This window comes from Halobellus litoreus (assembly GCF_024464595.1).
GTDB lineage: Archaea > Halobacteriota > Halobacteria > Halobacteriales > Haloferacaceae > Haloquadratum > Haloquadratum litoreum.
This window is the reverse complement of record NZ_JANHAW010000001.1, coordinates 675092-729275: the sequence shown is the minus strand read 5'-3', so window position 1 is coordinate 729275 and position 54184 is coordinate 675092. Positions and strand designations below refer to the sequence as shown.

The window sequence follows — 54184 nt, the reverse complement described above, 5'->3', positions numbered from 1 at the left end:
TTCGTACTCCTCGTACGAGAGGTCGTAGCGATTGTCGAGGCGGGCTTCGACGTCGACGGCCTCGACGCCTTCGCGCCAGCCGTCCTGTACGGTCTCGGCGTGAATCTCCGCCTGCGCGCCGGACCCGTAAGAGCCGACGAGCAGTTTCTCGCCGACGAGGTCGGCGTCTTCCTCGGCGGCGGCACGGAGCGCCGACAGCCGCGCGAGGTGGACCGATCCGGTGTACCAGTTGCCGACCTGTCCGGCGATCCGGACCGTCGGATCGATCGCTCGCTCGTACCACTCGCGGTACCGACGCGTCTCCTTCAGTTCGTCCATGTACGCCCGGATCGCCTCCTCGTAGTCGTCCCACTCCGCGAAGTCGGCTTCGCGCGGCTGCATCCCGATGTCGTCGGCGAGTGCGTCCTCGATGTCGGTGCCGCGAGTGATGTGGCGATACCCGAGCAACGCGGCCTTCCGGACCATTCCCGGGTACGGCGTGTGGAACGGGAAGTAGACGAAATCGTCGGGGTGGGTGTCGCCGGCGACTGACTCGTAGTCCTCGAGGGCCTCGCGCATCCGCGCGAGATACACCTGGATCGAGCGCTTGCCGTCGACGCTCGGGAACTGCTGGTTGGGTTTCAGAAAGTCGGTCTCGTCGGCGCTCCCGTAGCCCTGTTCGGTCGAGAGCGCGACGACGTCGGGGTCCTCGTCGACGAGCATCGCCACCGCGCCGGCCCCTTGGGTGGCCTCGCCGGGGTCGCCGCGCTCGTACAGCGCCGTGTCGGTCGCGATCACGAGCGCCGCGCGCCCGCGGTTCCGACCCGCGCGGATCCAGTTGTACGCGTCGTCGATGACCTGCGTGCCCGACAGGCACGCGAACTTCCGCTCGCCCTTGTTCGCGTGGTGGAAGTCGCCGTCGTAGACCTGCTCTAAACAGCCGGCGACGTACGTCGAGACCGGCTTGGAGTTGTCGAAGGCGGACTCGGTCGCGACGTCGATCCGACCGATGTCGTCGGGGGTGAGTCCCTCGCGGTCCATCAGGCGCTTCGCCGCGTTCGCGCCCATCGTCACGATGTCCTCGTAGACGTCCGGGAGCGAGGAGTACTCGATGCCGATTCCTTTCGTGTACTTGCCGGGGTCTTCGCCCTTCACCGGCGCGAAGGTATTCGGCAGATCGAGTCGCAGTTTACCCGTCCAGAGTTCGATGGCGTCGATGCCGACGGCAGTCATACCTCGTCTATCTCGCGTACCGCTTATTGGTTTGTCGATAGCACTGTCGACGATCGTCTAAGTGCGGCGGCGTCGTCTCAGTTGCTGCCGGCGACTCCCGATGCCGGGTCGCCGACCACCGCGCTCTCCGGAGAGACCTCCAAGTACCCGTCCGCGTCGCCGATAATGGCGTCCGTGACGTCGACGATGTAAGCGTTTTCGTCGTCTGAGGTGCCCTCCCCGCGGCCCTGGCCTTTCCCACGTCCGCTACCTTCTCCCTGGGGGTTGCTCGACTCCACGGGAACTTCAGCCGAAGCGTGCCCTCGTGACCGGATCGTCGTCTCGACGAGCAGTATATCGCCTGCATCGCTCACTGCAAGGGAGATGCTGTTGTAGCTCTCCGCGTTGTCGAGGGTGGACCCGGTGGCGTCGATGCCACGTCCCGAGCTGATCGATATCTGCCCTTTGCCGACGGCGGTCGCGTTATCGATTTCGAGGCGGTTCCCGGAACTCACGTCGAGGCTACCCCACCCCTCCGAGGCGTCCAGTTCGGCGTCTGTCAGCGTCACGTTCTCGTCCCCGGTGAGACGGAGATCGCCCTTCGTTTTGACCGATAGTTCACGGGCCGAGAGACGACGGTCCGTGGACGTGACGTACACGCCGCTCCATCCCGCAGTGTTGTCGACCGTCGTTCCCGTCAGGCGCACTGACGACCCCGCGGTGATAGACACCTTCCCGCCGGAGGCCACGCGGGTTCGGACAGCGTCGACCGCCTCAGTATCCGAAATCACGGTTACACTGCCGTCACCTTCCTCGTTGGTAATCAGCGACTGGCCGACGTCGACGGCCGTCGACCCTCTGATAGCTACCGAACTTCGGGTGATTATCTCCGTGTTTTGAGCAATAACTCCGTCACTGGCTTTGACGGTCACGCTTCCCTGCGACTTGATCGTCATCCGGTCGCCAGAAACCGAGCCGTCGTCCGTCGAGACGGTGACGCTGTTCCACCCCGCTTCGTTATCGATCGACGTGGAGGTGGTGTCGACGCCAGTCGATCCCGTGATCGAGATGCTCCCCTTCGATCCGATATCAGCGTTGTGAACGTCGACTGCCCCGCCACCGGACGCGACGGTGAGACTGTTGCTCCCGGCGGCGTTGGTGATCGTAGCCGACCCCATTTGGACGCCCTGCGAGCCAGAGATCGAAATAGAGCCTTTTGAGGTGACACTCACCCCAGGGGCGACGACGGCACTTTGCTCGGATTTGACGGTCACGCTGTTCGAGCCCCGTAGATTATTGATCTGTCCGTTGCGGAGTCGCACCGCGTCCGACGCCGCGACCGAGATACTGCCCCGCGAGGCCACGGTCGTCCCTTCGAGATCGGTCGCCCCGTCGCCGGACTTGATGCTGATACTGTTCCAGTTGGCGGTGTTGTCGACGACGGACTCCGTCATCTGTACGCCGTGGGCTCCGGATATCGAGATGCTTCCTCTCGACTGAATGGATGCACTGCTGGCGGTGATACGGTCATCGCCTGATTTCACCGTGACACTGTTCCATCCGCCCGCATTGTCGATCGTGCCTCCGGGAAGAGCCACGTACCCGGGCACGTTGAGCGCGACCGAACCCTTCGTTCGTAGCGTGCCGGCGAGACGTACGTTTTCGGCGCTCAGATCGATCGCGTTCCGCCCTGTCTCGACCGTTACGTCGTCCGGAACGCGAAGCGTGGCCGACGACGCCGTCTCGGAGTAACTGCCGGGGACCGTCCCGGACGAGAGGTCGACGGTTACGTCGCCGTCGGCGGTCTCGTACTCGCCGTCGTCGTCGACGTCTAACCACGGCCCTGAAGGCTTCTCCGCCTCGTCGGTATCCTCGCCATCGCCCGGAGTCTGGTCGCTGCCGTCTTCATCACCCGGAGGCAGACTCCCGCCGTCAGATGCTGTCTCTCCCTGTGCGAGGTCGGCCGGGCGAACAGTCGACTTCTCGGTGATCGAGACCGTCTCCTGAAGCAGGAGCGTCTCCGCGTCGTCGTCGACGAGCGAGACAGTGACGTCCGCACCGGCGGACTGTGCCCACGCCAGTTGCCACGTCTCTCCGGGGTCGAACTGCCCGTTCGCGTCGCCGCGGATCTGTCCGTCAGCGAAGGCGTACGAGAACTCCCCGGAGTCGTTCCTGACGGTCACGCGAAGGTCGTCGACCGAGAACGACGGCCCGCCGTTGTGTTCGAGTTGGAGCGTTTCCTCACTCGCAGACAGCGTAAAGTCCGCCGTCGACCCTGCCGCACCGCCGGCACCGCCCGCCGACCCGCCCGCACCACCGCCACTCGTCGAGGCGACGTAGTACGCGCCGAAGGTCGCTCCGCTGACGACGACCACCGCGACGAGGAGCAGGCTCCCGAGGGACTCTGTTTGGGCGCGGTTGACAGTAGTAGGTAGCGGACCGCTCACTCGCGGCTATATCCGTGGTACTCTGATAAAATGTCCCTTCTAAATTTCAGCCCTGATAGTGTATCTACGCCGAAGCGGTTACGTCGTAACTTTCCGTGTACTCATTGCCGTTTACAGTGTATGTGAATCTAACTGTAATACTCTCACCAGTCATATCTGCCGTCGTGCTGCTCCCCGCGCCACTTCGTGACTGGTAAAATCGGTAGATGTACACCCGCGCAGACTCGGATCCGGATAACTGTGCCGAGTCGTCGAGTGTGCCGGTCGTCCCGGTTTGCCAGTTGTTATTGTTTCCGTTCCCGTCGCCAGAATCGTAGTATCCGTCCTCCGGATCGTTTGTGTTGGCGCCGTTATCGCCGACGTCGACGAACACTTCGTTTTGTCCGTCACCGTCACCGCCGTTGCTTTCGTACACCAGCGACGCAGTGTTTGAGGGATCGGACAGTTCGATGCTCTCGATCGTCACTGCCTCGCTTCCCTCGTTATTCATCACGAACTGAATTCCAGTCGATTCACCTCCGTTCGCGTTCGCTTCGCCACTGCCTGCCTGCAAGGCGAGCGGACCTGTGCCGTCGCCACCCCCACCGTCACCACCCCCACCCGCCGCTTGGATGTCCACGTCGTACTCCACGTTTTCCACGCGCTCTCCCTCGAAAGATGGGTTCCCGACGTCGTAGACGGGATCGCTGGACTCAGTCAGGAACGTCACGCCAATCGAGTCCGAACTCGCCGCCGAACTGTCGGGCGCGGTGTACCGATAGCGGTAGCGTCCCGGTTCGAGAACCACGCCGTCCGGAATCGTCGTCTCCTCGCTCCCGGCCTCGACGCTGCGTCCGATGGGATTGTTGTACTTGTCGCGCAACTCGACCGTGAACGGATAAGTGCGACTCTCGAAGGGGTTCGACTCGAGGTCGTCGACGCTCGTCAGGTACGCCGGCTCGGTGTCGCCGACGCCGCTCCCGACGCCGACCTTCGAGAGCTTCAGCTGGTAGGTCGCGTCGGGCTCGAAGAACAGTTCGACGCCGTCCTGTCCGCCGTTCTCGACGTTCTCGACCCGGTAGACGTACGCGTCGTTATCGGGGTCGGCAGCCGGGTCGTACTCGCCGGTCTCGTTCAGCAGGTCCGTCCACGACTGCGCGTTCAGCCGCGAGGGGACGAAGACCGAGACGTTCTCGCCTTCCGCGACGTTCGAGACGCTGATCGTCCGTGTCGAGGTGCTCACCGCCCGCGGATTCATCGAGAGCGTGCTGGCCCCGCCGCGCGAGAGGTTCCCCGAGAGCGCGACGAGTGAGATCCGTTTCCCGGCGACGATCGGTTGCCCGGTCCGCGTGAGGGTCCCCGAGTCGAAGCGGTTGTACACGACCCCGTTCTCGTAGACCGTCGTCGGGGCGGCGTCGTAGTTCGCGTAGTCCGGTCGGTAGACCAGCGACTTCGTGGTGTAGGTGCGCGTGGTGTCGCCGTCCCAGAAGTCCGCCGTCTCGGGGTAGTCGGGACCCGCCGTCGACTCATCGTCGGCCGTCGCGTTCTCGATCCGGATGGTTCCGAGGTCCGCAGTCGAGAGCGTCCCGCTCGGCGGGCCGGGGTTCACGGCGACGACGCGCGTCGGATAGCGCGTCCCGAGTTCGACGCCGGTCGGTGCTGACGATCCCGTCGCGGCCGTCCCGAGGATGGCGTTCCTGACCTGTTGCATATCCGCCTGCACGCGCTGGTTGTGCTGGAACTCGACCTGGCGGTTCTCGTTCGGGACGACGGTCGCCTGGTACAGCGACAGCGAGACGACGAGAAACCCGAGCAACAGGACCGCGCCGATCTGCACGGTCACGGCCCTGTCGTCGTCTCGGAGAGACATGGTTCCGATTCGGCGACTACCGGATAAAAACGTTGCCGCCGAGACGGGGGACGAACCGAGGCCGGAACGAGTGACGTCGGCTCCGCTCAGGTTTCAGTCGTCGTCTTCCTCTTCTTCGACGACTTCGGGGTCGCTCATCGCGCTCTGGAGGCTGTCGAGGCCGTTGACCCACTCGGAGACGAGGCCGTACTCCAGGTCGTCGACGACGGCCATATCGAGTTCGTCGCCGACGATGATCCGCGTGCCGGCCTGCACGAGGTAGCCCAGTGCGGCGTCCATATCGTCGTCCTGCTCGGCGGCCGCCGCGGCTTCGACGTACTCCGAGAGCGGGGCCTCCTCGGCCGCGCCGGCGACGATGTACTCCTCCGCGGCGTAGAAGACGCAGACGAGGCTCGTCTGGACGCCGTCGACGAGCATCTCTTTGTCCTCGCGCGCGGCGTCATCCTCGATGTCCAGTTCGGGCTCCGAGAGGACGATCGTCCGGACGCGTTCGAGTTCTTCGATCGCTTCCTCGTCGTCGAGCCGATCCTCCTCGTACGCGGAGACGATCTTCGCCACCGCGATGGCGGCGTCGTCCTGGAGATTCAGGAGCAATCGCGCGGAGTCTTCGTTCTCGGGATCGAGCTCTTCCTCTTCGACGCGGGAGAGCCAGTTCTGCCAGCGTTCTTCGGTGTAGTAGGTCTCCTCGGCCTCGGTCATACTCCACCATTCCCGCCGGGATTCAAATGCCTTTCTTGTCGAGGCCCGGTTTTGCGGGGCTCACGATAACTCATCTCTCGGTGTCGTGATTGCCGTGACCCCGCCCCCGACGCCCGAACGCCGACACACCGTCGTCGATCGACCACTTCGGTCGTTACTCCAGGGACTTGCGCCGGTTCTGAAACTGCCCACCGCACTCGCAGGTCCCGGGGTTGGAACTCGCTTCGACGATGCTGCCGCATCGCAGGCACTCGTAGGTCGAGTCGGTGCCTGACGCGTTCCGGCTGTCCCGGTCGTGACCGTGGGGCATAGCTAGAAGTAGTCGGCTCGAAAACATAAGTATTGATACGGTACTTCCCGCGCCCCCGGAGGTGGACAGGGGCCGAGGCCCGCCCCAGACCGAACGGCGAGTCCTCACCGCGACAGCGTCGCGCGCGTGTCGATCCCGTAGACCCGCTGCGGCGTCTCCACGTGGGCGCGCTCGACGGCCTCACCGTGGCCCTCGTCGAGCAGCCACCGGACGCGCCGCGGGACGGTCTTCGGACCCAGGACCGCGCCCGGGCGGTCGGGGTCGTCGACGAAGTCCGTCTCCATCAGGAACGGCGCGCCCGACTCGGCGGCGACTTCCAGTCGCTCTTTCTCGCTCATCACGCTCGGCGTCGGCCCGGCCAGCGTGCCGCCGGCGTAGTGCTTGACGACCCGGTGGGACGGCAGGCCGCGCTCCTCGGCCCACTCGGCCACCTCGGTCAGGTCCTCGGACGCCTCGGTGTGCAACTGCACGGCGCAGTCGAGGTCCGCGCCCAGCGCGAACGCGTGCCGCATCACCTCGTTTGAGGCCGCCCACACGTCATCGGAGACGTCGTAGTGCGGTCGGCCGGACTTCAGCGCGAGCGCGTCGCCGTCGCGGACGAACTCGGCTGCCTGATCCAACCCCGCGCGCATCAGTTCGCCCGCCTCCGCGGAGGAGAACCCGCGGTCGTCGACGAGTTTCGAGACGAGACCGGGGTGGACGCCGAGGACGGGCCACGCCGTCCCCGGCAGGATCTCGCTCGCGCGGTCGACGACGTCGATCGTGGTCTCGAAGACGGGACGGAAGTCGCCGCCCGCGTCGGGCTCGACGCCGAGGAGCCACGACGGCTTGTTCACGACGAGCAGGTGCGTCCCGCCGAGACGCGCGAAGTCGCGGACGGCGTCGAGGCCGCGGCCGTGCTTCGGGTCGAGGTGGAGGTGGTTGTCGAGCACCGGCGTTCCGAGCTCTTCCATACACTCTCTCCTCGCTCGGGTGCAAAAGTTCGTCCGCTTTTCGGCGATAGCGTGACCGTGTCACGACAGCGTGACCGTGCCACGACAGTGTGACCGTGCCACTTTACCCGTCGTACCCGACCAGGGTGGGGCCGTCGTCCTCGTCGCTCGCCTCCTCGATCGTGACGCGTTCGGTCGCCGCGTTCCGCAGGGCGTCCGAGCGGCCGAACTCCCCCGGTGCGATGGCGAACGTCCGACAGCCGTAGGCGTTCGCGGTCTCGATAGCGGGCTTGAAATCGGTGTCGCGGGAGGCGATGGCGATCACGTCCGCGCGGTCCTCGACGGCGAAGCGGGTCACGTCGACCGCCAGCCGGACGTCGACGTCGCCGCTCGTGACGACGACCTCGAAGCCCCGCGCTTCCGCCGCCTGAATCAGCCCCGGCGTCGCGTGTTCGTCGAGATAGAGCCGCATCGCGGTCAACTGCCCGGCCGCCGCGGCCGCCTCGCGGACGTCGTCGAGGTCGACGTCGAACTCGTCGCGGAGGACGTTCGGCCCGTCGACGAAGAGCGCGACCCGCGGTTCCGCGGGGTCGTCGCCGTCGGAGTCCTCCGCGTACAGCCGTCCCAGGAGGTCCATACCGCAGCATTCGCGGGGGCAACCATAACGACGACGATGTCGTAACTCACGACGCTGCGGCCCTCCGAGACCGCTGCATCTACGCCGGATCGTGCCTGTCGCGCCTGTTAGCGACGCCCTCCTCTGCGGAGTGGACCGCCGTCCTCCCGGCGTTCGCCTCGGTCGCGAGGTCGGGGACCGCTCCGGTGACTGTCACGTCGCGCTTCGGGTATGGAATCTCGATCCCGGCCGCGTTCAGCGCCTTGTACAGCGCGCGGTTGAGTTCGTGCTGCGCGCGCCGCCGTCGCGTGGGACCGTTGACCCAGCAGAGGAGTTCGTACTGCAGCGCCGAGTCGCCGAACGAGCGGAACCGCGCCCGCGGCTTCGGCGAGTCGCGAACCAGCGACTCCGCCATCGCGACCTCGACGAGGAGTTCCTCGAACGCGTCGATGTCGGTCCCGTAGGCGACGCCGATCGGCACCCGGATGCGACGGCGGCGCTGCGGCGCGGACTCGTTCGTCACCTTCGCGGCGTTGAGCGCGGCGTTGGGAACGGTGACCATCACCTCGTCGCGGGTGAGAAGCGTCGTCGAGCGGACGCCGACCTTGATGACCGTCCCGGCGGTGTCGTCGTCGAGGACGATGTAATCGCCGAGCTTGTAGGTGTCGTCGAAGTACAGGGCGATCCCCCCGAAGAAGTTCGCGACGGTGTCCTTCGCGGCGAAGCCGACGGCGATCCCCGCCACGCCCGCGGCCCCCAGAAGCGGCGTGATCTCGATGCCCCAGAGCCACAGCAGCGTCCCCGCGCTGCCGACGACGACCGACAGCGTCCAGATGTTCGAGAAGACGGGTGCAAAGTCGAACCGCCCGCCCTCCTCGTTGACGGCGGCGACGAGTCGGTTCACCACCTTGTTGGCGGCGTACGCCCACACGAGGACGAGAATCGAGAGCGCGGGTCGTCCGAACAGGTCGTCGAGGGTCCCCGGATCGATTACCACCGACGATCGCACCGAGGGGACCTGCGTGAGCACGAACACCCCCACCAGCGCCGCGGTGACGACCATCGGCACGCGGAGCGTGGAGAAGACGATGTTGTCGTACTCCGTGTCGGTGGCGGAGACGTACCGTTTGGCGAGTCGGAGGACGACGAACTCCATCGCGACGGCGGCCGCGAGAGAGACGATAAGCACCACGAGCGTCGCTTCGCTCGCGGACAGGCCCTCGAAGAGTCGGATCAGTGGCTCGATCATACCGATTGATGGCGACTCGGTGAGATAACCGTTTCTCGGGGACAACTGTCGATCGAGTCGCTCGAAGCCGACAACCAGCTACCGATGGGAACGTCTCGCATCCGACCTGTCCGAGGTTGTCTCCTCCATTTCGAATAACACGTTCATACCCCTTATATTCTTTATAGCGTAGATTTATCAACTAATTCCTCTTCTAACTGGATAGAATGAGTTCAAATACCGGTTCTAGTCCTGATTCGTTCACAGTAGTCTCCGAGATGAACAGCCACGACGCGGTGACGGTTCGTTCGACCACGACACACGCGACCTACCACCTGGTCGATTTCGCCGACGACGCCACCCGGGAGGCGCTTTCGTCGCTGTCGGTCGGCGAGTCCGTCCGCCTCGACCTCTCGCGCGTCGGCCGCCGTGGGAACGTCTGGCGTGCCGACGACGCCGTCTCTCGGCCTCGCGCCGAGGTCGCGACCGGATCCGCCGGAAGCTGATCGGCAGTATCGTAGTCGCCCATAGGTTCCCGCGGCCGGGGAACGAGCGTCACCGGTATCCCGTCCCGACCGAACCTGCCGGATGGCTACGGGACTCCCTATTCTCCCTGCGGCTCTCGTTCTCGCGGTTCGACACCGCTCCGGGCCGCCTCTTTACCACGAGCGTGGGTCTCCCGCTCCCAAACACATATGATTACGGTCTATCATTAAAGAGCTATGAGCGAACTGGACGACGTGTTCGTCGCGGACGCCGTCGTGCACGCGTACAACCAGGCCGAATCGAACTTCCGAGTGCCGCGGTACGCGCAGCAGGTCGCCGAGATCGGCGTCGGACTGGAGAGCAAGATGCCCGAGGGGTACCGGCGGACCCGCGAGTCGTTCCTCAGCGACTGGCCGATCGAGGAGACCGAGAACTCGCTCTTCCGGGAGAGCCGGACAGACTTCGCCGTCGTTCACCCCCAGTCCATCACGGTGTTCCACGACGGGCTCACCGCCGAGGCGAAGGCCAGGGAGTTCGTCGAGCGCAACCCGACGCGGGCGGCGGCGCTGGCCAGCGTCGACGCCGTCGGGATGGAGGACCCGCAGGCGGAACTGACCCGGCAGGTCGAGGCGTTCGACCCCCACGGCGTGAAGGTGTACCCCTCCTACTGGGAACAGGACGGGACCCACCACGGCTTCAAGATGGACGACCCCGAGGTCGCGTTCCCGCTGTGGGAACACGCCGCCGACCTCGGCCTCGACGTCGTCGCCGTGCACAAGGCACTCCCCTTCGGCGCGGTCCCGATGGACTCGTACAAGGTCGGCGACGTCGAGGAGGCGGCCGCGTCGTTCCCGGATCTCACCTTCGAGATCGTCCACGGCGGGCTCTCGTTCGCCAAGGAGACCGGCTGGCAGATCGCCCGGCACCCCAACGTCTACGTCAATCTCGAACTCACGCTTGCGGAACTCGTCACGTCGCCCGAGTCCTTCGCTGAGACGCTCGAAGACCTCCTCTACGGCGGGGGCGAGCAGGCGCTCGACAAGATCCTCTGGGGCACCGGCGCGCCGCACTTCCACCCCGGTCTCCTGCTCGAACGCTTCTGGGAGTACGACTTCCCGGAGATGAAGAGCTTCTCCGGGACGTTCGAGATCACGAAGGAGGACAAGAAGAAGATCCTCGGTGAGAACTGGGCGGAGGCGCACGGCTTCGATATCGACGAGATCCGATCGGAAACCGAGGACGACCAGTACAGCGACGTCGAACTGACCGACGAGTGGCAGTCCACGGGGTTCGAGGTGGCCGAATGAGCGCCGAATCCGAAGAGTCCAACGACGTCGAATCCGAGAGGCCTGGCGACGTCGAATCCGAGGGATCCATCGACGCCGGGGCCGCAGTCGCCCCCGATACCATCGACCGTGTCGACGCCGACGGGAGCGTCCCCGTCTCCCGCGTCTGCGAGCGCCTCCGCGAGGTCGTCGACCCCTGCAGCGCCGCCACGGGGTCGAACCTCGACATCGTCGAGATGGGACTGGTGAAATCCGTCGACGTCGACGACGGTCACGTCGACGTCGAGATGCGGCTCACCTCGCCGATGTGCCATATGGTTCCGTACTTCTACGAGGAAGTCGAATCCGGCGTCGGCGACCTCGACGGCGTCGGCTCGGTCGAACTCGACACCGACGCCGGGTTCGAGTGGAGCGAGGAGTTGATGTCTGAGGGCGCGAGGAGAAAACGACAGGCAGTTCTCGACGAGCAGGCTGCGCGGTACGAGGCCGAGCGATCGGCAGAGCGTCACTCGGACGCGTAGGGTCACCGGGATATATCTCACTCCGGTTCCGACGTCCGGTCGTCAGATGACGTCGGGACGAACTGCGACCGAGGCGGACGAGTCGGGACCGTTTCACGCCTTCCGCCAGTTCTTCGCGCTCGAACGCGACGTCCTGGTGCTGTCGCTCGCGATGTTCGCGTTCAGCCTCGGCTTCCAGATGACGAACCGCTTCCTCCCGGAGTACCTGGTCGCCCTCGGCGCGAGCGGGTTCGTCGTCGGGTTGTTCGGGACCGTCGGCAACGTCGTCTCCGCGGTGTACCCCTATCCCGGCGGCGCGATCTCCGATCGGATCGGCTCGCGGCACGCGCTCACGCTGTTCGGCCTGGTGTCGACGCTCGGGTTCGGCCTCTGGCTCGTCGCGCCTGGCATCGGACCGCTCTCAGTCGCCGGCCTGACCGTCGAGCCGTGGGTCTGGATCTTCGCCGGCCTCCTCCTCGCGCAGGCGTGGAAGTCGTTCGGACTCGGGGCCACCTTCGCGGTCGTCAAGCAGGCGACCGATCCGTCCCGGCTCGCGGCGGGTTTCGCCAGCACCGAGACGTTCCGGCGGACCGCGTTCCTGCTCGGCCCCGTGCTCGCGGCCGTCCTCATCGGTCTGCATCCGGCGTTCACGGTGAGCTTCCGGTACGTCTTGGGCGTCGCGGTCGTCTTCGGCGTCGTCGGGACCGTCGCGCAGCATCTGCTGTACGACGCGAGCGAGGACACGATCGGCGGTTCTTTTGCGGGCCTCGCGCGGATCCGTCGGGATCTCGGGGAGATGCCGAGCGAACTTCGCCCGCTCCTCGTCGGCGACACGCTCGTCCGCTTCGCCAACGGGATGGTCTACGTCTTCTTCGTGCTCGTGGTCACGCGGACCTACGGGGTCGGCCTGGAGACGACAGTCTCGCTCGCGGGACTCTCCTACGCCGTCGACCTCTCGCCGGCCGCGTTCTTCGGCTACCTGCTCGGCGTCGAGATGCTGGTCGCGCTGCTGGTGATGGCTCCCGCCGCGAAGGCGGCCGAACGCGTGGGACTGAAGCCCGTCGTCGCGCTCGGTTTCGCCGTCTACGCCGTCTTCCCGGTCGTCCTGATCAACGCGCCGGCGACCTCGGTGGCGATGGTCGTCGTCTTCGCGTTCTCGGGCCTCCGGTTCGCCGGGCTTCCCTCCCACAAGGCGCTGATCGTCGGCCCCGCACAGCAGGGTGCCGGTGGACGCGTCACCGGAACGTACTACCTGTTGCGAAACACTGTCGTGATCCCGAGCGCGGCGCTCGGTGGCGCCCTCTGGGAGTTCGTGAGCCCCGAGGTGGCGTTCTCCGTCGCGGCCGCCGTCGGTATCGTCGGCACGGGCTACTTCCTCCTGTTCGGCGAGGAGTTCGAGGCGTACGCGTGAGCCGAAACGAGCGCGTCGAAGCGTCCGCCGTCCGTCAGTCGTCGTCCGTCGTCGGTTCGGTCGGCTCCGTCGCAGCGTCGCCCGCTGGTCCATCGAGGCTGCCGGTCGTGTACCCGCCCCAGTCGTACCGGTCTTGGAAGTACAGCGCGACGTTCACCAGCGCCAACAGGACAGGTACCTCGATGAGCGGGCCGACGACCGTCGCGAAGGCGACACCGGAGCCGACGCCGAAGACCGCGACGGCGACCGCGATGGCGAGTTCGAAGTTGTTCGAGGCCGCGGTGAAGCCGATCGCCGTCGTCGTCGAGTAGTCCGCGCCGATGCCGCGTCCCATCCCGAAACTCACCAGGAACATCACGACAAAGTAGATGGTCAGCGGCACGGCGATCAGCAGGACGTCGCCCGGAGAGGCGACGATTGCGCCGCCCTGCGTCGCGAACATCACGATCACCGTGAACAACAGCGCCACGAGCGTGAGCGGATCGATCGTCGGGACGAACACGTCCTCGTACCACGCGCGGCTCTTGACCCGAGTCCCGACGTAGCGGGTCAGAAAGCCACCGGCGAACGGGATTCCGAGGAAGACGACGATGGCCTCGAACACCTGCATCGGCGTGACGTCGAACGTCGTGATGCCCGCGAACAGCGCGTCCATCCCGAGCAGCGGCGGAAGAAACAGCGCGAAGAACCAGACGTAGACCCCGTAGGTGACGATCTGAAAGAGGCTGTTGAACGCCACGAGCCCCGTCACGTACTCCGTCGAGCCCTCGGCGAGTTCGTTCCAGACTAACACCATCGCGATGCACCGCGCCATCCCGATGAACACGAGTCCGAGGAAGTACTCGGGGCGCGCGGGCAGTCCGGGGACGAGTCCGCTGAAGAAGACGACTGCGAGTCCGAACATCAGCGTCGGGCCGATGAGCCAGTTCTGCACCAGGCTCAATCCGAGGACCCGCCAGTTGCTGAAGACCGTCGGGAGCCGGGAGTAATCGGCCTTCGCGAGCGGCGGGTACATCATCAGCACGAGTCCGATCTCGACGAGGTGGAGGTTCCGGATCGGCCCGGTCACCGACGGTGCGACGGTGCCGAGGCCGACGCCGATCGCCATCGCACCGAAGATCCAGACAGTGAGGTACTTGTCGAGGAAGTCCATCGACCGGGGATCACCACAGCTCTCGCACTCGCAGTCGGGGCCGTGCTCGTGTTCGACGGCACTCATCGCCCTTACTCGCCTCCCGGTGCGTCGCCTCTCTCGCCGCCGCTCACGCTCCCCTCGATGACGGTGACGAACGCCACCGCCCGGTTCGTCGCCCGGTACATTTTCCAGCGACCGTCCTTTCGGCCCTCGACGAGGCCCGCGTCGACGAGTTTCGAGAGGGCGTGGCTCAGGCCGCTCTCGCTCACGTCGACGACCGCGTTCAACTCACAGACGCAGAGTTCACCCTCGGCGGCGACGAGAACCCTGACGAGCGTGTAGCGCGTCTCGTTGGCGAGCGCCGACACGACGTCGAGTTCGGCCTCGACCTGCGTTTTCCCGAGCGCCGCTTCGAGCGTTCCCAGTTCGTCGAGTCGGCGTTCGACGTCCTCGCTTCGACACTCCCCGAGTTCGTCCTCCAAGTAGCGCCGGAGCCGCTCCGTTGCTTGTGCCATCGAGAATCAGTTGAATAGAATCTAAATTAATTGTTTCGGTAGCTTGGTAGAAGTGCGACTGAAAGCGCTATAGAATGATTCTATTCGGTATCGTGAAAAATTCTGGTTGAATAAATCTTGAATCTCGCCCGAAAATTCCGGGCAATTCGTGTGAGCACGGACGAGCGTCTCGCGAGAATCGGCGAGACATCACCGGTGCCAGGGGGTGACGGGTGCAGCGATCCTCGTGGACAGGGCGTCGTCGACGGCGGATCTCGGGATCAGGTTTCCAAGAGCGTGACCCGCCGGCCCTCGTCGCGGTCGAACAGGTGTAGTCGGTCCGCCGCAAAGGCGACCGCGACGGCGTCGTCGACCGCCGGCGGCGACGACGCGTGTTCCGCGACCAGTTCTGCTCCGTCGCCGACGCTGACGGTCACGTCGTACCGGCGGCCGACGTCCGCGACGCGACTGACCCGACCCGCTATCGAGGGCAACGCGGTCTCCACGTCGGGATCACGGATCGAGAGGTCCTCGGGGTGCACGTGACAGGTGACGGTCGTGCCGTCCGGCACGTCCGCCTCGACGCTCGGGAGCTCGATCTCCTGTTCGCCCGCCCGGATCCTGAGCGGGGCCCCTCCCGAGATCGCGCCCGAGAACGTGTTCGACCGGCCGAGGAACGACGCGACGAACGGTCCCGGCGGGGACTCATAGAGCTCTCGCGGCCGTCCGCTGCCGGCGATCCGACCGCCGTTCATCACGACGAGGCGGTCGGCGAGGGCCATCGCGTCCTCCTGGTCGTGCGTGACGAACAGCGTGGTCACGCCGGTCTCCCGCTGGATCCGCGCGATCTCCTCCCGCAACCGGATGCGCAGCGTCCGATCGAGCGCCGACAGCGGCTCGTCGAGCAGCAGCACGTCCGGCGACGGGGCCAGCGCCCGAGCCAGTTCCGCGCGTCGCCGCTGCCCGCCGCTCAACTCGGCCGGCCGCGCCTCCCGCTGTTCGCGGAGCGACACCAACTTCAGGTGGTCGTCGACGAGTTGGTCCCGGCGAGCGGGGTCGATACCGCGGGCCGCGATCCCGTAGGCGACGTTCTCGCCCACGGTCATGTGCGGATACAGCGTCGACCGCTGGAAGACGACGCTGATCCCGCGGTCCTCGGGCGGCACGCCAGTCACGTCCTCGCCGCGGAGCGCGATCCGCCCGGCCGTCGGGCGGACGTGGCCCGCGACGGACTGGACGACGGTCGTCTTCCCGCAGCCGCTGGGGCCGACCAGCGCGACCAGCTCGCCCGCCTCGATTCCGAACGACACGTCGTCGACGGCCAGTTCGTCGCCGTAGCGATGCGAGAGCCCGTCGACCGCGAGCCTCATTGCTCGATCACCAGCCTCATTCCTCGACCACCGTCGGAATCCGACCGAACCGCTGTACCGCCGTGATGACGACGAGCGTGATGGCGAGCAAGGCGAGCGCGAGCGGTACGATCGTATCGATGCCGCCCGCGATGAAGTCGATCCAGATCCGGGTCGGAATCGTTCGGGGGTTGTACGCGACCATCATCGTCGCCCCGAACTCGCCGATGGCCCGCGCGAACGTCAGGGTGACCCCGGCGAGGATCGCGCCGCGAGCCAGCGGGAGCGAGACGTTCCAGAACGTCGCGAGCGGCCCGTATCCGAGAGAGCGGGAGGCCTGTTCGAGGCGTTCGTCGACGGCACCGAACCCCGCGCGCGCGGTGATGACCACGAAGGGCGCGGCGACGAAGGTCTGGGCGAGGACGACGCCGAGGAGGCTCCCGGTGAGCGGGACGCCCGCGGCGGCCGCGACCCGTCCGATCGGCGTGAAGCGGCCGACAGCCGTCAGGAGCATCGCCCCGCCGACGACCGGGGGAAGCACCAGCGGCAGAATCACGATCCCCTCGACCAGCCGTTTGCCGGCGAACGACGTCCGCGCGAGGGCGAAAGCCAGGGGAACCCCGAACAGCGTCGCGATCGCCGTCGAGACGGGCGCCGTGAGCAGGGAGTTTCGGATCGCCACTTGCGCCTCCGGCGCCGACAGTCTGGCGATCACGTTCGCCGTCCCGGTGCGCGAGAGAAACGCGAGAAAGGGGAGCGCGAGATAAACGAGGAGGAGACCGCCGAGAACCACCGGGACCAACCGTCCCGGTATTCGGAGCGATCGCCTCGAACGGACGGAATCGGTGCGGTTCATACGTCGATGGCTCCCGGGGGGTCACCGTTGCTCTCGGGTAACGCTGTCGTGACGGTCAGCCCGGCATCGTCGAGTATCGCCGGGTTGTCGGCGAGGAACTGCACGAACCGCCTGCCCGCGTCCGGGTTGTCGGCGCCGTCCTTCGTGGTCGCGTTGTAGATGATCGGTCGGCCCGCCGCGGTGTATCCCTCGTCAGTGGTGTAGGTGGCGGTCGCGTAGTGGTCCGCCAACTCGGGGTCCGAAAAGTTGTACGCGTCGGGGAACTCGAAAAACGGCATCTCGTGGTCGATCGCCATATTCCGATAGACGACCGCCGCGGCGCGGGACCCGCTCTCGACCCCGGCCATCATTTGCGGTTCCTCCGGCTCCGTGTACACGCGCTGCAGCATCTGTTCTCGGAACCCGTCGAGATCGTGTTCGCGCGCAGCGAGTTCGAAGGCCTGAACGGCCCGGTAGCCGAGCGGATCCAGGTCCGGATCGCTGATGGCGACCTCTCCCGGATCGGCCCCCCGAACCACCTCGTACCAGGGCTGTCCGGCGTCGAGGGCGCGACCGACGGACGTCGATTCGTGATAGCCGAGGCCGAGACTGTTCGTCGCGAACTCCACGTCCCAGTCCGTGAACTCGCCGTAGAGACGGTCCCGGAGGAGCGTCGCGTCGGCGCTCACGATCACGTCCGGGTGTTTCGTCCGGTCCTCGACCATCCGCATCACCGCGTTGGTCCCGTAGTACTCGCCGTGGACCGTAATCCCCGTCTCCGCCTCGAACGCGGGAGCGACGTGGTCGTCGAAGGTACTGGCGAGGCTTCCGGCCGACAGGACGAAGACCGACTCGGTGGCCGACCCTACGCAGCCAGCGTATCCACCGACGGCGGCGGTTCCGAGCGCCGCCAGGTAGGTACGTCGCGAGACAGTCGTCCCACTAGCCATAGTAGAAACCATATGAGATAATCAATTAAGAATAGCGGAACGGAATCCGGTTACGACACCCATGCCGACTTCCCGACCGTGCTCATTCCGCGTTCTCGGCAGCGTCGTCGTCGGCCGTTTCGTCGGCGGCGTACGCGACGCGGTCGACTTCGCGACGACGTAGCGACCCGTCTTCCTCGACGTACCGATACAGCACGTCCTCGTCTTCGGACCTCGTGTTCCGATGGGTCCCGTCGCAGAACGGAAAGTCACCGGACAGCCCGCACCGACAGACGGCGACGTCTCCCTTCTCGGGGTCGAGGTCGGACTCGTCCAGTTTCAGCGGTCCCGTCGCGTCGTGTTCCACCAATCGGCTCATAGTCGGGTGTTTTCCGGCGGAACAGATAACGACGGCGCTCGTTCGATTCCGGAGGCCGTCGCGTCCCGATGCAGCGACGCCGACGGGGACCGTGCCGCAGCGACACGACGGTCGTGGTGTGGCCACCTGTTCCGCAGCGCTGGTCGGAACTCCCCGTGGAGATGGAACCGAAACCGGCGGGCCGTCGAATACATTTACTCTCTGACAGCTAGACATATTTTTGATATATGATACTGAAGTGAAAGTATGGACCCAGTGCGAAGCAGCCTCGCCGGTGGCATCGCGGCGACGATCGCGCTACTGATCTTTCTGCTGATCACGGACTTCCTCCTCGCAGGCGTCGATATCTTCGTGTTCGCCACGTTCACCAGTCTGTGCGCCGTCGGCGGACCACCCTACTGTGAACTCGGTTCCTCGACCGCGACGCTACTGACGATTCTCTGGTTTTTCCTTCTCTACGCCGTCGCCTGGCCGCTCCTCTTCGCCGGGTTCACCTGGGGTCTTCCGGGCGAGACCGGACTGGCACACGGGGTCGTGTTCGGCCTTCTCCTCTGGGCGGGCTACGTCGCCGTCGTGTTGGCCAACGTCGGTCTCGGCGGGCAGACGGTCGGCCAGAACCTCCCGATGTTGCTCGTCACGTTCGTCGCGTATCTCCTCTACGGACTCGTGCTCGGCGGCGGATACGATCGCCTCGCTCACCATCGAACCTTCCTCAGTAGCGACCGATCCGCATAGGGAGTCGAGCGTCGCCGTGAGACGACGACGACCCGTTCGGGACTGAGACACCGATCGGAACCGATAGCTGTCCGGTGTGACCCCCGCTGACGCTATTTGCTATCGCAGTATGCGATTTATCACCGCAAAATCGGTCGGAACTGCGGCGAACATACCAAAACATTTCTTGCCGCGAACCTACCCACCAGTATGGCCCTTCGGAAGCCACCGCTGTACGACGTCTACGCCGAGGACGCGACCTTCACCGGGTTCGGGGGGTGGGATATGCCGGTCGAGTTCGAGTCGATTCGGACCGAACATAAGGCCGTTCGCGACTCGGTCGGGATCTTCGACGTCTCGCATATGGGCGAAATCGTCGTGAACGGACCGGACGCGACGATTCTGATGCAGCGGCTCACGTCCAACGACGTCGAGGCGCTCTCACCGGGCGAGTCGCAGTACTCGACGATCACCGACGAATCGGGGACGATCGTCGACGACACGATCGTGTACCGACTCCCCGAAGAGGAGAACCGATACCTCTTCGTGCCGAACGCCGGCCACGACGACGAGGCGTATCGGCGGTGGGTCGACCACCGAGACGAGTGGGGCCTCGACGCCGACGTCCGCAACGAGACCGACGCGTGGGCGATGGTGGCAGTGCAAGGGCCGGATGCGGTCGAAACGGTCGACCGCGCGAGCGACGCCGACGTCACCCCGCTGTCGTGGGGCGACGTGATCGAGACGGAGGTCGCTGGCGTCCGCTCGTACGTCTCCCGAACGGGATACACCGGGGAGGACGGCTTCGAGATCATCGCGCCGACCGACGAGATCGAACCGATCTGGTCCGCGTTCGCGGAAGACTGCACGCGCTGCGGGCTCGGATCCCGCGACACGCTTCGGACCGAGATGGGGTTTCTCCTCTCCGGGCAGGACTTCGATCCCGACGCGGAGCCGCGGACCCCCTACGAGGCGGGCATCGGCTGGACCGTCGCGCTCGACACCGACTTCGTCGGTCGCGACGCCTTGGCGACCGTCGCCGAGGCGGGCGTCGAAGAGACGTTCGTCGGGCTGATCCTGCGGGAACGCGGGATCGCCCGGCACGGCCACGACATCGTCGCGGACGGCGAGGTCGTCGGCCACGTGACGAGCGGGACGATGAGTCCAACGCTGGGCGAGCCGATCGCACTCGGCTACGTCCCGACGTCGCTGTCGGAGCCCGGAACGGAGCTCGCAGTCGTCGTTCGCGACCAGGAGAAACGCGCTGAAATCGTTCCCACACCATTCATCGAGGACAACTAATGTTCGAAGTACCCACAGACCGCAAGTACCAGGAATCACACGAGTACGCCACGACCGACGGCGAGACCGCGACAGTCGGCATCACCGACTTCGCCCAGGACGAACTGGGCGACGTCGTGTTCGTCGAACTGCCGGAAGTCGGCGACGAGGTAACGCAGGGGGCCGAGTTCGGCGTCGTCGAGTCGATCAAGGCCGTCTCGGACCTCTACGCACCGATCTCGGGAACCGTAACCGCCGTCAACGAGGACCTGTTCGACCGCCCCGAACTGGTGAACCAGGAGCCGTACGGCGACGGCTGGATGCTCGAAGTCGAGGTCAGCGACGACTCGGAGTTCGACGAGCTGCTCTCGGCCGACGACTACCGCGAGCAGACCGAGTGATCACGATGAACCCGAACGTTCGTCGACGCGGAGCCACGCGGCTTCCCCCGGCAGCGGGAGGTGCGGCCGATGCGTGACGGCGGTCGTCACGAGCGGACCGAGGGGAGCCCGTTCGCGCCGCACACGGCCGAGGAGACCGCAGAAATGCTCGCCGCGGTCGGGGTCGACAGCGAGGACGACCTCTTCGACGTTCCGTCCGAGGTCCGCTTCGACGACGACCTCGGGATCGAACCCCGGAGCGAGCGCGAACTCCGCGCGGAACTGTCGTCGACGCTCGCGAAGAACGACGACCTGACGGAGTTCCTCGGCCGCGATCACCACTCCCACTACGTCCCCTCGGTCGTCGACGACCTCTCACAGCGCGCGGAGTTTCTGACCTCCTACACGCAGTACCAACCGGAGATCACTCAGGGCTTCCTGCAGGCGCTCTTCGAGTACCAGTCGCAACTCGTCGAACTGACCGGCCTCCCGGTCGCGAACTGTTCGATGTACGACGCCGCGACGGGGCTGGGAGAGGCGGCCCGACTCGCCGATCGGGTTCGAAGGGTGTCCGGGTCCGCCGTGTTGGTCCCCGAAATCCTCCACGAGAACAAGCGCGCCGTGCTCGCGAACTACGTCGACGGCACCGACCTGCAGATCGAGACGTACCCGATGGACGACGGTACCGTCGACGTCGAGGCGCTCTCGGAACTCGCGGACGCGGAGACGGCGATGATCTACGCGGAGAACCCGACCGTCCACGGGACGATCGAGGAGCGGCTCTCCGAGGTCGGTGCCGTCGCCGACGAGGCGGGCGCGCTGTTCTGTCTCGGCACCGACATCGTCGCGCTCGGACTCCTCGAGGAACCGGCTAGCGTCGGCGCGGACGTCGTCGTCGGCGAGGCGGACGCCCTGGGGTTGCCGACCGCCTACGGGATGGGCCTGGGGCTGTTCGCGACGCGCGAGAAGTTCCTCCGGCAAGTCCCCGGCCGCCTCGTCGGGGCCGGCGAGGACGCCGGCGGCAAGCGCGCGTACACGCTGACGCTGCAGACCAGAGAGCAGCATATCCGCAAGGAGCGCGCCACCTCGAACATCTGTACGAACCAGGCGTGGGTGGCGCTGCGGACCGCGATGCACCTCGCGCTGCTCGGCGCGGACGGCCTCGTCGATCTCGCGAGCCAGTGCGTTCGCGAGGCGGCGGCCCTCGCCGCACAGCTGGACGAACTTCCGGGCGTCAGAGCGCCGGTCCACGACCGGCATCACTTCCGGGAGTTCCTCGTCCGCACCGACCAGCCCGCCCCGGCGATCGCGCAGGATCTCGAAGCGAACGGGTTCGCGGTTCACGTCGTCGACGACCACCTCCTGCAGGCGTGCGTCACGGACGTGAACGCAAGCGAGACGGACGCGCTCGTCGAGGCGTTCGAGGAGGCGCTATAATGAACCACGATCAGGCACGCTACGGCGACGACGACCGATACGAACCGCTGCTCTCCGAGAAGGACGCGACGACCGTCGACGTCGGCGAGGAATCGCCGTTGCCAGACGATCTGACCCGCGAGAGCCTCGAACTGCCGGGGCTCTCCGAGCCCGAACTGGCCCGCCACTACACGCGGCTCTCGCAGATGAACTGGAGCGTCGAGACCGGGCCGTACCCGCTCGGGTCGTGTACGATGAAGTACAACCCCTCGTTCACCGAGGACGTGGCGGCCGATCCGAACGGCGGCGTCCACCCCGACCGCTCCGAGGAGACCGTCCAGGGGACGCTCGAACTGCTCGCCGGCCTCCAGGACTACCTCGCGCGGATCGGCGGGATGGACGCGGTGACGCTGCAACCGCCGGCGGGCGCGGCCGGGGAGTTCACCGGGATTATGATCGCGAAAGCGTGTCACGAGGCCCGCGGCGACCCGCGATCTGAAGTGATCGTGCCCGCGTCGGCCCACGGCACGAACTTCGCGAGCGCCGCGATGGCGGGTTACGACGTCGTCGAACTGCCCTCGGGCGAGGACGGTCGGGTCGACCTCGACGCGCTGGAGGCGGCCGTCTCCGAGGACACGGCGGCGCTGATGCTGACGAACCCGAACACGGTCGGACTCTTCGAGCGCGACATCGAAGAGATCGCCGAGATCGTCCACGACGCGGGCGGTCTGCTCTACTACGACGGCGCGAACCTCAACGCGCTGCTCGGCCGTGCGCGTCCCGGCGATATGGGCTTCGACATCATGCACTACAACGTGCACAAGACGTTCGCGACGCCGCACGGCGGGGGTGGCCCGGGTGCCGGTCCGGTCGGTGTCGTCGACGAACTCGCGGAGTTCCTCCCGCGACCCCGGGTTCGCGAGCGCGACGGTCGTTACGAACTGTACGATCCCGAACGGAGCATCGGCAAGGTCCACGGCTATCAGGGCAACTGGCTGGTCCTGGTGAAGGCCTACGCCTACATCGCCCGGCTCGGGGACGCGGGACTGAAAGACACCTCGGCGAAGGCCGTGTTGAACGCGAACTACCTCGCCGAACGAATCGACTACGACATCCCGTACGGCCCGTTCCACCACGAGTTCGCGGCCACGGCGGGCGAGCGCGACGCGGCCGATATCGCGAAGGGGATGCTCGACTACGGCGTCCACCCGCCGACGACGAAGTGGCCCGAGTTCGTCCCGGAGGCGATGCTCACCGAACCGACGGAGGCCGAGAACAAAGCGTCACTCGACGACCTCGCCGCGGCCTTCGACGCCGCGATGGCCGATTCCGACGCCGAACTCGAGACCGCGCCGTCGAAGACGACGGCGCGCCGGATCGACCAGGCCGACGCCGCGCGGAACCCGCGGCTCTCCTGGCGGGCGCTCGACGGCGACGAGTGAGCGATCGAAAAACAGCGATTACGCCTTTGCGGTGCTGATGCCGTTGATCTCGATGAAGCCGTAGCCGCACTCGTTGCAACTCCACTTCGTCTTCGTGCCGAGGTGGAGCTCCATCGACGCAGTCTTCCAGAATCCCGTGTGACCGCACTCGGGGCACTCGTACTCGCGTTCGAGACTCATACGAGCGGGTTTGCGACGGGCGGTGTTGAAGATACTGATTCGATCAGCCGATCTCGCATCCATATATCGTATTTCACGATACGGAATCTATCGGCCGCGAACTGTCGGTACGTCGGGGACGGTCCAGGATCGCCCCGTGGATCACGCCATCCCGTCGGGTCGGACGACGATTCCGCCGTCGCCGAAGACCGTGATCGCGTGTCCGTCCACAGACAGCGAGATACGGAGATCACGTCCGGCAGTACGCGACGGGACCGACGTCAAGAGCGCGTTCAGGGCGTCGGGATCCACCGATTCGTACAGGGGTTCCAAGGCTGTCGGGTTGTCACCGGTCGCCTCCGCTATCGTCTCGACGATCGCCGTCGACGGCGGCGTCGATTCCCAGTCGTACCGCGCGCGGACGGTTTCGTGATCGGGATTCGAATCGGTCGGGTCCTTCGTTCGTTCGTCGCTCATTTCGCCTCCTTCAGTGATGTTCCGCTCTGTTGCATTGTCAGTGTTCGATCGGCTCCACGCCGTGAGTCGTCACGTGAGAGTCGGTTGGGTACAACGATGTGGCTGTTCCCGTCGGTCCGTACATCTGGTTGTCTAGCACTCTGACAATACCCCGGCCAGCGCCCGCGGTCGAGACGGACTGGCCCCCGACGACGACGTCGTTCTTCGATGCGGCGTCGCCGATCCAGTTCTCAACTGAGTCGAGGATGCAGCCGAATCGCGCCGCTACGCACTCATAAAAAAGGGTCCGTTCGGGGTCGAACCGGTGGGGTGCCCGACTGTTGGGGATTGCGGAGGTTCCGGCCGAATCTGCGTCCATATGTAACGTCCCTCCAGAGCCGCGAAACTCAGCCACGGTGGTGGCCGAGCCGGCGCGCGTTCGGGTTGTGGTTGGGACACAATTCCTCAACGCGCCAGATACACGATAGCCTTCCTCCGGTATAATCATTTTGTGATTAATCGAGTTAAACTTCAATATTTATTTCTCGTCTATATACTTCCGTTTGAGACGTTTTGAATCTACTGTGATCATTCTAGCAACAACAAATTATGTTATCGAATACCCCCGCTAGCGCAACTCGCTAGCTCGGTTCGAACGGCCGAGTAGGCGGGTCCCCCAGTAACAACGCCTATTTGCCCAGCGGAGAGAGAGTTTGACGACCGCGGGGTATCCCGGGGTGTGAGTTGGGACACATGAGTACGGAAAACGCGTTAGACGAGGCAACGGAGGTGCTCCAGCAACTGGGGCTGAAGGAGTACGAAGCGAAGTGTTTCGTCGGTCTCTCGCGACTCTCGACGGGGACGGCAAAACAGCTCAGCGAGATCACCGACGTGCCCCGAACTCGGGTGTACGACGCCGTTCGAGTCTTAGAGGCGCAGGGACTCGTCGAAATCCAGCATTCGAGCCCGCAGCGATTTCGCGCGGTTCCACTGGAGGAAGCGACCGAAACGCTCCGTGATCAGTACGAGTCGCGGGTGAAACGTCTGGGGGAGGCCCTCAGGAGCGCTGGCGATATCGAAAGAGAAGAAGAGGATCCCGTTCAGGAGGTGTGGGCGCTCTCGGGAAGTGACGCGATCGCGAACAGATCGAATCAGCTCATCAGCGGTGCCGACGAAGAGGTCGTCTTAGTACTCGGCGACGACTCACTACTGACGGACGATTTGATCGACGCCGTGGAGAGACTCGAAGACGAGGTCGACGTACTCGTCGGCGCAGTCAACGAATCGCTCGAAGCGCAGATTCACAGGGTGCTTCCGGGGGTCACGACGTTCGTCTCCGGTCTCGAGTGGTTGCGTCCGCAGCCGAACTCGGAGGACGAACTGGCGATCGGACGACTCCTCCTCGTCGATCGCTCGAACGTCCTCGTGAGCACGATCCTCTCTGACACGCGCGAGGAACAGGCGATCTTCGGCGGCGGATTCCGAAACGGCCTCATCGTGATCGCGCAACGACTGCTGTCACAGGGGTTGTTTCCCGGCCGCGATCCCCGCGAGGATTGAGATTCGGAATGGCGGACTCACAGCGCTCGACGGACAGCGCGCGGAAAGGTGCGTTCCGGCGGATCGAGCGGAACTCCGGTCCCGAAACCCGCCGCTACTTCCAGTCCTCGGGTAGCAGTCCCCGATTGGCTTCGAGTAGCTCCAACAGCGGCCTGATTTCGTCGAATCGAGGCCCGTCGGTGACGAGAAGTCGCTGTCTATCCGGGGAGCCCTTCCGAGGCTGATCCACGTAGCCTCCCGACACCAACTTCGGGAGGTGGACGTGGGTCAGCTGAATACGTCGCCGTCGCTCGTCGATGTCGGACTCGATCGCGCCGGCATCCAGCGGGAGCCCACCGTTCCGCGTCGCGTTCAGCAGCGCGAGCAGCAGCCGACGACGTTCGAGATTCGATATCGCCGTCAATTGCTCGTCGAAAGAGCTGACGGAGAGCCGCTCGTTCATACTCCGGTATCGGATCACACCGTCCTAATTCCCGCACAAATTCACAACGGAGATTATTTTGATTATTCGAGTGAATGCCAGCGACCCACTCTGGTATCGCCGCGCGGTCGGTATCGCGGTTTTTTCGCGAACGCTATGTCCTCGATAATTGGCCGTGAGAGTCGGATATTTGATTCGCGCGGGTGCAGTCCCAGACCGGAACCCGGGTGTGGGAGACCGATCGAACGCGCACGACCGAGTTCGGGAGCCGAGGCACTCGGCGCTGACGGCGGCAGTTCGATTCGGCGGGCGAGGTTGCGGGCTCCGACTCGACTCACCGGTCGTCGACGCGCTCGTCGTGTCGGTCGCCGTTTGCGGCGTCTCTGAGCTCGATCGCACGCTCGGAGGAGACGTCGAGGTCGGGAACGGGGGTCGGGGAGTTGTCCTCGTCGATGGCGACGTAGACGAAGTGCGATTCGGTCGTGAGTTCGGTGTCGCCCGAGAGCGGGTCCTCGCTGAACACGCGGAGGTAGACGCTGACGCTCGTCGTGCCGGCGTCGTAGACGTACGACTTGATGAGGGCGGTGTTCCCCCGCGGAATCGGACGGTGGAAGTCGACGCCCTCCATCTGCGCGGTGACGACCGTCTGGCCGGCGAAGCGCATCGCCGACATCGCCCCGACCTCGTCCATCCACTTCATGACGTTGCCGCCGTGGGCGGTTTCGTTGTTGTTGGTATCGTTCGGCTGTACGAGGACGCGGTTTTCGATGTACGTGTCTTCGAGCGGGATCATCACCGGGCTTTCTTCGACCCGGGTAATCGTTCTGTCGCCTCCGGGGCGGCGTCGGATCCGCGTGGTGATCGCGCGGCCCGGTGCCGTTGATCCGGGAGCACCGTCCGCCGACGCCGGGAGGCTTACGTTTCTCGACCCCCTCTCTCCGCTGTGGACGAAGACGGACTCGTCATCGGCATCGCCGCGGTGTTCGCCGGGACGACGGTGCTGTTCGGCGTCCTCGGATTCGTCTATCAGCCGCTGCTGTTGCTCTTCGCGGCGATATTCGGCCTCGCGACGTACCTCCTGTGGTACCACGCGAGCGGCCGCCTCGGCGAGCGAATCAGGAGGACGGCCGGGACCGCACGGGAGCGGAATCGCCGCCGAGCGAACGCCGCATCGCGCGGACCGGGCGATTTCGAGGGGTTCGGACCGGGCCGGCGGGCGGCGGGGTCGGGACGCCGGCGCCGGGCGGGCGACGGGTGGGAGCGCCGAGCGGACGGCCGCGGCGCGACCGCGGGTCGGCAGTGGGAGCGGCGCGATCCGAACGAACCCACGCGTGCGGAGGCATACCGGACGCTCGGCCTCGACGCCGACGCGGATCAGGCGGCGGTGAAAGCCGCCTACCGCGAGCGGGTGAAGGCCGTCCACCCCGATACCGACGACGGCGACGAGGAGCAGTTCAAGCGCGTGAACCGCGCCTACGAGCGGCTCAAGGAGTGATCTGCAGTCGCCGCTTCGAGGCGTTTCGCCTCAATACCGCTACTGTGACACGAGAACCCACACCACGAAAAGGGTTTTATCAAGCGATTCCCTATCCGCCGCTATGAGCGCTGACCGGGCCGTACTGGAATCGGCCCTCGAGCGCGGCGAGCAGGAGGGTGGCAGCGTCGAATTCAAAGAGCGGCTCTCGCGGGACCTCCACCTCGCCGACGGTCGGCTGGAGAGCCTCGCGGCGCAACTACGCCACCGCGTGCTCTCCGGCGACGGCACGGCGACGTACGTCGTCGGCGTCACGGACGACGGCGGCATCGCCGGCATCACGCCCGAGGAGTTTTCCGAATCGATGGACGTCCTCTCGATTCTGGCCGAGGAGGCGGGCGCTCACATCGACGACGTCGAGACCTGGGGCGTCGGCGACGACGGCGACCGCGGCCTCGTCGGCGTCGCGACGGTCACCGAGGGTGCGGTCCTGGACGTCGACGACGACCACATCGTCGTCGGGACGGCGGGTCACGTCGATCACGGGAAGTCGACGCTCGTCGGGTCGCTCGTCACCGGCACCGCCGACGACGGCCAGGGACAGACCCGGGGCTTCCTCGACGTCCAACCGCACGAGGTCGAACGCGGGCTCTCGGCGGACCTCTCCTACGCCGTCTACGGGTTCACCGACGACGGCGCGGTCCACCTGGACAACCCGCACCGCAAGTCCGACCGGGCACGGGTGGTCGAGGAGTCCGACCGCCTGGTCTCCTTCGTCGACACGGTCGGCCACGAGCCCTGGCTGCGGACGACGATTCGGGGGCTCGTCGGGCAGCGACTCGACTACGGCCTGTTGGTGGTCGCCGCCGACGACGGGCCGACGAAGACGACCCGCGAACACCTCGGGATCCTGCTCGCGATGGAACTGCCGACGATCGTCGCGATCACGAAGGCCGACGTCGTCGACGCGGACCGGCTCGAATCCGTCGAACGCGAGGTCGAACGGCTGCTTCGGGACGTCGGGCGGACGCCGCTTCGGGTCGACAGACACGGGGTCGGGGTCGCCGTCGAGGAGCTGAGCGACTCCGTCGTTCCGATCCTGGGGACCAGCGCGGTCACGATGGACGGCCTCGACGACCTCGATGCGATGTTCGAACAACTCCCGAAGACGACCCGGGAGGCCGGCGACGACTTCCGGATGTACGTCGACCGCACGTACTCGGTGACGGGCGTCGGGGCAGTCGCGTCCGGGACGGTGAACGCCGGGAGCGTCGAGGCCGGCGACGAACTGCAGATCGGGCCGATGCCGGACGGTTCCTACCGCGACGTCGAGGTCCGCTCGATCGAGATGCACCACCACCGGGTCGACCGGGCGAAGGCCGGGCGCATCGTCGGTATCGCGCTCAAGGGCGTGCGCGAGGAGGACATCGAGCGCGGGATGGCGCTGCTTCCCGCGGATGTCGACCCGCCGGCGGTCCGCTCCTTCGAGGCCGAAGTGATGGTGTTGAACCACCCCACGCGGATCCGGGGGGGCTACGAGCCCGTCGTGCACCTCGAAACCGTGAGCGAGGCGGTCGTGTTCCGCCCGGAGGGCGGGCAGTTGCTTCCGGGCGATACCGGCACGGCGACGGTCGAGTTCAAGTTCCGGCCGTACCTCGTCGAGGCGGGCCAGCGGTTCGTCTTCCGCGAGGGCCAATCGAAGGGCGTCGGAACGGTGCTCGACGTCGGCGACGACGGACGGTAGGCGACGGGGCGAGAGCCGACGGAGAACAGTAGGCGCGACCGGCTGGGAGTCGACAGAGATCAGTTCGCGATAGTGAACTGAACTCTCGGCGACGAGCGCTCGCGTTCAGTGGGGGTCCGCGGGTCGTTCTCGACCGCGCGCGATGCTGACGTTCGACTCGCCCGCGACGTTGAAGTCCGCTCGGGTCCGACTGTTCGGTAATGGTATCTACGGCCGCGCTCGCGCTCGTCGCGCTCCTGGGAGGCGTACAGCTTCTGGAGACGGTCCTCGATCACCTGAACCTCCGGTACGGCGCTGTGGCCGTCCGCGACGCCGACGAGTGGGTCCGGAACGCGCTCGACGTCGGCGACCCCGAGAAGATGCTGGCGTATCAGCGCTCGAAGACGCTCCTCTCCGGACTCCAGTCCTGGCTCGGCGTCGTCGCCGTCCTCGCCGTCGTCGTCTCGGGGCTGTACGGCGAGGTCGTCACGGCGCTGACGGCGACGGGACTGCCGAGCGTCGCCCAGGGCGTCGTCCTCCTCGCGGGCGCAGTCGTCGCGGGACGGCTCCTGTCGGCGCCGTTCGACGCCTACGAGACGTTCGTCGTCGAGGAGCGGTTCGGCTTCAACAACCAGACCGTGCCCCTGTGGCTCCGGGACCTCCTCGTCGGAACCGTTCTCGCGCTCGCCCTCGGCGGCCTCGTCGCCGGCGGCGTGCTCCTCGCCGTCGAGGCGCTCCCCGCGCTCTGGCCGGTCGTCGGCTGGGCGCTCGTCGTGGGCTTCTCGCTGCTTATGATGGTCGTCTACCCGCGCGTGATCGCGCCGCTGTTCAACGACTTCGAGCCGATCGAGGCCGGCGACCTCCGAGACGCCGTCGAGAACGTCTTCGAGCGCGCGGGATTCGCCTGCGAGCAGGTCTACGAGATGGACGCGAGCCGTCGCTCCTCGCACTCGAACGCCTACTTCGTCGGGTTCGGGCGGGCGAAGCGGGTCGTGCTGTTCGACACGCTCGTCGACCAGATGGACCGGGAGGCGATTCAGGCCGTGCTGGCGCACGAACTCGCCCACTGGAAGCGGAACCACATCTGGAAGCAACTGGGCGCCTCCGCGGTCCAGATGGCGGTGGTCTTCGCGTTCCTGTGGTGGGTGACGACGTCGCAGTGGGTGTACGCCGCGTTCGGTCTGCCGGGCGAGACGTACGCCGCGCTCGGGATCGGACTGCTGTACGCCGGACCGCTGCTCTCGCTCACCGCGCCGCTGACGAATCAGCTCTCGCTCGCGCACGAGCGCGAGGCCGACGACTTCGCCGCGGAGACGATGGGCGAGGCGGCGTCGATGACCCGCGCCTTAGAGACGCTCGCGGGCGAGAACCTCAGTAATCCCTTCCCGCATCCGGCCTACGCCGCGTTCCATATGACGCACCCGCCGATCCCCGAGCGGATCCGACGGCTCCGCGAACAGTACGGCGGCGACGGCGCGAGCGAGGACGTCGGTGGCGACGAGAGCGGGCCGGACGTTCCGCCGTCGGCGACGTGACGCGTGCGGCCGTCGGGCCGCGTCACTCGACGCGGACGTATCCGTCGCCCTGCTCGGCGGCGAGACCGAGGAGGACGGCCCACGCGACGATCCGCTCGACGCGCTCGCGCCACACGTCGCGCCAGTCCCCCGCCGCCCGGTGGGTCTCCCAGACGGGGACGCGCTCCTCGAAGTCGGCGAACACCTCTTCGACGGTCCGCGGGTCGTCGGCGTCGAGGGCGTCCAGCACCTCGCGCGCGCCGTAGATCCGGCGCCGGAACGCCGATCGCAGGTGCTCGGGGGTGGGCTCCGTCGACTCCCTGACGAACCCCGAAGGCGTCTCCATCGCCAGTTCGAGCGCGCGCAGGAACGTGAGCCACGTCCGGGCGACGTCGCGCGAGGGGAACTCGAGGCGTCGCAGCAGGCGGGCGGTGCAGTCGTCCTCGCTCGCCGGAACGAGCGGGACGGCGCGCTGGGCGTCGGCGACGACGCCGAGCGAATCCGGCGGGTCGGGCAGGAGTTTGAATCGCACGCTCACCTACGACCGGTAGCCGAACGATTTGGCGAGAATCTCCTCGTCGGTCTCGCCGAGGACGTGCGTCGGGCCGTCGACGACGTCGACCGTCACCGTCGCGGGCGCGAAGATCGTCTCGGGGACCTCGTAGAAGTCCCAGCCCGCCTCGTCGAAGATGTCCTCGAACGGCGTTCCGTACTCCGCCCGCGCGCTGGAGGGCACGCGGTCGAACGCCTCGAAGTCCTCGGCGACGGTGAGGTGGACCTCGCCGCCGTAGGCGACGGCGTCGTTCGTGCGGGCCATCGCGACGCTCTCGTCGTAGCTGACGGGTGCGATGGGGGCGGAGCCGAACGCCGACTGCACGTTGCGGACGTCGTAGCCGAGCTCGAAGAGCCGGAAGACGGCGAGCTCCGCCGCGCGGGCGGCCGCGGTGACGCTCCCGACGGTCGAGCCCGTGGCGTAGGCGGGCAGGAAGACGCCGCTCGGTTCGACGCCGGCGCGCTCGGCGACGTGTTCGGCGATCCGGTCGCCCGGGAGGTCGATGCTCTCGACGGAGAGGACCGTGAGGTCGAACTCGTCGAAGTAGTCCAACTCGTGGAACTCCTCTTCCTCGGCGACGAGCGCGCGGGCCGGACCGGCACCGAGACCGTCGTACGGCGGGTCCTCGAACGTGAGTTCCCACCCGGCCTTCTGCGAGCAGAGAAGCGAGAGCGCGGGGTTGTCGGTCTGCAGTTCGACGTGCGGGGTGGGCGCGCCCGCGACGTCGTCCATCCGGGTCTGAACCGTCGAGAGGCCGGCGGTCTGAACCTCCGCTAGCAGCATCCCGGCCTCGACGCCGCCCGGCGCGTCGACGCCGAAGTCGAGGACGGTCGCCCCCGACTCCAGCTCGTGCGGCACGACGCGGAGCTCCTCCGCGAAGTCGATGGCCTCGTCGATCAGTTCGATGGCCATCCGGTTGATCGAATCCATACGGTCGGATTACTCGTCGTGGCGTAAAGACGTTGGTAGTCGGCGGCTGCGACCGGTTCGTCTCTTCGCCCGTCTCGCGACCCTCGCTGACCGCTCGAATCCAACCCCTCTCGATCGAAATTACGGTCGATCGGCCTCCTGCGTCGGCGCTGGGGGCGTCCGACCCACGCTTCAATTTTATAACATATGCTCGCCTCTAGTCTGAGTGGTGCAAGTACGATGACGCTTCTCGATGGGATCACGGCGGTCGTCACCGGCGGCAGTTCCGGAATCGGTCGGGGAATCGCACGCGGGTTCGCGGAACACGGCGCCGAAGCGGTCGTCGTCGCCGACATCCGCGAAGAGCCGAAAGAGGACGGCCCCCCGACGCACGAGCTTCTCGAAGCGGAAACCGACACCGAGTCGGTGTTCGTCGAGTGTGACGTGACACGCCGGTCGGATCTGACTGCGGCGGTCGACGCCGCCGAAGCCGCCGGTGGACTCGACGTGATGGTGAACAACGCGGGCATCTGGCGCGCGGAGGACTTCCTCGACGTGACCGAGGACGACTATCAGCGGATGATGGACATCAACCTCAAGGGGGCGTACTTCGGCGCGCAGATCGCCGCCGAACGGTTGGTCGAGAACGACGGCGGGGGCTCGATCATCAACATCTCGAGCATCGCCGGGCTCTTCGGCAACGGGAACTGGCCCACGTATGCCGCATCGAAAGGCGGACTGACGATGCTGACGTACTCCCTCGCGCACGAGTTCGGCGACCGCGGGGTTCGCGTGAACGCGATCCACCCCGGCGGGATTCAGACGATGATCGGCGGCGAACCGTCGGAGCCGGAGGCGGCGGCCGAACAGGCCCAGCAGTTCACGCAGATGGTGCCGCTCGGCAGATACGGGCAACCGGAGGACGTCGCCGGCGCGGCGACGTTCCTCGCGAGCGACCTGGCGAGTTACGTCACCGGCGAATCGCTCGTCGTCGACGGCGGCTGGACCAGTTGGCGATGAGGATCGGCGTTCCGGGCGAGACCGCGCCGGGGGAACGGCGCGTCGCCCTCGTCCCGCCGGTCGCGAAGAAACTCGTCGACCGGGGCCACGAGGTGCTCGTGTCGGCCGGGGCGGGGACCGACGCCGGCTGGAGTGATGAACAGTACGCCGCCGTCGGCTGCGAAACCGTCGAAACCCGCGACGACGTCTTCGATCGGTCGGACGTGATCTTCCACGTCCGCGCCCTGGGGAGTCTCCCCCACACGCCGATGGAGGCGTATCGGGACGGCCAGACCGTGATCGGCCTACTCGGCCCCTACGGCCTCGACAGGGAGACGCTCGATACCCTCGCGGACCGGCGCGTCAGCGCCTTCGCGCTCGAACTGCTCCCCCGAATCGGCCGCGCGCAGAGTATGGACGTGTTGACTTCGATGGCGAGCGTGAGCGGGTACAAAGCGGTGGTGATGGCCGCGGACGCCTTGCCCAGCCTCTTCCCGATGCAGATGACGGCCGCGGGAACCGTGCGGCCAGCGGACGTCTTCGTCGTCGGCGCGGGGGTCGCCGGCTTACAGGCTATCGCGACCGCCGGACGCCTCGGTGCGCGGGTGCGTGCCTACGACATCCGACCGGCCGTCAAGGAGGAGGTCGAGAGTCTCGGCGCGGACTTTCTCGAACTCGACCTCGAACCGACCGCGGGCTCGACCGAAGGGGGATACGCGCGCGAACAGGACGAGGTGTTCTACCGCAAACAGCGGGAGGCGATGACCACGGCCGTCGGGAACGCGGACGTCGTAGTCACCGCGGCCGCCGTTCCGGGGCGGACCGCTCCGACGCTCGTCACGGGAGAGATGGTTTCCGGGATGGACGCCGGGTCCGTCGTCGTCGACCTCGCGGCCGACGGCGGCGGCAACTGCGAGCCGACCCAGCCGGGAGCGACGGTCGAACGCGAGGGCGTCACGATCCTCGGTCCGACGAACGTCCCCGCGACCGTCGCGAAGACGGCGAGTCAGCTCTTTTCGAACAACGTCACCAACTTCCTCGACGCGCTGCTCGAAGACGAACGACTCCACGTCGACGTCACCGACCAGCTCGTCGACGCGACGCTTCTCACCCACGAGGGGACGGTCCGAGCGCCACACAGAACGGGTGGTGTCGATGCCGCGTGAGGGACGGAGGTGGGCGTGATGGCGTTCATCGAGAACCTGACGCTTTTCGTCCTCGCGGGATTCCTCGGGTACGAACTCGTCACGAAGATCCCGGCGACGCTTCACACGCCGCTGATCTCGGGGACGAACGCGATTTCGGGGATCACGCTGATCGGCTCCGTCGTCGTCGCCGGATCGGGTAACTCGACGCTGGCGTCCGTGCTCGGCTTCTTCGCCGTCGTGTTGGCGACTATCAACGTCGTCGGCGGCTACCTCGTGAGTCACAAGATGCTCCGGAGTTTCGGCCGTCGCGGAGGGGAGTGATCGATGGCGGGCCTCCTCGACGGTCTGCCGCCGGACGCGCTCTCCTTCGTCTACCTCGTCGCCGCCGTCCTGTTCATTGTCGGTCTCCGGAGGCTAACGCATCCGCGAACGGCCGCGCGTGGCAACCTCATTTCGGCGAGCGGAATGGCTCTCGCCGTGGGGGTCACCGTCCTCTGGTTCGAGATTCTCTCCCCGCTCGTCCTGGGAGCCGCGCTCCTCGTGGGCGCCGGCATCGGGACCTGGCTGGCGCTGTCCGTCGAGACGACGGATATGCCGCAGCTCGTCGGGCTGTTCAACGGCTTCGGTGGCGGCGCGTCCGCCCTCGTCGCTGGCGCGGAACTCGTCGATCAGGTCGGTACGGCCGGCGTGGCCGACCTCACGCTCACGGCGACGGGGGCGGCCGCCGTCACCGGACTGATCGGCGCCGTCACGTTCTGCGGCAGTCTCGTCGCCGCCGGGAAACTCCACGGGATCTACGACCGGCCCATTCACTACCCCGTCGAGAACGCGGTGAAAGTCGGGATCGCGGGGGTCGCGGTTCTCGTCGGACTGGCGCTCCTCACCCAGCCTGCCCTCGGACTACTGCCGATGGGCGAGTTGGTCGCGCCCTACTGGGCGTTGCTCGTCGTCGCGTCACTGCTCGGCGTGCTGGTGGTCGTCCCGATCGGCGGTGCGGATATGCCGGTCGTCATCGCCCTGTTGAACGCCGGCTCCGGACTGGCGGCCGCCTCGACGGGGTTCGTACTGAACAACAGCGTTCTCATCGTCGCCGGGACGCTCGTGGGGGCCTCCGGGCTCATCCTGACGCGGATTATGTGCCGATCGATGAACCGATCCCTCGCCAACGTGCTCTTCGGCGGATACGGCCGATCGGAAACGGCGGACGGAGCGGCCGATATCTACGAAGGCAACGTCGTCTCGACGTCGCCGGAGGAAGTCGCGATGCTCCTGGAGACGGCCCGCCGCGTGGTTATCGTGCCGGGCTACGGGATGGCCGTGGGGCAGGCCCAGCACGCCGTGGCCGAGTTGGCACAGCTACTGACGGCCGACGGCGTGGAAGTCGTCTTCGGCATTCATCCCGTCGCCGGCCGGATGCCGGGTCATATGAACGTCCTCCTGGCCGAGGCGAACGTCCCCTACGAGCAGATGCGGGAACTCGCGGAGATCAACCCGACCTTCTCGCAGACGGACCTGGTCCTCGTGACGGGGGCGAACGATGTCGTCAACCCCACCGCCTACTCGGACGAGGAGAGTCCGATCGCCGGAATGCCCGTCCTGAACGTCTGGGAGGCCGAGACGGTCGTCGTCAACAAGCGGAGTCTGAGCCCCGGCTACGCGGGCATTCCGAATCCGCTGTTCACGATGGACAACGCCCTGATGCTCTACGGCGACGCGAGAGAGTCGATGCAGGCGGTGGTGAACGAGTACAACAGCGGTCGCTGACGGCGAGCGGTTCGCCCTCGTCTTCGCGACCGCCCACGCGGCGACGTCGACAGTAGTGACGGCGTCGCGGCTGTGTCGGGAACGACGACGAGGAAGAAAGTGCCCGGGGTGGGCTCCGAACCCACGATCTCCGCATATCCCAGGTCCGAGGCTCGGCGGGCCCCGTGGGGAGCGGCGGAGGCTTCCAAGGCGTACCGCACCGAATCTCAGGAAACCCTATGAGTGCGGCGCTATGTCCAGCTAAGCCACCCGGGCTCGTCTCACCGTTGGCCGATGACGTTCTTAAACCTTCGCAAGTCCGACGACGGCGACGCCCTCAGCCGGGACCGACCGCCGCGGGTCCGCGTCACGAATCGCCGTCGACGGGATCGCCCGCGTCGTCGCCGCTGTCCCGGTCGAGGTACCACTCGTAGGCCCTCGGCCCGAGCAACAGCACGGCCGCGAGCCCCGCGGCCGCGACGAGACGGAGGTCGGCCGCGCTCGCGAGGTCGCCGGCGGCGAGCGACTCCGCGGACGCTCCCGCGAGCACGCCGGCGAGGACCCACGGGATCTCGCCGATGGCCGTCCCGACGAGGAACACCGAGAGCCGAACGCCCGCGATCCCGGCGGCGACGCTCACGACGTCCGAGGGCGCGGGAACGAGCCGGCTGGCGACGACGCTCCGTACGCCGCCGGTGTGATCGACGAAGGCCGCTCCCGACTCTGCGAGTTCGCCGACTTGGCCGAACCGCCGCGCGAGGAGGAACGGCGGGACGCTCGTGAGTGCGACGAGCGCGAGCGCCAGGGGGAACCCCGCCGGACCGAGCCCGTACCCCAAGAGCACCGCGAGCACCGTCGTCGGCCACGCCACCAGCGGCCGGACCGCCGCGAGCGCGACCGAGGCGGCGACCAGCCGGACCGGATCGGCCACGAGCCACGCCGCCCGCGAGAGCACCGCCTCCGGGGAAACGAGGAGCGTCCCCGCAAGAACGACTGCGAGTGCTGCGCCCAGCGCGACGCGCGCCCGAAGGCGGGATCGGTCCATCGTCTCCGCGTCGCCTCCGGGCGGGCATAACAGTTATTTTGTCACTGTGGCGCGGACCACCGAGCGAACCGTGGCCGACGACGATCAACCCGACCGCTCGTCGTTCGAGGCGGGCGAGGGCGAGCGCGGCTCGGACGACGCCGAGTCGTCATCGGACGTTGAACGCTCCGCGGGCGACACTGGACGCCCGTCGGACGCTGGACGTTCCCCGGGCGAAGACGGCGCTATCACCGGAGACATCCCGGACGCGCCGGACGCCGAGAGCGTTCGCCCCGTCTCCGAACTCGACCGAAGCGAGCGCGTCGAACTCGGCGTCGACCTCCTCGCCCACGTCGAGCGGGAGTCGCTGTCGCTGTCGGCGGCCGTCGACCGGATCGAGTCGGTGACGACGAACCCCGCGCTGACCAGAGAGATCCTCGATACGGCCGAGTTACGCGGCGTCATCGAGCGCGAGGAGGGACGGCTCCGGACCCGGCGCGGCGGCACGTTCGTCCGCTTCGAACGGCAGGTCGTCGAGCGCGAGGGCGACTACGAGTGCCGGCGCTGCGGGGCGGGGCTCTCGACGGGGCACTTCGTCAGGTTCGAGTCCGGCGAGCTCGGGCCGTTCGGACCCTCCTGCGTGCGGAAAATTCTCGGGCGAGAGTAAGGGGCCGGTAGTCGAACGAGAGTACGGAGCCGGCAGCCCGCCCGCGAGCGCCGACTGAGGTGACCGAGGCGACGCCCCGATCGACTCGGGGCGCCCTCACCGACCGCGACGGAGTTCCTCGATGAGTTGTTCGACCAGTTCGCGCTGGGCCTGCAACTCCGCGTTCTGGCGCTCGACCGTCTCGCGCAGGTCCGCCAGTTCGTCGCGGATCTGCTCGTCCACCGCGGGCGCGGCCGACTCGAACCCCGACCCCGCGAAGCCGGCGTCCGGGCGGTTCGATCTCTCAGCCGCGTCCGTCTCGCGGGCGGATTCGCCGGCGCCCGCCTGCGGGTTGGTGGTGCGCTCGGGCGGTTCCTCGCGCCCCGACTCGGGAGCGTTTCGGACCGGTTCGGTCCCCGCAGACCCCGATTCCGCGGTCTCCGGTGCCGCCTGTTCCCGTTCTGTCGTCGCCGGCTGCGACCACGACGACTCGACCTCACCTGCATCCGCCTCGGCGGCCTCGCCGGCCGATCCGCGTGCCGGCTCACCGGGCGATTCCGCCTCGGTCCGCTGCGTCGGATCGCGCTCTGCGAGGGGGTCGGCCTCGGCCTCCGACTCCGGCGGCCGCTCGACCTGTTGGGCGACCGCGTCCGGGCTCCCGCGTTCGGAACTCCCGGCCGTCGGCTCTGTCTCCTCGCCCGCGTCGTCCGACCGCGTCGCGTTCTCGGGCAGTTCCTCGGGCTCCGCGGGGTCGGCGATCAGCGGGTCGGGGCCGTCGCCGAAGGACACGTCTCGTCCCTCGGCGGCGTCGGCCACCTCGGCCGCGTCGTCTTCGTCGGGTTCGGCGGCGGCGCGGAGCTCCTCGACCGACTCGACTCCCCAGTAGGAAAGCAGCGACGTCTCCAGGGCGGAGCGGACCGCCCGGGCCTCGTCGTTCGGCGCCTTGAACCGCTCCTGTCGGCCGTTCACGGTCAGAACGACCGAGGTGGCGACGCTGCCGTCCTCGAAGTCGAGGTCGCTCACGTCGCCGTAGTGGTAGGTCTCGCAGTCCTCGTCCCACAGGCTCGGGCCGATGTGGCGGACGACGCGCTCGCCCGCGATCGCGATGGTGAGTTCGCTGAACCGGAAGAGCCGCTCCATCGGTTCGTCGGCTTCGAGGAGCCCGTTCGCCTTGAGCACGCCCTCGACGATCGGATGGAGCGCGCGTTCGAGACGTTTGGCCGGCAGCGAGATCGTCTTCTCGCCGTCGAGCCCGTAGTCGAGTGTCACCTTCGCCTTGCGGCGACCCTCCGAAACCGTGACTCGCTCGGCCTCGTGGGGGTACTCCTCGACGGACTCGTCGGAGAGCAGTCCCTCGGCCCGATAGAGCAGGGTCCGCGTCGGCGTCACGTACAGTTCGTCCTCGCCGCCGAGGTCGACTCGCGCGACCACGTCCTCGTCGTCGAGGTCGGCCTGGACGATCTCCGGTTGGCTCATACCACCGTTCTCCGTCCGTTTCGTCATAAATCCGTGGGTATTCTTCGCGTCCGTCGACAGTGAAAACGGCGGGAAAAGGGCGTCGAGTCCGCTCGAACGCGACGTATCGGTGTCAGAAACCCGCTCGCAACGCGCCGGTTCAGTCGTCGGCGACGACGTGGTGGCTCTCGCTCGTCATCGCGAGCACGTCGTCGAAGAAGCCCAGCGAGTCGTGCGGGCCCGGATGCGCCTCGGGGTGGTACTGCCGGGTGATCACGTCGAGTTCGTCGTTCGCGAGGCCCTCGGCGGTGCCGTCGTTGACGTTGACCTGCTTGACGTCGAGTTCGTCGCCGGGCTCGCCGACGGTGTAGCCGTGGTTCTGGGTGGTCATCACGACCTTCCCCGAGTCGAGGTCGCGGACGGGCTGGTTGACGCCGCGGTGGCCGAAGTCCATCTTCTCGGTGGTGCCGCCGAGCGCGCGGGCGACGACCTGCTGGCCGAGGCAGATGCCCGCGATAGGCACCTCGCCGACGTACTCCTCGACGAGTTCCTGTGCGGCCTCGAAGTTCGCCGGGTCGCCCGGGCCGTTCGAGATGAAGAGCAGGTCGGGGTCGACCGCGGCGAGTTCCTCGGGCGTCGTGTCGTACGGGAGCACGTGCACTGTCGCGTCGCGCTCGACGAGCGACTCGACGATGGACATCTTCGCGCCGCAGTCGACGAGCGCGACGTCGGTGTCGCCGTCGCCGTAGGTGGTGTGCTCGACGGTCGTGACGCGCTTGCCGATGTCGACGTGCTCGCTCATCCCCTTGCACTCGGCCAGTTCGGCCTTCGCGTCCTCGGGGGTGACGTCGTCGCCGACCGCGATGCCGCACTTCATCGCCCCCTCCTCGCGGATCGAGGTGACGAGGTCGCGGGTGTCGATGTGGTCGATCGCGGGCACGTCTTCCGCCGCTAACCACTCGACGACGTCCTCGGTGAACTCGTGGGCGATCGCCGCGCGCGGGTGGACGCGATCGGACTCGAATCGTTCCTCTCGGACGCCGTAGTTGCCGATGAGCGGGTACGAGAACGTCAGCACCTGTTCCTCGTAGGAGGGGTCGGTCAGGCTCTCCTCGTAGCCGGTGTAGGCGGTCGTGAACACTAGCTCGCCGCGGGTCCGTCCCGGAGCGCGACCGCGGGCCTCGATCACGCGGCCGTCCTCCAGGGCCAGATAGGCGTCCGACATTACGAGAAACGCACGTGATCCGGGGGTATAAGTGTTGCTTTCGTAGCTCAGTTACGATTTTCGTAATCGGTAAGCCCCCGGAGGTCGTTGGGACGCTATGGACGATCTCGACCGGCAGATCCTCGACATCCTGCGACGAGACGCCAGGACGCCCTACACGGAAATCGCCTCGCAGGTGGGGACCTCGGAGGGCACGGTCAGGAACCGCGTCGAGCGGCTGACCGAGGAGGGGATCATCGAACGGTTCACCGTCTCGACGCGGACCGGGAACATCAAGGCGATGATCGAGGTGTCGGTGAAAGTCGACGTCGACACGACCGAGATCACCGAACAGATGACCGAGTGGGAGCAGGTGGACTTCGTCTGGCAGGTCTCCGGCGAGGAGGACGTCGTCCTCGTCGTCGACGCCGCCGACACGCGCGCGGTGAACCAACTCATCACTCGCGCGCGCGAACTCGACGAGGTGAAGAACACGAAGACGCGGCTGATCCTCGACGAGCGCCTCGGCCGGTCGCCGTAGGTCCGCGACGGAAGCACGGCCGGCGGCGATCGATAGTCGCGGGGTGCGCCGTGCTATTCGCCGCCGCCGTCGTCTGCGGCGAACTGTTCGTGGTACTCGTTTTCGATTTCGATCCGCGTCTCGCGGCTCAGTTCGTCGAGCGACTCCCCGTACTCGTCGTCCGCTATCTCCGCGCGCGTGCGAACGTCCTCGGGATCCATTCCGTTGGCGAAGGGTTGTCGGTTGTAGAGCTCCTCCATCTCGCCGGCCGTCTCGGTGCTCAAGTTACGGAACTCGTAGTCGTACTTCGCCAGGGATATCTCGTCGCGGGAGTGTTCGCCCTCGGAACCTGCCGCTCCGAACTGTCCGTCGAAGGCCCGCTGCACGTCGACCGTTTGGTTTCGATCCAGCCCGTCGAAGTCGCTCTCGTACCGCTCGTTCGCGAGTTCGTCGCGCGTCCGGATCTCACCGGGCGACGTCGCGTTGGCGAACGGCTGTCGGAGATAGAGCTCTTCGACCCGCCCCGCGCGCTCCGCTCCCAGGTCGCTGAAAGCTGCATCGTACTTCGCACGGGCGATCTCGTCGCGCGTGTACGACTCGCCGTCGCTCGGGGCCGAACTCTCGCGGGTGTCGGGCTCGACGCTGATCTCGACGGTGTCGGCGTCGGTTCGGCCGTCGTCATCGGTGACGCTGACCTCGAACGTGAGCGTCACCACCGAATCAACTGACGGGGCCGTGAACGCGGTCGACGCTGCGTCCGGCTCCGAGAGCGCGACGTCGGGACCGGCCGTCTGCGTCCACGCGTACGACTGGACGCTACCGTCCGGGTCCGAGGAGGCCGTCGCGTCGAGCGTCACGGTCGCGTCCTCGTCGACGGTCCGGTCGCTCCCGGCCTCGGCGGACGGCGGGTGGAGGTGGTCGTCGTCATCGTCCTCCTCGGCCCGGCGGTTCACGGTGACCGTGACGGCGTCCGTGGCGGTCGCTCCGTCGTCGTCACGGACGGTAAGCACGAAGGTGAGGTTCGCTCGCTCCGCGTCGATCGACGGCGCGGTGAACGAGGCGGTCGATGTCTCCGGGTCCTCGATCGCTACGCTCGGCCCGTCCGTTTGTCGCCACGCGTACGATCGTATCTCGCCGTCCGAATCGGTCGAGTCGGTCGCGTCGAGGTCCGTGACCCTCCCCTCCGGGACCGTCCGATTCTCCCCGGCCTCGGCCGACGGTGCCGCGTTCGTTGCCCGAGCCGTTGCGGCCTCGTCACCGGTATTCGCCTCGTCGTCGGAACCCGTGCTCGAACGGTCTGCGGCGTCGTTCGAGCCCGTCCTGGTGCGCTCTGCGGTGGCTCGTTGCGCAGCGTCTCCATCAGCCCCACCCTCCTGGCCCTGTGTCAGGGAGGTGATCTGCAACTCGCCGCCGATGTCGCTCGCTGCCACGTAGCCCCCGCCCGCGAGTAGCACGAGCACTACGACGCCCGTCGTCACGGCCTTCGATGTGGTGATCATACGTATCAATCGAACGCATATTTGCCGGAGTGGCCGATTGTTATTCCATTACAAATCCGGTTCGGCGTCGTCGTTACCGAGGAACTACTCAAATACGTCGGAACTCGAACGTGTCCGCGTGACTGTAGCCGAGGGCCACCCGCGTCGTGGTCCCATCGAAGCCCGGCTCCGGGCACGCCCGTCCGGTGCTCGGTCCGGTCGGACGAAGACGAAACTTTACTAAACTCGCCGAGTAGTAGACGCTATATGGCGATCAAACCCAAATACGTCAAACAGCTGGGGAAGCTGCTCTTAGAGAAGTATCCGGAAGCGTTCAACACGGACTTCGAGACGAACAAGGAGAGCGTCACGACGCTCACGAACGTCGAATCGAAGGGCGTCCGAAACCGGATCGCGGGGTACATCACGCGCAAGAAGAGCGGCGGCAACCAGCCCTCCTCCTCGGCGTAGATCGGATCTCTCTCTTCGGAGTCGTCGGGGTCGCCGACGCCACAAGGTCGTCCCGCGTTCGCGAGCGGCAGCCGTCGCGCGCAGGTCTTCGCACTGCTCCGCGCGCCGCGGCCGGCTACCGCTAGAACCGGTCCGAACGCGCCGCGGCCGTCCACTTCTCGCGCGGTGCGCCGTTCGGAACGCGCCGGGGGCGACGCCCGCCCGTCGCTTCGAGTCGCCCCGCGAACGTCCACTTCTCGCCCGTCCACGTCGGCTCTGATTGGGACGCAGCGGCCGCCGCAGCCGCTGCCGCCGCGCGCTCGCCGTCGGCGACGTGGGCCGCGACCGCCGCGGCGATCGCGGCCGCCTCCTCGTCGGTGGCGTCGTCGGGGATCGACAGGCGCTCGGTGAGATCGCCGGACTCGGTGTCGTGTTCGCCCGCCATCCTCGGTCAGATCGGGAGGTTCCCGTGTTTCTTCTCCGGCAGGGACTCGCGCTTCGAGCGGAGCAGTTCGAGGTCCGCGACGAGTCGCGAGCGCGTCTCCGGCGGTTCGATCACGGCGTCGACGAAGCCGCGATCGGCGGCCGTGTAGGGGTTCGCGAACTCCTCGCGGTACTCCTCGATCAACTCGTCGCGGCGCTCTTCGGGGTCCTCGGCGGCGGCGAGTTCGTCGTTGTAGAGGATGTTGACCGCGCCCTGCGGTCCCATCACCGCGATCTCGGCGGTCGGCCACGCGTAGTTGACGTCGGCGCCGAGGTGCTTCGAGGCCATCACGTCGTAGGCGCCGCCGTAGGCCTTCCGAGTGATGACCGTGAGCAGCGGGACGGTCGCCTCCGAATAGGCGTACAGCAGTTTCGCGCCGTGGCGGATGATCCCGCCGTGTTCCTGGTCGGTGCCGGGGAGAAAGCCGGGGACGTCGACGAAGGTGACGATGGGCACGTTGAACGAGTCGCAGATGCGGACGAAGCGGGAGGCCTTTTCGGACGCTTCGATGTTGAGCGTCCCCGCGTTGACGCGCGGCTGGTTGGCGACGACGCCGACGGAGTGGCCGTCGAGGCGGGCGAAGCCGACGAGGACGTTCTTCGCGAAGCCCTCGTGGACCTCGAAGAAGGAGCCCTCGTCGAGGACGCCGTCGAACACGTCGTGCATATCGTAGGGCTTTCGCGGCTCGTCGGGCACGACGGCGTTCAGCGACTCGTCCGCGCGCTCGGGGTCGTCCCACGGTTCGACGCGCGGCGGGTCCTCGACGTTGTTCGGGGGGAGATACGAGAGCAGCCGCCGGATGTCGTCGAGGGCCTCTTCCTCGGTGTCGCAGGCGAACTGCGCGACGCCCGACGTGGCGGCGTGAGTGACCGCGCCGCCGAGTTCCTCGAAGCTCACCTCCTCTCCGGTGACGGTCTTGATCACGTCGGGGCCGGTGATGAACATGTGGCTCGTGTCCTTCACCATGAACGTGAAGTCCGTCAGCGCCGGCGAGTAGACCGCGCCGCCCGCACAGGGGCCCATAATCGCGGATATCTGGGGAACGACGCCGGAGGCCTCGGTGTTTCGTCGAAAGATCTCGCCGAATCCAGCGAGCGACTGGACGCCCTCCTGGATCCGCGCGCCGGCGGAGTCGTTGAGGCCGACGACCGGCGCGCCGACCTCGACGGCTTTGTCCATCACCTTGGTGATCTTCTCGGCCAGCACCTCGCCGAGGGAGCCGCCGAAGACGGTGAAGTCGTGGGCGAAGACGAACGTCTTCCGCCCGTCGACCTCGCCGTAGCCCGTCACGACCCCGTCGCCCGGGAGCTGTTTCTCCTCCATCCCGAAGTTGTGGTTCCGGTGGGTGCGGAGCTGGTCGATCTCTCTGAACGTCCCGTCGTCGAGGAAGTAGTCGATGCGCTCGCGGGCGGTCATCTTCCCCTTCTCGTGCTGGGAATCGATGCGGTCCTGCCCGCCGCCCTTCAGCGCGCGCTCGCGCTTCTCGCGCAGCTCCTCGATCCGGTCCTCCATCGTCACGTCGGACCACCTCCGATCATCGTCCCGTACGTACCGACGGGAGGCAAAAGGGTTTCCGCAATCCGACAAAGAACGGTTCGTCGAACGTCGATAGTTCCCGTCCGAAACGGGTTAGAAGTAAACAATTATTAATTATACTTATGACCGAGGAGGCCGTGGTACGTAGTGACACAATGACGAGTTCGAACCGGTCTCCCTTCGAGCGGCTCAAGCGGCAGTACAGCGACGTCGACCTCGTCTGCCCGAAGTGCGGCTACGACGACGACGACGGCGAGTGGCAGGCGGTGACCACCGGCGGCGTCGTTCAGTACAGACACGTCTGTCCGGGCTGTGGCGCGATCCGTCGACGCACGATCTCGCTCGGCCCCAACTGAGTATCTCGCCCGGCGGCCGCCAGCGTCCCGACGTTCAGACCAGCGACCGCTCGGTCCGGAGGCCGACGAAGGCGGCGGCACCGACGAGGACGGCGACGAGCACCGTCGGCCAGAAGCCGAGGCTCGCGTCGACGCCGAACGTCGTCAGCAGCGTGAAGAGGAGGAAGATCGGGAGCGCGACCCCGGTCGCCAAGAGCCACGGCGTCGCGAGCGCGGCCGAGAAGCCACCGGCCCCCGAGCGGAACTCCGCGACGGCGTCGCGGCCCATCACCCAGCCGACGAAGATCAGGACGGCGGTCAGCCCGGCCGTCAGCAGGGTATCGACGAGCGGGCCCGCGACGAAGCCGAACACGGCGGTCCCGGCGATCGTCGGGTTGATGGCGCAGACGCCGCCCGTCACGACGACCGCGCCCGTGACGAGCGCCACCGCGCGCCGTCGGGAGAGCCCGTACTCGTCGACGAGGAAGGAGACCGGGATTTCGAGCATACTGATCGAGGACGAGAGCGCCGCGAGGACGACGACGCCGAAGAACGCCGTCGCGACGAGCGCGCCCGCCGGCAACTGGGAGAACGCGCCCGCGAGGCCGACGAACAGCGCGCCGGGCCCCGGCGCGGTCTGGGAGGGATCGACGCCGAGCGAGAACAGGAGCGGAAAGACGACGAGGCCGGCGAGCACGCCCACCAGCGTGTTCAGGACCGCGATGACCGTCCCGTCGAACGGGAGCGAGCGGTCCTCGTCGATGTAGGAGGCGTAGGTGATCATCGTCCCCGCCCCGAGCGAGAGGGTGAAAAGCGCCTGTCCCGCCGCGGGCGCGAGCACGTCGAAGAAGTTCGCGCGAACCGTCTCGAGATCGAAGCTGAGATAGAAGGCGTACGCCTCGGCCGCACCGGGGCGCGTGCCGGCCCAGACCGCGAGGCCAACGAGCAGCGCCAGCACCGCGGGCATCATCACCTTCGTCCCCAGTTCGATGCCGCGGCGGACGCCCGCGTAGACGACCAGCGCGGTCAGGCCGAGAAAGAGGAGGTGAAAGCCGAGCGCGTCGAGGCCGGCGGCGGCTCCTCCGAAGTACTGCCCCGGTGCGGCGAAGTACGCCGGCCGCGCGCCCGCGAGTCCGAGCGCGCTCTCGCCGAAGTACCGGAGGATCCACCCGCCGACGACGCTATAAAAGGAGATCAGCGCGATCGCGGTGACGACGTAGAACACGCCCCACAGTCCCCACGCGCTCGATCCCGAGAGATCGCGAAGCGCGCCCACGGGACTCTTCTTTCCGCCTCGCCCGATCACGAACTCGCCGAGCAGGCCGGGGACGCCGACGAGCAGAACGATGCCGAGATACACTAACAAAAAGGCGCTTCCGCCGTTGTCCGCCGTCACCCACGGGAAGCGCCAGATGTTCCCGAGACCGACCGCCGAGCCCGCGGCGGCGAGAATGAACCCCGCGCGCGTCGCCCACGTCTCACGTGTCATTGGCTCTCAGTCCACCGCTCGCGAGTAAGTGGCTTTCGGACCGGATCTCTCTCAATTGGCCGATACAACGGACGTTCGTGAGGAATTCGGCCGTCACCACGGCAGCGACCGAGGCGGTCGCCGGCGGCCGATGGGCCCCGTCCTCGCAGTCGAATCTGCGGCGGTCGGGGCTCCGTTACGCGACCCGCGAAAGCCGCCCTTTTGAAGACCACGAGTGACCCGGGGTGACGCTTATTTGATACGACTATAATGAACGAATATGACTGATACGGAGCACGTCGTGATCGCGGGGAGCGGACGAGTCGGACACCGCGTGGCACAGCACTTCGCCGACCGCGGTCGCTCGGTCACCGTCGTCGACCCCGATCCGAGCGAGGCGTTCGAGGGCGACGAGGTCGAAGTCGTTCAGGGAGACGCGACGAAACCCTCGGTGTTGGAAGCGGCGATCACCGACGCGACGGGCGTCGTCGGCGCGCTCACCGACAAGGAGGACACGAACCTGGTCGTCTGTATGGCCGCGAAGCGGTACGCCACGGGGCTCCGGACCGTCGCTCGCATCGAGGACCGCGCGGGCGACGAGTACGAGGAGTACGTCGACGAGGTGTACTTCCCCGAGCGCGCCAGCGTCCGCGCGGCGGTCAACGCGCTCTCCGGGAGCGACGTCCGAACGATCGAGGAGGTCACCGGCGAACTCGAAGTCCTCGACGTCCGGATCGACTACGGCGCGCCGGCGGCCGGGGCAGTGGTGTCGGACGCGCTCCCGGAGGGATCCGTGGTCATCGCCGAGTCCGGCGGCCACGTCGCCGTGCAACACTCGACGAAACTGATCGAGGGGCGTCGCTACCTGATCGCCGCCGACCGCGACGTGGTCGGCGAGGTCATCGCGCAGTGTCGGGGCCGAGACGAGTCGTGAGACTGCGGCTCCGGCGTGCGCTTTTGGGTCGTCGTCGGTGACGGGTAACCGGATCCGTCGCCGGTTTCCGGAAGTCGCCGACCCCTACAGCGGCGGCACGATCGCCGGACTCTCGGCGAAGAACAGCGTCTGCACGCCGAGCGCGAGCGTGAGCAGCACGCCGAGGACGACGACGGTCCGGACGAGCCACAGCCAGGTCGCGCCGACGCCACCGCCCAGCGAGGAGCCGTTGAGGAGTTCGTCGACCGCGGGTCGGCCGTACACCCAGCCGATGAAGAGGAGCACGCCGAGGACCGACAGCGGGAGCAGCAGTTGGTACGCGAGGTTGTCGAACCAGGTGAGCCAGGCGGTGTCCCACGCGGAGGGGATGCCGAGCAGGAAGATGAGGCCGCCGAGTGCGGCGGCGACCTGGGGCCGTCGCGCGCCGTAGTTGTCGACGGCGTAGGAGACGACCACCTCGAGGAGGCTGATCGCCGAGGAGAGCGCCGCGATGAGGACGACGGCGAAGAAGACCGCGCCGACGACGCGGCCGGCCGGGAGTTCGGCGAACGCCGTCGCGAGGCTGACGAACAGCGCGCCCGCGCCGCCGCTGCCGGGTTCGATCCCCTGCACGAACAGCAGCGGGATGACGACGAGTCCCGCGAGGATGCCGACTGCGCTGTTGAGCACGACGACGGTGACGCTGTCGCCGAAGAGGCTCTGATCCTCGCCGACGTAGGAGGCGTAGGTGATCATCGCGCCCATCCCAAGGGACAGCGAGAAGAACGCCTGGCTCACGGCGAAGGGGATGATCTCCGTGAGCGGCCCGCTAAAGGACGGCAGCGGATCGAATGAAACGCTCAGGCTCAGCTGTGAGAGGTCCGGCGAGAGGAAGTAGCTGTACCCCGGGGCCGCGCCGGGGAGGGTGAACACCCAGACGGCGAGGGCGCCCAGGATGACGACGATGCTCGGGACCATCAGCTTCGTCGCCTTCTCGATGCCGTCCTCGACGCCGCTCGCGACGATGGCGACGACGAAGATCATGAACAGCGCGTGGAGCGCGAGCGCGTCGAGACCGGCCGACACTTGGCCGAAGTAGGCGGCCGGGTCGGCGAAGTACGCGCCGGTGACGCTGCCGCCGATGTAGCGGAGCACCCACCCGCCGACGACGCTGTAGTACGACAGGATCCAGAAGCCGGTGCCGACGCCGAGGATGCCGACCCACTTCCAGTTGCGGTGGTTCAGCTTCTCGAAGGCGCCGATGGCGTTCAGATTGCTCTTCCGCCCGATGACGAACTCCGCGAGCATCGCCGGGAGTCCGATGCCGACCGCAGCGACCAGGTAGACGACCAGGAACGTCGCCCCGCCGTACTCGGAGGTCTTGAAGGGGAACTGCCAGATGTTTCCCAGCCCCACTGCCGAGCCGACGGCGGCGAGGATGAACCCCGCCCGCGTCGCCCACGTCTCTCGTTGACTCATACTACGTCGGCGTAGTCGACGGGCGCGTGATAAGAGACGCGATTATCGGTCGAATATCGCGAGAGAAATGTACACGACTGGGTCAGGAGTGACATTTTTGTACAGTCGTCGGGAACCGATTGGGCTAGTTCGCGAGCACCGAACCCACTCGGCTCGCGATGTGAGGCCGAACCAGTAGCTACATCAGCAGCGACCGGCAGCTTTCTCGAACGATGAGCGGCCCGACCGACCGCCCGTTCGCGACGACGGCGCTCGTCGCCGGCTTCCTCGCCGTCGTCGGTGCCAATCTCCTCCCGCTCGTCGGCGTCGTCGCCTGGGAGTGGACGCTCTGGTCGCTGCTGGGCGTCTACTGGATGGAGGCGCTCAGCACGGTCCTGTTGGCCGCGGCGAAGACGCTGTTCGCCGAGCGCGGCTCGCCGGGCGTGCCCGGGGGGATCGAACCGCTCCACGAACTCCGCGAGAAGCGAGGCGGGTGGCGGTTCCACGATTCGTGGCCGCCGGTCTACCCCCGGAACGTCCCGTTCGCGCTCTCGATCCTCGGCGTCTGGGCCGTGACAGTGATCCCGCTCAGCGCGTTCTACTGGCTCTCGGTCGCCCCCGACGTTCGACTCTCGCTTCACCTGGTGCTCGCGATCGGGGCGCTGTTCGTGGCCCAGGCCGCCGACTTCGCCTTCGAGTACATCGGCGAGCGGGAGTACGAGACGGTCTCGGCCCAGCAGATCGTCCGGACGCCCGCGCAGTTGTCCGCGCTCGTCCTCTCGCTCGGGCTCTTCACGGCCGACGCTGGTCGAGCCAGCGGGATCCTCGTCCTCCTGGCCGTCGTGCTCGCGAAGACGGCGCTGTCGGCGTACCGGTTCTACGTCGAACACGTCGGGACGCCGATCCTCCGACTGTCCGAGCGATTCCTCGACGGCGACGACAGCGAACCGCCCCCGGAACTGGAGCTTCCCGACGCCGACGTCCGGGCGCGGGTCACGGTCGATGCGAAGCCGGTCCTGCTCGGGGGCCTCTGGGCCATCGCCTACGGGTTCGCGAGTCGGGTCGGTCTCGCGACGCTCGCCCTCTTGGGGCTCTCGCTCGCCGCCGGCCGATGGGTGTGGTTCGCCGTCGCGCTCCTCCTCGCGCTCGCGATCGTCGCCGCGCGCGTGTCCAGCTACTACCTCCGGTACGGAACCGTCGAGTACCAGCGCCGCGGCGATCGGCTCGTCGCCTACGACACGGCGCTCGACGCCCCGCAGTGGATCGTCGCCGTCGACCCGACGACCGAGTTCGCGGTGCGAAACGCGGTCGCCGACCGACTGCTCGACACGGGAACGCTCACGATAACGGGCGTCGAGTCAGTCGATCGCGACGTGCAACTGGGGCCCGTGAGCGACGTCGACCGGGCGGTCGAAGCGCTCGACCTGCCGGTGGGACGCACCGAGCGGCCGGCCCGTAATCCGGCGGTCATCGTCGCGGCCGGCGTCCTCGCGCTGTTCTTCCTGGCGGTCCCGGTCGGGCTGTTCCTCACGCCCCGGGTCGGCGACGCGACGGCGACCGGGATCGCCGTCGCCTTCGGCCCGTTTCTCCTCGTGCCCGTGGTGGCGTTGCTGTGGGCGGCGCTCTCCCGGATCTGACGCTCAGCACGCGGATCTGGCGCTCCCTACGGCGTCAACACGAGCTTTCCGACGAAGCTGTCTTCCAGCACCGCGCGCTGGGCCTCGCCGGTCGCTTCGAGATCGTACGTCTCGTGGATCACGGGCGACACCTCGTCGCGGGCACAGAGGTCGGCCAGCCGCGTCAGCACCGCGCCGATGTCGTCGGCGTTGTACATCGACATGAACTGGTACCGGATCTCTTTGCCCTTCGTGACGCCGATGTCGTCGAAGCCGCCGCTCGAGGTGTCGTTACCGATGCCGATCACGCGCGCGCCGACGTTCGCGACGTCCGCGTTGAACTGCAGGTACCGATCCATGTGCAGGTCGACGATCACGTCCGCGCCCCCGGCGTCCGCGACGGCCTCGGCGAGGTCGTCCCGGGCGTAGTCGAGGACCTCGCTCGCGCCGAGGGCGTCGAGTTCGTCGGCGTGCTCGGGCGAGGCCGTCGCGAGGACGCGCGCGCCCATCGTCTCCGCGAGTTGGATCGCGACGTGGCCGACGCCGCCGCTGCCCCCGTGGACGAGCACCGTCTCGGCGGGTTCGGTGCCGGCGTGGTGGACGAGCCCCTGCCAGGCCGTCGTCCCGACGAGCGCGAGCGCCGCGGCGTCGTCGAAGGCGACCTCCTCGGGAAGGTGTGCGAGGACGTCTGCGGGCGCGGCGACCCGCTCGGCGTACGATCCGGGCATCCCGTTGCCCAGCCCCGTGCCGAACACGCGGTCGCCGACGGCGAAGGCCTCGACGCCGTCGCCGACGGCGGCGACGGTGCCCGCCACGTCCGATCCGCCGATGAAGGGCAGGTGCGGGACGGAATACTCGCCCTCGCGGAAGTAGGTGTCTACCGGGTTCACCGCGGCGGCTTCGACGTCGACGAGTACTTGTCCGTGATCGGGGACGGGATCGTCGACCTCGTCGACCGTCAGTACCTCGGGACCGCCGTGCTCGTGGAATCTGACTGCGCGCATCGGGCGGTCGTTCGTCGCGGACCTTGATAAACCACGCCTCACAGGGCGAGGGTACGTCGACCCGAGTGTGTCCGGACGGCGACGTCGAGATGACAGAAGCGACCCACGAGACCTCCAGCGACGCGACCGAACTCCGCGTCGACGTGAGCGGTCGCGGTCGGCTCTTCGGGCGGTCCGGTCGGGTCGCGCAGGTGGACGTCTGCCCAGAGTGCAGCCTCGTTCGCCTGTACGCGGCGTCGGAATAGCGTCCTCGGACCGTCGTTCGATCCCGGTACCGAGACGGATATCGACGGGCTTTATGCGGGCGCGCGTCCCTCTCTCGGACGATGCGCTTACACGAATACCAGGCGAAGAACGTCTTCGCCGATGCCGGGGTTCCGATCCCCGAGTCGCACCTCGCGACGACCGTCGAGGAGGTCGTCGAGGCCGTCTCGGAGATCGGCTACCCGGCGGCGATCAAGGCACAGGTACACGTCGGCGGGCGCGGGAAAGCCGGCGGCATCAAGATCGCGACCAGCGAGGAGGAGGCCCGGCAGTACGCCGACGAGATCCTCGGAATGGACCTGAAGGGGTACACGGTCGAGAAGGTCCTCGTCGAGGCGGGCGTCGACTTCGAGAACGAATTATATGTTGGAATCACGATGGACCGCGGCGAGGGCGAGCCCGTCGCGATGGTCTCGACGGAGGGCGGCGTCGACATCGAATCGGTCGCCGAGGAGACGCCCGAGGCGATCGCCCGCGAGCACATCGACCCCGCGTTCGGACTGCACCCCTACCAGGCCCGGAAGGCCGTCTACGACGCCGGCATTCCGAAGGACGTCGCCGGCGACGTCGCGTCGATCCTCTCGACGCTCTACGAGCTCTACGAGTCGAAGGACGCCTCCGAGATCGAGATCAACCCCGTGATGATCACGGCCGATCGCGAGGTCGTCGCGGCCGACGCCGTGATGAACATCGACGAGGACGCGCTCTTTCGACAACCGGACCTCGCGGAGATGGAAGAGGAGGCCGCGGAAGACGACCTCGAAGCGAAGGCCAACGAGTACGGCTTCGACTACGTCCGCCTCGCAGGAAACGTGGGAATCATCGGCAACGGCGCGGGCCTCGTGATGACGACGCTCGACCTCGTCGATCACTTCGGCGGTCAGCCCGCGAACTTCCTCGACATCGGCGGCGGCGCGAAGGCCGAGCGCGTCGCGAACGCCCTGGATATGGTCTTCTCCGACGAGAACGTCGACGCCGTGGTGTTCAACATCTTCGGCGGTATCACCCGCGGCGACGAGGTCGCCAAGGGGATCAACGAGGCGCTCGAATCTTTCGACGAGATCCCGAAGAAGGTCGTCGTCCGACTGGCCGGGACGAACGCCGAGGAGGGAATGGAGATCCTCAACACCGACCTCGTCGACGTCGAGGCGACGCTTGAGGACGCGGTACAGCGAGCGGTCCAGAACGCACAGGAGGCATCCCAATGAGCATCTTCGTCGACGACGACACCCGAGTCGTGGTACAGGGAATCACCGGTGGGGAGGGGAAGTTCCACACCGAGCAGATGATCGAGTACGGCACGAACGTCGTCGCCGGCGCGGTCCCCGGCAAGGGCGGCCAGAAGGTCGCCGGCGTGCCGGTCTACGACACCGTCGATGGGGCGGTCGAGGCCGAGGACGCCGACGCGTCCGTCGTGTTCGTCCCGCCGGCCTTCGCCGGCGACGCCGTCTTCGAGGCCCTGGATACGGATCTCGACCTCGTGGTCGCGATCACGGAGGGCATCCCGACGCAGGATATGGCCAAAGTGAACAAGCGCCTTTCAGAAACGGACACCCGCCTCATCGGCCCGAACTGCCCCGGGATCATCACGCCCGGCGAGGCGAAGTTGGGAATCCTCCCCGGCAACATCTTCGAGTCCGGCGACGTCGGTCTGGTCTCCCGCTCGGGGACGCTGACCTACCAGGTCGTCTCGAATCTCACTGAACGGGGGCTCGGCCAGACCACCGCCATCGGCATCGGCGGCGACCCGATCATCGGCACGTCGTTCGTCGACGCACTGGAGGCCTTCGAGGCCGATACGGAGACGAAAGCGGTCGTGATGTGCGGCGAGATCGGGGGCGAGGACGAGGAGCAGGCCGCGCAGTTCATCGCACAGAATATGGACACGCCCGTCGCGGGCTTCATCGCCGGCCGCACCGCGCCGCCGGGCAAGCGGATGGGTCACGCCGGCGCGATCGTGTCGGGATCGGGGACCGGAACCGCCCAGTCGAAGATCGACGCGCTCAACGACGCGGGCGTTCCCGTCGGCGACACGCCCAACGAGGTCGCCGAGTACGTCGAGGACTTCCTGTAAGCGCGAGCGGGGCGTCGGAGCCGGTCGGAACCGCTCTCCTCCCGCCGCGACCAGTGCGGTCTTTTTGTATTCCGGGCGTCTTCGGCCACTATGCGCGTCAGCGACATTCTGTCGTCGTCGGTCGTCACGGTCGACGTCGACGCCTCACTCGCCGAGGCTGTCGGTCGAATGCTCGACGCCGACGTCGGGAGCGCGGTCGTCACCGACGACGGCGCGCCGGGAGCCATCGTCACCGAGCGCGACGTCCTCGAAGCGACCCGCCGAACGGACGAACCGCTGTCGGCGAT

General features: G+C 67.0%; 57 protein-coding genes and 1 tRNA gene (2 of these 58 cut by a window edge). 27 read left to right on the top strand and 31 right to left on the bottom strand.

Features of this window, described 5'->3' with window-relative positions:
• From hmgB to NO360_RS03600, 8 genes are all read right to left on the bottom strand, one after another.
• Positions 1-1212: the 5' portion of a hydroxymethylglutaryl-CoA synthase gene (gene hmgB, locus NO360_RS03635; RefSeq protein WP_256306093.1), read on the bottom strand. It extends 126 nt beyond the left edge of the window; the window shows 1212 of its 1338 coding nt (coding positions 1-1212); the start codon lies at positions 1210-1212; the stop codon falls past the left edge of the window.
• 77 nt (positions 1213-1289) lie between these two features.
• Positions 1290-3638: a hypothetical protein gene (locus NO360_RS03630; protein ID WP_256306091.1), complete on the bottom strand. Its 2349-nt coding sequence runs from the start codon at positions 3636-3638 to the stop codon at positions 1290-1292.
• A 64-nt stretch (positions 3639-3702) separates the two neighbouring features.
• On the bottom strand, positions 3703-5487 hold the full coding sequence (locus NO360_RS03625) for a hypothetical protein (protein ID WP_256306089.1): 1785 nt from the start codon (positions 5485-5487) through the stop codon (positions 3703-3705).
• A 93-nt stretch (positions 5488-5580) separates the two neighbouring features.
• Positions 5581-6186: a DUF2150 family protein gene (locus NO360_RS03620; RefSeq protein WP_256306087.1), complete on the bottom strand. Its 606-nt coding sequence runs from the start codon at positions 6184-6186 to the stop codon at positions 5581-5583.
• Between the two features lie 154 nt (positions 6187-6340).
• The gene (locus NO360_RS03615; protein WP_256306085.1) at positions 6341-6496 is read right to left on the bottom strand and encodes a rubrerythrin-like domain-containing protein; all 156 of its coding nucleotides are present in this window, start codon (positions 6494-6496) and stop codon (positions 6341-6343) included.
• A 104-nt stretch (positions 6497-6600) separates the two neighbouring features.
• Positions 6601-7449: a TatD family hydrolase gene (locus NO360_RS03610; RefSeq protein ID WP_256306084.1), complete on the bottom strand. Its 849-nt coding sequence runs from the start codon at positions 7447-7449 to the stop codon at positions 6601-6603.
• A gap of 103 nt (positions 7450-7552) precedes the next feature.
• A complete protein-coding gene (locus NO360_RS03605; RefSeq protein ID WP_256306083.1) occupies positions 7553-8065 on the bottom strand; it encodes an NYN domain-containing protein in 513 nt (170 codons plus the stop codon).
• A 79-nt stretch (positions 8066-8144) separates the two neighbouring features.
• Entirely contained in the window at positions 8145-9293 is a 1149-nt protein-coding gene (locus tag NO360_RS03600; RefSeq protein WP_256306082.1) for a mechanosensitive ion channel family protein, read from the bottom strand.
• A gap of 206 nt (positions 9294-9499) precedes the next feature.
• Here NO360_RS03600 and NO360_RS03595 point away from each other — a divergent pair, with 206 nt between their 5' ends.
• From NO360_RS03595 to NO360_RS03580, 4 genes are all read left to right on the top strand, one after another.
• A complete protein-coding gene (locus tag NO360_RS03595; RefSeq protein WP_256306081.1) occupies positions 9500-9778 on the top strand; it encodes a DUF7999 family protein in 279 nt (92 codons plus the stop codon).
• Between the two features lie 216 nt (positions 9779-9994).
• Positions 9995-11065: an amidohydrolase family protein gene (locus NO360_RS03590; protein WP_256306080.1), complete on the top strand. Its 1071-nt coding sequence runs from the start codon at positions 9995-9997 to the stop codon at positions 11063-11065.
• Positions 11062-11565 (top strand): metal-sulfur cluster assembly factor, encoded by a 504-nt coding sequence (locus NO360_RS03585; RefSeq protein WP_256306079.1) that lies wholly within the window; start codon positions 11062-11064, stop codon positions 11563-11565. The genes NO360_RS03590 and NO360_RS03585 overlap by 4 nt, the downstream gene beginning before the upstream one ends.
• A 46-nt stretch (positions 11566-11611) precedes the next feature.
• Complete coding sequence (locus NO360_RS03580; protein ID WP_256306078.1) at positions 11612-12955, top strand: MFS transporter; 1344 nt, start codon at positions 11612-11614, stop codon at positions 12953-12955.
• A gap of 34 nt (positions 12956-12989) precedes the next feature.
• On the opposite strand, the gene arsB is transcribed toward NO360_RS03580, so the two are convergent.
• The 6 genes from arsB to NO360_RS03550 all read right to left on the bottom strand — a co-directional run bounded on the left by arsB (position 12990) and on the right by NO360_RS03550 (position 18076).
• On the bottom strand, positions 12990-14174 hold the full coding sequence (gene arsB / locus NO360_RS03575; protein ID WP_305149076.1) for an ACR3 family arsenite efflux transporter: 1185 nt from the start codon (positions 14172-14174) through the stop codon (positions 12990-12992).
• A 5-nt stretch (positions 14175-14179) separates the two neighbouring features.
• A complete protein-coding gene (locus NO360_RS03570) occupies positions 14180-14605 on the bottom strand; it encodes an ArsR/SmtB family transcription factor (RefSeq protein WP_256306077.1) in 426 nt (141 codons plus the stop codon).
• A gap of 260 nt (positions 14606-14865) precedes the next feature.
• Positions 14866-15954, bottom strand: a complete 1089-nt coding sequence (locus NO360_RS03565) for an ABC transporter ATP-binding protein (protein ID WP_256306076.1) — start codon at positions 15952-15954, stop codon at positions 14866-14868.
• A gap of 16 nt (positions 15955-15970) precedes the next feature.
• On the bottom strand, positions 15971-16789 hold the full coding sequence (locus NO360_RS03560; protein WP_256306075.1) for an ABC transporter permease: 819 nt from the start codon (positions 16787-16789) through the stop codon (positions 15971-15973).
• Complete coding sequence (locus tag NO360_RS03555) at positions 16786-17718, bottom strand: extracellular solute-binding protein (RefSeq protein WP_256306074.1); 933 nt, start codon at positions 17716-17718, stop codon at positions 16786-16788. The genes NO360_RS03560 and NO360_RS03555 overlap by 4 nt, the downstream gene beginning before the upstream one ends.
• Positions 17719-17800: 82 nt before the next feature.
• Positions 17801-18076, bottom strand: a complete 276-nt coding sequence (locus NO360_RS03550; RefSeq protein WP_256306073.1) for a CDGSH iron-sulfur domain-containing protein — start codon at positions 18074-18076, stop codon at positions 17801-17803.
• Between the two features lie 246 nt (positions 18077-18322).
• Here NO360_RS03550 and NO360_RS03545 point away from each other — a divergent pair, with 246 nt between their 5' ends.
• The 5 genes from NO360_RS03545 (at position 18323) to gcvPB (ending at position 23309) form a co-directional block, all read left to right on the top strand.
• Complete coding sequence (locus NO360_RS03545) at positions 18323-18811, top strand: DUF6789 family protein (protein WP_256306072.1); 489 nt, start codon at positions 18323-18325, stop codon at positions 18809-18811.
• A 189-nt stretch (positions 18812-19000) separates the two neighbouring features.
• The gene (gene gcvT, locus NO360_RS03540; RefSeq protein WP_256306071.1) at positions 19001-20092 is read left to right on the top strand and encodes a glycine cleavage system aminomethyltransferase GcvT; all 1092 of its coding nucleotides are present in this window, start codon (positions 19001-19003) and stop codon (positions 20090-20092) included.
• A complete protein-coding gene (gcvH, locus tag NO360_RS03535) occupies positions 20092-20472 on the top strand; it encodes a glycine cleavage system protein GcvH (protein ID WP_256306069.1) in 381 nt (126 codons plus the stop codon). The genes gcvT and gcvH overlap by 1 nt, the downstream gene beginning before the upstream one ends.
• Positions 20473-20541: 69 nt before the next feature.
• Entirely contained in the window at positions 20542-21888 is a 1347-nt protein-coding gene (gene gcvPA, locus NO360_RS03530) for an aminomethyl-transferring glycine dehydrogenase subunit GcvPA (protein ID WP_256306067.1), read from the top strand.
• On the top strand, positions 21888-23309 hold the full coding sequence (gcvPB, locus tag NO360_RS03525) for an aminomethyl-transferring glycine dehydrogenase subunit GcvPB (RefSeq protein ID WP_256306065.1): 1422 nt from the start codon (positions 21888-21890) through the stop codon (positions 23307-23309). Before gcvPA ends, gcvPB begins: the two co-directional genes overlap by 1 nt.
• Before the next feature lie 18 nt (positions 23310-23327).
• Here gcvPB and NO360_RS03520 read toward each other — a convergent pair whose 3' ends face one another.
• The 3 genes from NO360_RS03520 to NO360_RS03510 all read right to left on the bottom strand — a co-directional run bounded on the left by NO360_RS03520 (position 23328) and on the right by NO360_RS03510 (position 24303).
• Entirely contained in the window at positions 23328-23489 is a 162-nt protein-coding gene (locus NO360_RS03520) for a DUF7838 family putative zinc beta-ribbon protein (protein ID WP_256306064.1), read from the bottom strand.
• Positions 23490-23630: 141 nt separating this feature from the next.
• A complete protein-coding gene (locus tag NO360_RS03515; protein WP_256306062.1) occupies positions 23631-23945 on the bottom strand; it encodes a HalOD1 output domain-containing protein in 315 nt (104 codons plus the stop codon).
• A gap of 37 nt (positions 23946-23982) precedes the next feature.
• Positions 23983-24303, bottom strand: a complete 321-nt coding sequence (locus tag NO360_RS03510; RefSeq protein ID WP_256306061.1) for a hypothetical protein — start codon at positions 24301-24303, stop codon at positions 23983-23985.
• A 374-nt stretch (positions 24304-24677) separates the two neighbouring features.
• Between NO360_RS03510 and NO360_RS03505 the strand changes: the two genes are divergently transcribed.
• Entirely contained in the window at positions 24678-25484 is an 807-nt protein-coding gene (locus NO360_RS03505; RefSeq protein WP_256306059.1) for a TrmB family transcriptional regulator, read from the top strand.
• A 94-nt stretch (positions 25485-25578) separates the two neighbouring features.
• Here NO360_RS03505 and NO360_RS03500 read toward each other — a convergent pair whose 3' ends face one another.
• Positions 25579-25926 (bottom strand): hypothetical protein, encoded by a 348-nt coding sequence (locus NO360_RS03500; protein ID WP_256306057.1) that lies wholly within the window; start codon positions 25924-25926, stop codon positions 25579-25581.
• Between the two features lie 313 nt (positions 25927-26239).
• Positions 26240-26698: an acyl-CoA thioesterase gene (locus NO360_RS03495; protein ID WP_256306056.1), complete on the bottom strand. Its 459-nt coding sequence runs from the start codon at positions 26696-26698 to the stop codon at positions 26240-26242.
• 150 nt (positions 26699-26848) lie between these two features.
• Here NO360_RS03495 and NO360_RS03490 point away from each other — a divergent pair, with 150 nt between their 5' ends.
• From NO360_RS03490 to NO360_RS03480, 3 genes are all read left to right on the top strand, one after another.
• Positions 26849-27400 carry a DnaJ domain-containing protein gene (locus NO360_RS03490; protein WP_256306054.1) on the top strand — a complete coding sequence of 184 codons (552 nt, stop codon included), beginning with the start codon at positions 26849-26851 and terminating at the stop codon, positions 27398-27400.
• A gap of 103 nt (positions 27401-27503) precedes the next feature.
• The gene (locus NO360_RS03485) at positions 27504-29123 is read left to right on the top strand and encodes a GTPBP1 family GTP-binding protein (protein ID WP_256306053.1); all 1620 of its coding nucleotides are present in this window, start codon (positions 27504-27506) and stop codon (positions 29121-29123) included.
• 200 nt (positions 29124-29323) lie between these two features.
• Positions 29324-30637 carry a M48 family metallopeptidase gene (locus NO360_RS03480; protein ID WP_256306052.1) on the top strand — a complete coding sequence of 438 codons (1314 nt, stop codon included), beginning with the start codon at positions 29324-29326 and terminating at the stop codon, positions 30635-30637.
• A 22-nt stretch (positions 30638-30659) separates the two neighbouring features.
• On the opposite strand, the gene NO360_RS03475 is transcribed toward NO360_RS03480, so the two are convergent.
• Together NO360_RS03475 and mch are read right to left on the bottom strand one after the other, a co-directional pair.
• Positions 30660-31148: a double winged helix-containing putative transcriptional regulator gene (locus tag NO360_RS03475; protein ID WP_256307087.1), complete on the bottom strand. Its 489-nt coding sequence runs from the start codon at positions 31146-31148 to the stop codon at positions 30660-30662.
• 6 nt (positions 31149-31154) lie between these two features.
• Positions 31155-32099, bottom strand: a complete 945-nt coding sequence (gene mch, locus NO360_RS03470; RefSeq protein WP_256306051.1) for a methenyltetrahydromethanopterin cyclohydrolase — start codon at positions 32097-32099, stop codon at positions 31155-31157.
• A gap of 219 nt (positions 32100-32318) precedes the next feature.
• Here mch and NO360_RS03465 point away from each other — a divergent pair, with 219 nt between their 5' ends.
• The 4 genes from NO360_RS03465 to NO360_RS03450 are packed head-to-tail and all read left to right on the top strand — an operon-like array spanning position 32319 to position 35989.
• Positions 32319-33098 (top strand): SDR family oxidoreductase, encoded by a 780-nt coding sequence (locus tag NO360_RS03465; protein ID WP_256306050.1) that lies wholly within the window; start codon positions 32319-32321, stop codon positions 33096-33098.
• Complete coding sequence (locus tag NO360_RS03460) at positions 33095-34243, top strand: NAD(P) transhydrogenase subunit alpha (RefSeq protein ID WP_256306049.1); 1149 nt, start codon at positions 33095-33097, stop codon at positions 34241-34243. Before NO360_RS03465 ends, NO360_RS03460 begins: the two co-directional genes overlap by 4 nt.
• Positions 34244-34261: 18 nt before the next feature.
• Positions 34262-34546 carry an NAD(P) transhydrogenase subunit alpha part 2 gene (locus tag NO360_RS03455; RefSeq protein WP_256306048.1) on the top strand — a complete coding sequence of 95 codons (285 nt, stop codon included), beginning with the start codon at positions 34262-34264 and terminating at the stop codon, positions 34544-34546.
• A 3-nt stretch (positions 34547-34549) separates the two neighbouring features.
• A complete protein-coding gene (locus tag NO360_RS03450) occupies positions 34550-35989 on the top strand; it encodes an NAD(P)(+) transhydrogenase (Re/Si-specific) subunit beta (protein WP_256306046.1) in 1440 nt (479 codons plus the stop codon).
• Positions 35990-36089: 100 nt separating this feature from the next.
• On the opposite strand, the gene NO360_RS03445 is transcribed toward NO360_RS03450, so the two are convergent.
• A tRNA-Met gene (locus NO360_RS03445) sits at positions 36090-36244 on the bottom strand.
• Between the two features lie 91 nt (positions 36245-36335).
• The gene (locus NO360_RS03440; RefSeq protein WP_256306045.1) at positions 36336-37013 is read right to left on the bottom strand and encodes a TVP38/TMEM64 family protein; all 678 of its coding nucleotides are present in this window, start codon (positions 37011-37013) and stop codon (positions 36336-36338) included.
• A gap of 238 nt (positions 37014-37251) precedes the next feature.
• Here NO360_RS03440 and NO360_RS03435 point away from each other — a divergent pair, with 238 nt between their 5' ends.
• The gene (locus tag NO360_RS03435) at positions 37252-37659 is read left to right on the top strand and encodes a DUF5830 family protein (RefSeq protein ID WP_256307085.1); all 408 of its coding nucleotides are present in this window, start codon (positions 37252-37254) and stop codon (positions 37657-37659) included.
• A 96-nt stretch (positions 37660-37755) separates the two neighbouring features.
• Here the strand turns inward: NO360_RS03435 and NO360_RS03430 are convergent, their stop codons facing one another.
• Together NO360_RS03430 and carA are read right to left on the bottom strand one after the other, a co-directional pair.
• Positions 37756-39114, bottom strand: a complete 1359-nt coding sequence (locus NO360_RS03430; protein ID WP_256306044.1) for a DUF7115 domain-containing protein — start codon at positions 39112-39114, stop codon at positions 37756-37758.
• Between the two features lie 139 nt (positions 39115-39253).
• Positions 39254-40318 (bottom strand): glutamine-hydrolyzing carbamoyl-phosphate synthase small subunit, encoded by a 1065-nt coding sequence (gene carA / locus NO360_RS03425; RefSeq protein WP_256306042.1) that lies wholly within the window; start codon positions 40316-40318, stop codon positions 39254-39256.
• Positions 40319-40415: 97 nt separating this feature from the next.
• Between carA and NO360_RS03420 the strand changes: the two genes are divergently transcribed.
• Positions 40416-40838, top strand: coding sequence for an Lrp/AsnC family transcriptional regulator (locus NO360_RS03420; protein ID WP_256306041.1), 423 nt, complete (start codon positions 40416-40418; stop codon positions 40836-40838).
• Positions 40839-40891: 53 nt separating this feature from the next.
• Here the strand turns inward: NO360_RS03420 and NO360_RS03415 are convergent, their stop codons facing one another.
• Positions 40892-42316 carry a PKD domain-containing protein gene (locus NO360_RS03415; protein ID WP_256306040.1) on the bottom strand — a complete coding sequence of 475 codons (1425 nt, stop codon included), beginning with the start codon at positions 42314-42316 and terminating at the stop codon, positions 40892-40894.
• Positions 42317-42562: 246 nt separating this feature from the next.
• On the opposite strand from NO360_RS03415, the gene NO360_RS03410 reads away from it, so the two are divergent.
• Positions 42563-42766 carry a 30S ribosomal protein S17e gene (locus NO360_RS03410; protein WP_256306039.1) on the top strand — a complete coding sequence of 68 codons (204 nt, stop codon included), beginning with the start codon at positions 42563-42565 and terminating at the stop codon, positions 42764-42766.
• 121 nt (positions 42767-42887) lie between these two features.
• Here the strand turns inward: NO360_RS03410 and NO360_RS03405 are convergent, their stop codons facing one another.
• Both NO360_RS03405 and NO360_RS03400 read right to left on the bottom strand, forming a co-directional pair.
• Positions 42888-43190 carry a DUF8022 family protein gene (locus NO360_RS03405; RefSeq protein WP_256306038.1) on the bottom strand — a complete coding sequence of 101 codons (303 nt, stop codon included), beginning with the start codon at positions 43188-43190 and terminating at the stop codon, positions 42888-42890.
• 6 nt (positions 43191-43196) lie between these two features.
• Entirely contained in the window at positions 43197-44741 is a 1545-nt protein-coding gene (locus tag NO360_RS03400) for an acyl-CoA carboxylase subunit beta (RefSeq protein WP_256307083.1), read from the bottom strand.
• A gap of 179 nt (positions 44742-44920) precedes the next feature.
• Between NO360_RS03400 and NO360_RS03395 the strand changes: the two genes are divergently transcribed.
• Positions 44921-45121, top strand: coding sequence for an HVO_0649 family zinc finger protein (locus tag NO360_RS03395; RefSeq protein WP_256306036.1), 201 nt, complete (start codon positions 44921-44923; stop codon positions 45119-45121).
• Positions 45122-45155: 34 nt separating this feature from the next.
• Here NO360_RS03395 and NO360_RS03390 read toward each other — a convergent pair whose 3' ends face one another.
• A complete protein-coding gene (locus NO360_RS03390; RefSeq protein ID WP_256306035.1) occupies positions 45156-46589 on the bottom strand; it encodes a sodium-dependent transporter in 1434 nt (477 codons plus the stop codon).
• Between the two features lie 259 nt (positions 46590-46848).
• On the opposite strand from NO360_RS03390, the gene NO360_RS03385 reads away from it, so the two are divergent.
• On the top strand, positions 46849-47502 hold the full coding sequence (locus NO360_RS03385) for a potassium channel family protein (protein ID WP_256306033.1): 654 nt from the start codon (positions 46849-46851) through the stop codon (positions 47500-47502).
• Positions 47503-47586: 84 nt separating this feature from the next.
• Here NO360_RS03385 and NO360_RS03380 read toward each other — a convergent pair whose 3' ends face one another.
• Positions 47587-48960, bottom strand: coding sequence for a sodium-dependent transporter (locus tag NO360_RS03380; protein ID WP_256306014.1), 1374 nt, complete (start codon positions 48958-48960; stop codon positions 47587-47589).
• A 212-nt stretch (positions 48961-49172) separates the two neighbouring features.
• Between NO360_RS03380 and NO360_RS03375 the strand changes: the two genes are divergently transcribed.
• Complete coding sequence (locus NO360_RS03375) at positions 49173-50576, top strand: DUF6498-containing protein (RefSeq protein ID WP_256306013.1); 1404 nt, start codon at positions 49173-49175, stop codon at positions 50574-50576.
• Between the two features lie 26 nt (positions 50577-50602).
• Here the strand turns inward: NO360_RS03375 and NO360_RS03370 are convergent, their stop codons facing one another.
• Positions 50603-51559: an NADPH:quinone reductase gene (locus NO360_RS03370; protein WP_256306012.1), complete on the bottom strand. Its 957-nt coding sequence runs from the start codon at positions 51557-51559 to the stop codon at positions 50603-50605.
• 89 nt (positions 51560-51648) lie between these two features.
• On the opposite strand from NO360_RS03370, the gene NO360_RS03365 reads away from it, so the two are divergent.
• From NO360_RS03365 to NO360_RS03350, 4 genes are all read left to right on the top strand, one after another.
• Positions 51649-51804 (top strand): hypothetical protein, encoded by a 156-nt coding sequence (locus NO360_RS03365; RefSeq protein WP_256306011.1) that lies wholly within the window; start codon positions 51649-51651, stop codon positions 51802-51804.
• A gap of 81 nt (positions 51805-51885) precedes the next feature.
• Positions 51886-53031: an ADP-forming succinate--CoA ligase subunit beta gene (gene sucC, locus NO360_RS03360; RefSeq protein WP_256306010.1), complete on the top strand. Its 1146-nt coding sequence runs from the start codon at positions 51886-51888 to the stop codon at positions 53029-53031.
• Positions 53028-53897, top strand: coding sequence for a succinate--CoA ligase subunit alpha (gene sucD, locus NO360_RS03355; RefSeq protein WP_256306009.1), 870 nt, complete (start codon positions 53028-53030; stop codon positions 53895-53897). Before sucC ends, sucD begins: the two co-directional genes overlap by 4 nt.
• 90 nt (positions 53898-53987) lie before the next feature.
• Positions 53988-54184, top strand: the start of a protein-coding gene (locus NO360_RS03350) for a CBS domain-containing protein (protein ID WP_256306008.1). 241 nt of this gene lie beyond the right edge of the window; only the first 197 of its 438 coding nucleotides appear in the window; it begins with the start codon at positions 53988-53990; its stop codon lies beyond the right edge, outside the window.

Excerpts from the sequence above, each read along its gene's own strand:
- NO360_RS03625 (WP_256306089.1), bottom strand. The coding sequence starts at position 5,487 with ATGTCTCTCCGAGACGACGACAGGGCCGTGACCGTGCAGATCGGCGCG.
- NO360_RS03620 (WP_256306087.1), bottom strand. The coding sequence starts at position 6,186 with ATGACCGAGGCCGAGGAGACCTACTACACCGAAGAACGCTGGCAGAAC.
- NO360_RS03615 (WP_256306085.1), bottom strand. The coding sequence starts at position 6,496 with ATGCCCCACGGTCACGACCGGGACAGCCGGAACGCGTCAGGCACCGAC.
- NO360_RS03610 (WP_256306084.1), bottom strand. The coding sequence starts at position 7,449 with ATGGAAGAGCTCGGAACGCCGGTGCTCGACAACCACCTCCACCTCGAC.
- NO360_RS03605 (WP_256306083.1), bottom strand. The coding sequence starts at position 8,065 with ATGGACCTCCTGGGACGGCTGTACGCGGAGGACTCCGACGGCGACGAC.
- NO360_RS03600 (WP_256306082.1), bottom strand. The coding sequence starts at position 9,293 with ATGATCGAGCCACTGATCCGACTCTTCGAGGGCCTGTCCGCGAGCGAA.
- NO360_RS03595 (WP_256306081.1), top strand. The coding sequence starts at position 9,500 with ATGAGTTCAAATACCGGTTCTAGTCCTGATTCGTTCACAGTAGTCTCC.
- NO360_RS03590 (WP_256306080.1), top strand. The coding sequence starts at position 9,995 with ATGAGCGAACTGGACGACGTGTTCGTCGCGGACGCCGTCGTGCACGCG.
- NO360_RS03585 (WP_256306079.1), top strand. The coding sequence starts at position 11,062 with ATGAGCGCCGAATCCGAAGAGTCCAACGACGTCGAATCCGAGAGGCCT.
- NO360_RS03580 (WP_256306078.1), top strand. The coding sequence starts at position 11,612 with ATGACGTCGGGACGAACTGCGACCGAGGCGGACGAGTCGGGACCGTTT.
- arsB (WP_305149076.1), bottom strand. The coding sequence starts at position 14,174 with ATGAGTGCCGTCGAACACGAGCACGGCCCCGACTGCGAGTGCGAGAGC.
- NO360_RS03570 (WP_256306077.1), bottom strand. The coding sequence starts at position 14,605 with ATGGCACAAGCAACGGAGCGGCTCCGGCGCTACTTGGAGGACGAACTC.
- NO360_RS03565 (WP_256306076.1), bottom strand. The coding sequence starts at position 15,954 with ATGAGGCTCGCGGTCGACGGGCTCTCGCATCGCTACGGCGACGAACTG.
- NO360_RS03560 (WP_256306075.1), bottom strand. The coding sequence starts at position 16,789 with ATGAACCGCACCGATTCCGTCCGTTCGAGGCGATCGCTCCGAATACCG.
- NO360_RS03555 (WP_256306074.1), bottom strand. The coding sequence starts at position 17,718 with ATGGCTAGTGGGACGACTGTCTCGCGACGTACCTACCTGGCGGCGCTC.
- NO360_RS03550 (WP_256306073.1), bottom strand. The coding sequence starts at position 18,076 with ATGAGCCGATTGGTGGAACACGACGCGACGGGACCGCTGAAACTGGAC.
- NO360_RS03545 (WP_256306072.1), top strand. The coding sequence starts at position 18,323 with ATGGACCCAGTGCGAAGCAGCCTCGCCGGTGGCATCGCGGCGACGATC.
- gcvT (WP_256306071.1), top strand. The coding sequence starts at position 19,001 with ATGGCCCTTCGGAAGCCACCGCTGTACGACGTCTACGCCGAGGACGCG.
- gcvH (WP_256306069.1), top strand. The coding sequence starts at position 20,092 with ATGTTCGAAGTACCCACAGACCGCAAGTACCAGGAATCACACGAGTAC.
- gcvPA (WP_256306067.1), top strand. The coding sequence starts at position 20,542 with ATGCGTGACGGCGGTCGTCACGAGCGGACCGAGGGGAGCCCGTTCGCG.
- gcvPB (WP_256306065.1), top strand. The coding sequence starts at position 21,888 with ATGAACCACGATCAGGCACGCTACGGCGACGACGACCGATACGAACCG.
- NO360_RS03520 (WP_256306064.1), bottom strand. The coding sequence starts at position 23,489 with ATGAGTCTCGAACGCGAGTACGAGTGCCCCGAGTGCGGTCACACGGGA.
- NO360_RS03515 (WP_256306062.1), bottom strand. The coding sequence starts at position 23,945 with ATGAGCGACGAACGAACGAAGGACCCGACCGATTCGAATCCCGATCAC.
- NO360_RS03510 (WP_256306061.1), bottom strand. The coding sequence starts at position 24,303 with ATGGACGCAGATTCGGCCGGAACCTCCGCAATCCCCAACAGTCGGGCA.
- NO360_RS03505 (WP_256306059.1), top strand. The coding sequence starts at position 24,678 with ATGAGTACGGAAAACGCGTTAGACGAGGCAACGGAGGTGCTCCAGCAA.
- NO360_RS03500 (WP_256306057.1), bottom strand. The coding sequence starts at position 25,926 with ATGAACGAGCGGCTCTCCGTCAGCTCTTTCGACGAGCAATTGACGGCG.
- NO360_RS03495 (WP_256306056.1), bottom strand. The coding sequence starts at position 26,698 with ATGATCCCGCTCGAAGACACGTACATCGAAAACCGCGTCCTCGTACAG.
- NO360_RS03485 (WP_256306053.1), top strand. The coding sequence starts at position 27,504 with ATGAGCGCTGACCGGGCCGTACTGGAATCGGCCCTCGAGCGCGGCGAG.
- NO360_RS03480 (WP_256306052.1), top strand. The coding sequence starts at position 29,324 with ATGGTATCTACGGCCGCGCTCGCGCTCGTCGCGCTCCTGGGAGGCGTA.
- mch (WP_256306051.1), bottom strand. The coding sequence starts at position 32,099 with ATGGATTCGATCAACCGGATGGCCATCGAACTGATCGACGAGGCCATC.
- NO360_RS03465 (WP_256306050.1), top strand. The coding sequence starts at position 32,319 with ATGACGCTTCTCGATGGGATCACGGCGGTCGTCACCGGCGGCAGTTCC.
- NO360_RS03460 (WP_256306049.1), top strand. The coding sequence starts at position 33,095 with ATGAGGATCGGCGTTCCGGGCGAGACCGCGCCGGGGGAACGGCGCGTC.
- NO360_RS03455 (WP_256306048.1), top strand. The coding sequence starts at position 34,262 with ATGGCGTTCATCGAGAACCTGACGCTTTTCGTCCTCGCGGGATTCCTC.
- NO360_RS03450 (WP_256306046.1), top strand. The coding sequence starts at position 34,550 with ATGGCGGGCCTCCTCGACGGTCTGCCGCCGGACGCGCTCTCCTTCGTC.
- NO360_RS03440 (WP_256306045.1), bottom strand. The coding sequence starts at position 37,013 with ATGGACCGATCCCGCCTTCGGGCGCGCGTCGCGCTGGGCGCAGCACTC.
- NO360_RS03430 (WP_256306044.1), bottom strand. The coding sequence starts at position 39,114 with ATGAGCCAACCGGAGATCGTCCAGGCCGACCTCGACGACGAGGACGTG.
- carA (WP_256306042.1), bottom strand. The coding sequence starts at position 40,318 with ATGTCGGACGCCTATCTGGCCCTGGAGGACGGCCGCGTGATCGAGGCC.
- NO360_RS03420 (WP_256306041.1), top strand. The coding sequence starts at position 40,416 with ATGGACGATCTCGACCGGCAGATCCTCGACATCCTGCGACGAGACGCC.
- NO360_RS03415 (WP_256306040.1), bottom strand. The coding sequence starts at position 42,316 with ATGATCACCACATCGAAGGCCGTGACGACGGGCGTCGTAGTGCTCGTG.
- NO360_RS03410 (WP_256306039.1), top strand. The coding sequence starts at position 42,563 with ATGGCGATCAAACCCAAATACGTCAAACAGCTGGGGAAGCTGCTCTTA.
- NO360_RS03405 (WP_256306038.1), bottom strand. The coding sequence starts at position 43,190 with ATGGCGGGCGAACACGACACCGAGTCCGGCGATCTCACCGAGCGCCTG.
- NO360_RS03400 (WP_256307083.1), bottom strand. The coding sequence starts at position 44,741 with ATGGAGGACCGGATCGAGGAGCTGCGCGAGAAGCGCGAGCGCGCGCTG.
- NO360_RS03395 (WP_256306036.1), top strand. The coding sequence starts at position 44,921 with ATGACGAGTTCGAACCGGTCTCCCTTCGAGCGGCTCAAGCGGCAGTAC.
- NO360_RS03390 (WP_256306035.1), bottom strand. The coding sequence starts at position 46,589 with ATGACACGTGAGACGTGGGCGACGCGCGCGGGGTTCATTCTCGCCGCC.
- NO360_RS03385 (WP_256306033.1), top strand. The coding sequence starts at position 46,849 with ATGACTGATACGGAGCACGTCGTGATCGCGGGGAGCGGACGAGTCGGA.
- NO360_RS03380 (WP_256306014.1), bottom strand. The coding sequence starts at position 48,960 with ATGAGTCAACGAGAGACGTGGGCGACGCGGGCGGGGTTCATCCTCGCC.
- NO360_RS03375 (WP_256306013.1), top strand. The coding sequence starts at position 49,173 with ATGAGCGGCCCGACCGACCGCCCGTTCGCGACGACGGCGCTCGTCGCC.
- NO360_RS03370 (WP_256306012.1), bottom strand. The coding sequence starts at position 51,559 with ATGCGCGCAGTCAGATTCCACGAGCACGGCGGTCCCGAGGTACTGACG.
- NO360_RS03365 (WP_256306011.1), top strand. The coding sequence starts at position 51,649 with ATGACAGAAGCGACCCACGAGACCTCCAGCGACGCGACCGAACTCCGC.
- sucC (WP_256306010.1), top strand. The coding sequence starts at position 51,886 with ATGCGCTTACACGAATACCAGGCGAAGAACGTCTTCGCCGATGCCGGG.
- sucD (WP_256306009.1), top strand. The coding sequence starts at position 53,028 with ATGAGCATCTTCGTCGACGACGACACCCGAGTCGTGGTACAGGGAATC.